The organism is Flavobacteriales bacterium (genome assembly GCA_016704485.1).
Classification (GTDB): domain Bacteria; phylum Bacteroidota; class Bacteroidia; order Flavobacteriales_F; family PHOS-HE28; genus PHOS-HE28.
The window spans coordinates 115,343-173,013 of the sequence record JADJAA010000002.1; the positions used below are offsets into that span (position 1 = coordinate 115,343).

General features: G+C 50.0%; 34 protein-coding genes and 1 pseudogene (2 of these 35 running past the window's edge). 9 read left to right on the forward strand and 26 right to left on the reverse strand.

The window, feature by feature from the left end; all coding sequences use genetic code 11:
- On the reverse strand, positions 1 to 112 hold the 5' portion of the coding sequence (locus tag IPF95_11740) for a hypothetical protein (GenBank protein ID MBK6475359.1). It extends 650 nt beyond the left edge of the window; 112 of the gene's 762 nt are visible here — the first part of the coding sequence; it begins with the start codon at positions 110 to 112; its stop codon lies off the left edge, out of view.
- Between the two features lie 230 nt (positions 113 to 342).
- The gene (locus tag IPF95_11745; GenBank protein MBK6475360.1) at positions 343 to 999 is read right to left on the reverse strand and encodes a four helix bundle protein; all 657 of its coding nucleotides are present in this window, start codon (positions 997 to 999) and stop codon (positions 343 to 345) included.
- A 238-nt stretch (positions 1,000 to 1,237) separates the two neighbouring features.
- Between IPF95_11745 and IPF95_11750 the strand changes: the two genes are divergently transcribed.
- Entirely contained in the window at positions 1,238 to 2,440 is a 1,203-nt protein-coding gene (locus IPF95_11750; GenBank protein MBK6475361.1) for an IS4 family transposase, read from the forward strand.
- A 109-nt stretch (positions 2,441 to 2,549) separates the two neighbouring features.
- Here the strand turns inward: IPF95_11750 and dinB are convergent, their stop codons facing one another.
- On the reverse strand, positions 2,550 to 3,770 hold the full coding sequence (gene dinB / locus IPF95_11755; protein MBK6475362.1) for a DNA polymerase IV: 1,221 nt from the start codon (positions 3,768 to 3,770) through the stop codon (positions 2,550 to 2,552).
- A 229-nt stretch (positions 3,771 to 3,999) separates the two neighbouring features.
- Between dinB and IPF95_11760 the strand changes: the two genes are divergently transcribed.
- The 3 genes from IPF95_11760 to IPF95_11770 all read left to right on the forward strand — a co-directional run bounded on the left by IPF95_11760 (position 4,000) and on the right by IPF95_11770 (position 6,196).
- Positions 4,000 to 4,572: an ORF6N domain-containing protein gene (locus IPF95_11760; GenBank protein MBK6475363.1), complete on the forward strand. Its 573-nt coding sequence runs from the start codon at positions 4,000 to 4,002 to the stop codon at positions 4,570 to 4,572.
- Between the two features lie 98 nt (positions 4,573 to 4,670).
- Positions 4,671 to 5,219 (forward strand): ORF6N domain-containing protein, encoded by a 549-nt coding sequence (locus tag IPF95_11765; GenBank protein ID MBK6475364.1) that lies wholly within the window; start codon positions 4,671 to 4,673, stop codon positions 5,217 to 5,219.
- Positions 5,220 to 5,365: 146 nt separating this feature from the next.
- Positions 5,366 to 6,196, forward strand: a complete 831-nt coding sequence (locus tag IPF95_11770; protein MBK6475365.1) for a LexA family transcriptional regulator — start codon at positions 5,366 to 5,368, stop codon at positions 6,194 to 6,196.
- A gap of 106 nt (positions 6,197 to 6,302) precedes the next feature.
- Here IPF95_11770 and IPF95_11775 read toward each other — a convergent pair whose 3' ends face one another.
- The 15 genes and pseudogenes from IPF95_11775 to IPF95_11845 all read right to left on the reverse strand — a co-directional run bounded on the left by IPF95_11775 (position 6,303) and on the right by IPF95_11845 (position 37,348).
- Positions 6,303 to 6,719 carry a VOC family protein gene (locus IPF95_11775; GenBank protein ID MBK6475366.1) on the reverse strand — a complete coding sequence of 139 codons (417 nt, stop codon included), beginning with the start codon at positions 6,717 to 6,719 and terminating at the stop codon, positions 6,303 to 6,305.
- A 245-nt stretch (positions 6,720 to 6,964) separates the two neighbouring features.
- Positions 6,965 to 8,495: pseudogene (locus IPF95_11780) on the reverse strand (IS1182 family transposase).
- Between the two features lie 163 nt (positions 8,496 to 8,658).
- On the reverse strand, positions 8,659 to 9,006 hold the full coding sequence (locus IPF95_11785; protein MBK6475367.1) for a DNA primase: 348 nt from the start codon (positions 9,004 to 9,006) through the stop codon (positions 8,659 to 8,661).
- A gap of 11 nt (positions 9,007 to 9,017) precedes the next feature.
- Entirely contained in the window at positions 9,018 to 9,992 is a 975-nt protein-coding gene (locus tag IPF95_11790; protein ID MBK6475368.1) for a deoxyhypusine synthase family protein, read from the reverse strand.
- Between the two features lie 168 nt (positions 9,993 to 10,160).
- Positions 10,161 to 11,555, reverse strand: a complete 1,395-nt coding sequence (locus IPF95_11795; GenBank protein MBK6475369.1) for an arginine decarboxylase — start codon at positions 11,553 to 11,555, stop codon at positions 10,161 to 10,163.
- A 7-nt stretch (positions 11,556 to 11,562) separates the two neighbouring features.
- Positions 11,563 to 11,736, reverse strand: a complete 174-nt coding sequence (locus IPF95_11800) for a hypothetical protein (protein ID MBK6475370.1) — start codon at positions 11,734 to 11,736, stop codon at positions 11,563 to 11,565.
- Positions 11,737 to 11,892: 156 nt separating this feature from the next.
- Complete coding sequence (corA, locus tag IPF95_11805; GenBank protein MBK6475371.1) at positions 11,893 to 12,945, reverse strand: magnesium/cobalt transporter CorA; 1,053 nt, start codon at positions 12,943 to 12,945, stop codon at positions 11,893 to 11,895.
- Positions 12,929 to 13,864, reverse strand: coding sequence for a mechanosensitive ion channel (locus tag IPF95_11810; GenBank protein ID MBK6475372.1), 936 nt, complete (start codon positions 13,862 to 13,864; stop codon positions 12,929 to 12,931). Before IPF95_11810 ends, corA begins: the two co-directional genes overlap by 17 nt.
- Before the next feature lie 99 nt (positions 13,865 to 13,963).
- Positions 13,964 to 14,677 (reverse strand): dipeptidase PepE, encoded by a 714-nt coding sequence (pepE, locus tag IPF95_11815; protein ID MBK6475373.1) that lies wholly within the window; start codon positions 14,675 to 14,677, stop codon positions 13,964 to 13,966.
- A gap of 8 nt (positions 14,678 to 14,685) precedes the next feature.
- Positions 14,686 to 16,917 carry a DUF1573 domain-containing protein gene (locus IPF95_11820; GenBank protein MBK6475374.1) on the reverse strand — a complete coding sequence of 744 codons (2,232 nt, stop codon included), beginning with the start codon at positions 16,915 to 16,917 and terminating at the stop codon, positions 14,686 to 14,688.
- A 47-nt stretch (positions 16,918 to 16,964) separates the two neighbouring features.
- Positions 16,965 to 18,008, reverse strand: coding sequence for a PorP/SprF family type IX secretion system membrane protein (locus tag IPF95_11825; protein MBK6475375.1), 1,044 nt, complete (start codon positions 18,006 to 18,008; stop codon positions 16,965 to 16,967).
- A complete protein-coding gene (locus IPF95_11830) occupies positions 18,005 to 21,499 on the reverse strand; it encodes a gliding motility-associated C-terminal domain-containing protein (protein ID MBK6475376.1) in 3,495 nt (1,164 codons plus the stop codon). The genes IPF95_11825 and IPF95_11830 overlap by 4 nt, the downstream gene beginning before the upstream one ends.
- Before the next feature lie 50 nt (positions 21,500 to 21,549).
- Positions 21,550 to 23,748 (reverse strand): OmpA family protein, encoded by a 2,199-nt coding sequence (locus IPF95_11835; protein ID MBK6475377.1) that lies wholly within the window; start codon positions 23,746 to 23,748, stop codon positions 21,550 to 21,552.
- Positions 23,748 to 24,671 (reverse strand): type IX secretion system membrane protein PorP/SprF, encoded by a 924-nt coding sequence (locus IPF95_11840; protein ID MBK6475378.1) that lies wholly within the window; start codon positions 24,669 to 24,671, stop codon positions 23,748 to 23,750. Before IPF95_11840 ends, IPF95_11835 begins: the two co-directional genes overlap by 1 nt.
- Positions 24,668 to 37,348 (reverse strand): HYR domain-containing protein, encoded by a 12,681-nt coding sequence (locus tag IPF95_11845; GenBank protein ID MBK6475379.1) that lies wholly within the window; start codon positions 37,346 to 37,348, stop codon positions 24,668 to 24,670. Before IPF95_11845 ends, IPF95_11840 begins: the two co-directional genes overlap by 4 nt.
- 157 nt (positions 37,349 to 37,505) lie before the next feature.
- Here IPF95_11845 and IPF95_11850 point away from each other — a divergent pair, with 157 nt between their 5' ends.
- Positions 37,506 to 38,042, forward strand: a complete 537-nt coding sequence (locus IPF95_11850) for a sigma-70 family RNA polymerase sigma factor (protein ID MBK6475380.1) — start codon at positions 37,506 to 37,508, stop codon at positions 38,040 to 38,042.
- Complete coding sequence (locus IPF95_11855) at positions 38,039 to 38,308, forward strand: hypothetical protein (protein ID MBK6475381.1); 270 nt, start codon at positions 38,039 to 38,041, stop codon at positions 38,306 to 38,308. Before IPF95_11850 ends, IPF95_11855 begins: the two co-directional genes overlap by 4 nt.
- Positions 38,309 to 38,425: 117 nt before the next feature.
- Here the strand turns inward: IPF95_11855 and IPF95_11860 are convergent, their stop codons facing one another.
- From IPF95_11860 to IPF95_11870, 3 genes are all read right to left on the reverse strand, one after another.
- The gene (locus IPF95_11860) at positions 38,426 to 42,166 is read right to left on the reverse strand and encodes a delta-60 repeat domain-containing protein (GenBank protein MBK6475382.1); all 3,741 of its coding nucleotides are present in this window, start codon (positions 42,164 to 42,166) and stop codon (positions 38,426 to 38,428) included.
- Between the two features lie 815 nt (positions 42,167 to 42,981).
- A complete protein-coding gene (locus IPF95_11865; GenBank protein ID MBK6475383.1) occupies positions 42,982 to 44,550 on the reverse strand; it encodes a T9SS type A sorting domain-containing protein in 1,569 nt (522 codons plus the stop codon).
- Between the two features lie 134 nt (positions 44,551 to 44,684).
- A complete protein-coding gene (locus tag IPF95_11870; GenBank protein ID MBK6475384.1) occupies positions 44,685 to 47,789 on the reverse strand; it encodes a delta-60 repeat domain-containing protein in 3,105 nt (1,034 codons plus the stop codon).
- Positions 47,790 to 48,103: 314 nt separating this feature from the next.
- Between IPF95_11870 and IPF95_11875 the strand changes: the two genes are divergently transcribed.
- Both IPF95_11875 and IPF95_11880 read left to right on the forward strand, forming a co-directional pair.
- On the forward strand, positions 48,104 to 50,299 hold the full coding sequence (locus IPF95_11875; GenBank protein MBK6475385.1) for a S46 family peptidase: 2,196 nt from the start codon (positions 48,104 to 48,106) through the stop codon (positions 50,297 to 50,299).
- Positions 50,296 to 50,547 carry a 4a-hydroxytetrahydrobiopterin dehydratase gene (locus tag IPF95_11880; GenBank protein MBK6475386.1) on the forward strand — a complete coding sequence of 84 codons (252 nt, stop codon included), beginning with the start codon at positions 50,296 to 50,298 and terminating at the stop codon, positions 50,545 to 50,547. The genes IPF95_11875 and IPF95_11880 overlap by 4 nt, the downstream gene beginning before the upstream one ends.
- A 76-nt stretch (positions 50,548 to 50,623) precedes the next feature.
- Here the strand turns inward: IPF95_11880 and IPF95_11885 are convergent, their stop codons facing one another.
- The 5 genes from IPF95_11885 to IPF95_11905 form a co-directional block, all read right to left on the reverse strand.
- Positions 50,624 to 51,184: a DUF1573 domain-containing protein gene (locus IPF95_11885; GenBank protein MBK6475387.1), complete on the reverse strand. Its 561-nt coding sequence runs from the start codon at positions 51,182 to 51,184 to the stop codon at positions 50,624 to 50,626.
- A 133-nt stretch (positions 51,185 to 51,317) separates the two neighbouring features.
- Positions 51,318 to 52,934 carry a S41 family peptidase gene (locus tag IPF95_11890; protein ID MBK6475388.1) on the reverse strand — a complete coding sequence of 539 codons (1,617 nt, stop codon included), beginning with the start codon at positions 52,932 to 52,934 and terminating at the stop codon, positions 51,318 to 51,320.
- A gap of 55 nt (positions 52,935 to 52,989) precedes the next feature.
- Complete coding sequence (locus IPF95_11895; GenBank protein ID MBK6475389.1) at positions 52,990 to 53,505, reverse strand: hypothetical protein; 516 nt, start codon at positions 53,503 to 53,505, stop codon at positions 52,990 to 52,992.
- A gap of 49 nt (positions 53,506 to 53,554) precedes the next feature.
- Positions 53,555 to 55,912, reverse strand: coding sequence for a penicillin-binding protein 1C (gene pbpC, locus IPF95_11900; protein ID MBK6475390.1), 2,358 nt, complete (start codon positions 55,910 to 55,912; stop codon positions 53,555 to 53,557).
- Between the two features lie 85 nt (positions 55,913 to 55,997).
- Positions 55,998 to 57,224 (reverse strand): T9SS type A sorting domain-containing protein, encoded by a 1,227-nt coding sequence (locus tag IPF95_11905; GenBank protein MBK6475391.1) that lies wholly within the window; start codon positions 57,222 to 57,224, stop codon positions 55,998 to 56,000.
- A gap of 423 nt (positions 57,225 to 57,647) precedes the next feature.
- Here IPF95_11905 and IPF95_11910 point away from each other — a divergent pair, with 423 nt between their 5' ends.
- Positions 57,648 to 57,671, forward strand: the start of a protein-coding gene (locus IPF95_11910; GenBank protein ID MBK6475392.1) for a T9SS type A sorting domain-containing protein. 1,647 nt of this gene lie beyond the right edge of the window; only the first 24 of its 1,671 coding nucleotides appear in the window; its start codon is at positions 57,648 to 57,650; its stop codon lies off the right edge, out of view.

The window sequence follows — 57,671 nt, forward strand, 5'->3', positions numbered from 1 at the left end:
TGAATCGATCGGTGAAGGGTAGGCTATTTTGGGCTGCTGAGTTTATGGGAATACTGCCTGTAAGAATGACGGCAAGTAGTAGGTACATCCAAGTTGATGTGCTTGATTTCATGAATGTAGTTTTGGTGCGATTGTAGGTTAATAGTACATGATCCCCGCGTGAGGGATAGCAGCGGCACCCCGCAACGTAGGGGCGCAAGACCTTGCGCCCTGAAGAGAGGAGTACAGCCCCGGCTCGTTGGCCGGGGTGAACTCCAAGCCCGTCTACGGTTGTTCCCTGAAGGCATTTTTCGTTCAGTTGTGAATGATCAGGGAACGATCGGGGGCACGCCCAAATATCGATCAATCCCTGCGTTGCTGCGCCTTTATTTCTGAGCGCACCTTGTACAACCGCTCGCTGAAGCCACCTTCTTTTTCGAAAGTACGTGCTTGGCTTTCCACTTGTTTGTCCAACAAGTGCATGGCGATCTTGCATAGTGTTTGCCCTGCATTGGCACTTATTTCGGCGTAGGCCCTGTCCTTTACCGTTAGTGGAGTACGTGCGGTGCGTGGTCCTTCCGGTGCAGCCAGTCTTTCGGCCTGTTCGCGTTCCCAAAGCATTTTGATCCAACGCGCTACCTCGTCGGCATTTGTGCAGCGTGCGTTGCTTAGTTCTTTACGGCGCGGGTCCATGGGTTCCCACACGGGCAGTTTGCGTTGCTCCAGAAATGATTCGTAATCCAGACGAAGTTCATCCAAACTGGCGCGGGCTACGCTTGTAAGGTTCAGTTCCAATTTTTTGGTGGTGGTGCTGATCTTGCTGCCCTCGGCAATGTTTCTTTCGCCGCTGCGGGCGGCTTGTTCCATTTGGTCTTTAGTACGGCTGCCGTTGGGTATGTGGCGGTCCACAAAGCGCACGGTAACCGAGTAGAGCAGCTTCGCCACTTGGTAGCTCTTCAGCTTTTCATACCCGCCGCTAGGTGGAATTATGGCAGAGTATTTAGGGTCGCCGCGTTGCATAGGTTCTAAGGTAAGGGTATGTTGGTCAAATGGACTTCAATGGACAGAAATGGACAAGCCTCCCTCTACCATCTTCCAAGGTCCATCTTCGTCCATTGAAGTCCTTTGTATTCCGTTCATTTTCTGATCGTCTGATCAGTATTGTCCGGGGAAAGTTAATCGATTGGCAAAAGAAAGGGGGCCGAAGCCCCCGATCATGTGTTAGGTTTCGGGTATCTGACATCCAAACCCCGTTCACATGGTCGAAAGTACTTTTTTTACCGGACAGCCGGTCATGTCTCAGCTACTTTCTTTGATTCCAAAGAGTGTTGTGAAAGAATTGGCATTGGAGTATGGAGCAGATCGATACTGCAAGAACTTCTTCGCTTATGACCACCTTGTTACGCTTTTGTTCAACTCCTTTACCCAGTGCGATTCCTTGCGTGCATTGATAAGCGGCATACAGGTGAACCAGCACAGGTTGCTACACTGGGGTTTGTTGCACACGCCTACACGTCGGCCGTCTGAATTTTTCGAAGCGCTATTTCATCGACTGCATCGATTACATATGGGGGGTTTACCGGACAGCCTACCGAAGAACAAACGGATGTTGGAACGGTTATTCATTATGGACTCAACCACTATAAGCTTGTTTACCGAGGCCATGCACGGTGCCGGGGGCTATGGTAAGAATGGTCGAAAAAAGGGCGGTGCCAAAGCCCATGTACTTATGCGTGCGCAAGAAGATGTACCCTGCTTCGTGCATATTACAGAGGCCAAGCGCAACAACAAAGTGATCTTCCCTTTGTTGAAACTACCTCCAGGCTCGATCATTGTACTGGACAAGGGATATAATAGCTATGCGCAATACCGCACATGGGGCCAAGATCAAGTCTCTTACATCACCCGGCTAAATGAGAACTCCATTATCCGAATAGAAGCTGATCGAGCGCTTTCCGACAATCAGAAAAAGCTAGGAGTGCTCGCCGACCAAATGGTTGAACTCTCGCGTTTGAGCAATCGTAAAACCATAAGACTCAAAGCGCGCGTTGTGCGATTCTACGATGCGGATAACAAACGCAAGTTCAATTTTTTGACCAACGACTTCGTTCATGCCCCGGCGACGATCGCCGCCTTATATAAGCGTCGTTGGCAGATCGAATTGCTCTTTAGACGGATCAAGCAGAGCAACCCTTTGAGGTACTTTCTTGGCGATACACCTAATGCGATCAAGATCCAGATCTGGTCCGCATTGATAGCGGACTTGTTGGTAAAAGTGATCAAGGACCGTGTGGAACGAGGTTCAAAACGCCGTTGGGCCTTTAGTAATATCAGTGCGATTATCCGTCAACACTTAGGCACCTACGTACACCTGATCCACTTTTTGCGCGAGCCTGATAAAGCCTTGCTCAAGTACAGGCCGCCGGATACTCCAAACAGACAATTACAACTTAACCTATGAATCAGGGGGCTTATCTTTTCACCCCGGATGATAGAACCACGTCAATCATAACATTCAACACAATAAAACACCGATCATTGGTTTTTACCGGACACCAGTGATCATCTGATCACGTCCTCCTATTCGCCAACAGCACCGGTGCTTGCCCATCGAACGGGTTGTCCATCCTTCCAATGCTCTTCGCATCCATCCCCGCCGCACGCATCACCACGCGATCACCAAAACGCTTGCGCACCTTGTCCATCGCTTGGTACAGGTTCATGGCCTCTTGCGTATCGGTGAATGCATCCATCTGGTGGCCGCCACCCACCAAGTGACTATAGCGCACACCGATCAAACGGATCCGCTGGCGACGGTCGTAGAGCGTGCGGAACAGCTCGTGGATCGAGGGTAGTATGATGTGGTCGCAGGCCGTGTATCCGATGCGTAGCTGCTTGGTGTGCGTGTTCATATCGGCGTAGCGGATCTTCACGGCGATGCAACTGGTGAGCTTGCTGCCTTTGCGCAGTTGGAAGGTGAGGCTCTCGGCCATGGCGGTGAGCAGTCCCTTCAGTTTCACCACGTCGATCGTGTCGCGTGAAAAAGTACGTTCGGTGCTGATGCTCTTGCGCTCGTGCCAAGCGATCACCGGGCTATTGTCGATGCCATTCGCCTTGCGCCATAGCACCGGGCCGTGCTCGCCGAGTAAGCGATACATCAGGTCCATCTGTAGCTCTTGCAATGTGTGGATCTTGGCCACGCCCATGCTGCGCAACAGGTGCGCCGTCTTGCCGCCAACGCCGGGAATGCGCTCTATCGGCATGGGTGCGAGGAAGGGCTTTTCGGTACCGCCTGGCACCTGTAGTTGTCCATCGGGCCGGTGCTTCGCTTCGCCGGTGGCCACCTTGCTCACGGTCTTGTTGATGCTCATTCCGAAACTGTTCGGCAGCCCGCTCTCTTTGATGATCCGTTGGCGCAGTTCGGTGGCCATCTTCCAACTGCCTTGGAAACGGTCGGTGCCGCTCAGGTCGGCGTAGAACTCGTCCACGCTGCTCTTCTCGAACAGCGGTACATGCGCGCGGATGATCTCGGTGACCTCATCGCTCTTTCGCAGGTAGGCCCCGCTATCGCCACGCAGAATGATCGCCTCCGGGCAGAGCTGTTTGGCCATCTTCATGGGCATGGCGCTGCGCACACCGAACGTGCGGGCCTCATAGCTGCAGCTCGCCACCACGCCGCGATCGCTATCGCTACCAATTAGCACAGGCCGGCCGATCAGCTTCGGCTCGCGCAGGCGTTCCACGCTAACGAAGAAGGTATTGAGGTCCAGATGGAGGATCGTTCGTTCCATAGCGTCGGGGCGCATCATGATGCGCCCTTACAGGTCAAGGGTGGTATTTCTCCCTCTCCATGGGCGCTGTTCGAGCGAAGCCGAGAACGAGGGCTGGGGTGAGGGGCATTCCCATTTTCTGATCATCTGATCTTCTAATTGTTTGACCTGTTCATTGCCAATATATCCGTCATGTTGCGGTCAGTAAATTAGTCACTACATTTGTCATGTCAAGTAATCAGTCAGTAGAATGTTAGAAACTTTGTCAAGTAATAATGTGCTGTTGGAGCCTGCTACGGCATACTCCATCACCCCGCCAGATGCGGCGATTGCGGCCAAAGTCCACGTCATTCGCGGGCAGAAGGTGATGTTGGATCGCGACTTGGCGGAATTGTATGGTGTAGAGACCAAGCAACTAAAACGACAAGTTCGCAGGAACATGGGACGTTTTCCCTTGGATTTCATGTTCGAGTTGACCAATGAAGAAGCTCAACGTTCAAGGAGCCAATTTGGCACCTTGAAACAAGGAGAGAACATAAAGTATCTGCCCATGGCCTTTACAGAACAAGGTGTTGCCATGCTAAGCAGTGTTTTGGGTAGTGAGCAGGCCATCTTGGTCAACATCCACATTATTCGCATTTTCACCCGTATGCGGGAGGCGCTTCTTTCGAACAAGGATATCCTACAAAAGCTGGAAAGGCTGGAAGAACAAGTAGTGGGTCACGATGGTGAGATCCAAGAGCTGTTCGATCACCTGACCGAGATGATCGCACCGCCAGAAGCACCGAGAAAGTCCATTGGTTTCAAACCTTATGACGCATGAATGCGACCAACGAAATACACCTGAAAGAGCAGCCACCTGTGCACCGGCCAAAAGCATCGATGCTTGTGGTGGAAAAGCCGGAGCCGTACAAACGGATCATGGTGTCCGAACCCATTGCCACCTATGGTCTAAAGGCGCTGACCGATAACCTGATCACGGAGAAGGTCCGCTTTATTCGCGGTCAGAAGGTTATGCTGGACCGCGATCTGGCGGAGTTGTATGGTGTCGAGGTTAAGCGCCTCAAGGAGCAAGTGCGTCGGAACATGGATCGGTTCCCAGAAGCATTCATGTTCGAATTGACACTGGAAGAGGCAGAAAATTCAAGGTCGCATTTTGCGACCTTGAAACAGGGCGAGAACATCAAATACCTGCCTTTCGCCTTCACAGAGCACGGTATCCTAATGGCGGCCAACGTGCTCAAGAGCAAGCCAGCCATCTCTGTGAGCATACGCATCATTGACCTCTTCGTGCGCATGCGTGAAGTTTTAATGGCACACAAGGATATTCTACTTCGGTTGGAGCAATTGGAGAAAGGGGTAGGAGACAACAGGGCAGACATCCAAGCGATGTTTCACCACCTGAAGAAGCTCCTCACCGAACCCGCTGGACCGCGCACGCGGATCGGCTACAAAACCGATGAAGCATGAATGCATTGACCCACGCTAACAGCTCTCTCATATACTCAAATGGGAAAGTGTCCGCATTTCCATTTTCTAATTCGTTACCCCGGAGAGCGCGAAGCGGTAATCCGGGGCTAATTTTCTGATCATCTGATCGATAATCCCAAAACACCATGATAACCAACCCCGTCTTCGGAGCAAACATCAAGCTCCTCCGCTCACGCCGCGGTCGTTCCCAAGAAGAAACCGCCGTCGGCCTCGATGTTAAACGCAGTAGCTACAGCGGCTACGAAAATGGCACTGCAGAGCCGTCGTTCGATCTGCTTTTACGCTTGAGTGAATACTTCAAGATCAGCGTGGACAAGTTGCTCAAGGATGACCTCACGGCATTGAGCGAAAGCCAGCTCGGCATATTGGAGCGTGGCGGTGATCTCGACCTTAGTGGTAAGCGCCTGCGCGTATTGGCAACCACAGTGAATAGCGAAGATCGCGAGAATGTGGAACTGGTGCCGGAGAAAGCGAAGGCCGGTTATGCGTTGGGCTATGCCGATCCGGAATACATAAGCATACTGCCCACTTTCCAGATGCCATTCTTGGCACGCGATCGCAAGTACCGCACCTTCCAGATCAGCGGCGATAGCATGCCACCCGTTGCTGATGGGTCCTGGGTTACCGGCGAGTACGTACAGAACTGGCAGACCATCCGCGATGGGCAACCATACATCGTTGTCACCAAGGATGATGGTATCGTTTTCAAGGTACTTTACAACAAGCTGAAGGAGAATGGCAACCTTCTTCTGTGCAGCACCAACCCATTGTATGTACCCTATGAAGTGCCGATCAACAACGTATTGGAGATCTGGAAGTTCGTTCACTTCATCAGTGCGGAACTACCCGAGCCAAATCTTTCCCGTGACGAACTTACACGTAGCGTGCAGGATCTGCGCAAAGAGGTGAGCCAATTGCGTCTGGCCATGGAGCAGCAGGGTAGGTTGGCGTTGTAATGACGTAATTCCGGGTTCAGTACAGGAACGATCGGCGTTCTACTTCAAGGTCATTGAATGCCGCAGCCGATCTGTTTCATGCACCAATGAATAACCCAGGTCGCTGTCACTCTTTCTTGAACAATTCTTCCGCATGCGTAAATGCTTTGAATTCAATCGCATTGCCCTCTGGGTCTTCGATGAACATACTCATTTGTTCCCCCATTTTTCCTTTCATCACTATCCGTGGTTCCATGAAAAAGGTGATCCCCAGTTTGGTGAATTTATCACGCAGTTTCTTCCAGTCCGCCATGCCTAGTACAATACCCCAGTGGTTGGCAGGCACGCTACTTTTTGGGTTGTAGATCCTAGCGATCTTGGTCAATTTAGGTACCTCCTGAACGGTCAATTGGTGTCCGAAGAAATCATAATCCACCCAAGTCTCTGCGCTACGCCCCTCAGTGCAGCCAAGGAATTTTCCGTAGAAGGCTCTTATGCGTTTCAGGTCAGTGGTAGCAAACGCAAGATGAAATTGGCTGTTCATGTTGAATGAGTATTGCGGTAACCAAAATTAAGCGGAATTAGGCCATGAGGATCGGATGGTCAAAAAGAGAAGGGGCTGTCTCGAAAGGGATGGCCCCTTCTTGTTTTGATGGGGATTGGATGTGGTGCTGATTCAGAGACCTACCAGATCGGGATTATTTGCGGCCTTGCCCGTGTAAAGGACAGGACCGAACCCAAGGCACTTTTTAGACGTTCCTCAGCCCTTTTTTGAAGGATCCTGACCAACTTCTTCAGGTTGATCGCAGTTGCAAGTAGTCCGGTTTCCAAGGCGACTTTGTCGAGTCCCCTTAGCATGAACCGGGTGAAGCCTTTGTTCTGCTTGAGGTTACCGAAGGCCGATTCCACTTCCACCGGTCTAGCGCTTCGGTGCATTAGACCTTCTTCGCTGGTGAGCTTTTCTCGGGCTTGGGCTTTAAGTTCGTTAAGCCGATGGTTCACTTCGATGATCCGGTTACCCTTGGCCTTGTGGCAAACACCATTCATGGGGCATGTGGCGCAGTTGCTTGCTTGGTAGCGCGATACGGTTTGCACATACCCGGCCTTTGTTGTTGAGCGCTGGTCACCGATATGCCGCATGGGCTGGCCTATGGGGCAGGTATACTCGTTCCTTGCAGCGTTGTAGTGGAGTCTGTTTTGTACAAAGGGGTGTTTTTCCCAGTAGCTCTTTTGTTGTTCACGGTGGAAGTAGTTGTACTTCACAAAAGCCTCCACGCCCTCGCCTTCCAAGTATTCGTAATTCTGCTCCGAGCCATAGCTCCGCCATGCGGCGGACCACAGCCGCTTGGGGCAGTTTGCCCAACTGGGCTTGTAGTTCCTTGTAGTGGGGGATCAGTGTCTTGGTGTCGGTGGTGTCCTGATGTAGGCTGTAGTGTATGATGAACTGGTTCTGGGTGCTCCATTGCACGTTGTAGCCGGCCTTGAGTTGTCCGTTGCCCATGTGGTCGTCCTTCATGCGCATGAAGGTGGCTCCGCGATCGGTCTTCGAGTAGCTACCGCGCTCGCCCAAGATGGACTCTTGCATCTTGTACTTGCGCACGTTGTCCGGCCAGTTCCTCTTGGCGTAAGAGAGCTTTTGCTTGGTCTTCGGATCGATCTTCTTGTCCTTGAGCGCGGCGTTGATCGCATCAATGGTCTGGGCCACTTTCTTCGGGTCGAGTTCTTCCATCTCACCGGGGTCATCGCCCTGTAGTTCTTCAGCGGCTACTCCTTGGGTGTAGTTCCAGAGCTCCTCCAACTGGGCTTTCATTTTCTTCTTGTTGGTGGCAATGCTCTTGGCCCAAACGAAGGTGTACTTATTGGCATTGGCCTCGATCTTGGTGCCATCGGTGTACACTGCTTTGAGATTCACATGACCCGCTTCCATCAACAACAGAACCACTTGGCTGAACACTTCTTTGATGTGGTTCTTGAGCCGCTGGGCACGGAACCGATTGACCGTGTGGTGATCCGGACGCTTCATCCCGGCAAGCCACATGAAATGGATGTTCTCCTGGATCGCTGCCTCGATCTTACGCGAGGAGTAGATGTTGTTCAGGTAAGCATAGACCAATACCTTGAGCAACATACGCGGGTGGTAACTAGAGGTGCCGCCACCCTTGTACGTGTCGGCCAGCGAACCGATGTCGATCTGGTCGATAACCGAACCAACTACACGTACGGCATGTGTCTTTGAGATGAGTTCTTCCAACGATGGTGGCAAGAGCATCGCTTGACTCGGGTCGTAGTCCTTGAACACGACTTTTCTTTGTGAAGCCATGCCCGAAGGTCGATCACCCAAAACGAGTTGTCAAGATCAACTTCCAACGGCTTTTCAATAAAATGAAAAGGGCTGCCTCTTTTGAGACAGCCCCATCAAATTCATTGGGGTCCTACAGTAATACTTCCCCGAACAAAAACACTACCAAAAGTAGCTTATCTGGTCAATCCTCGTCGTCGTCATCGTCATCCTCGTCCGGTGCGTCGTTGTCATTATTGTCATCGTCGTCGTCGTTCTCCAGATCATCGGTAACATCATCTCCAATATCATCGTCCGGCACATCACCATCTTCATTGTCCAGGTACTCGTCGATCTCCGCACGGCTTTCGGGGTTGATCTTGATCAAGTACATGGCATCGGCAGTGTGCAGTTCGATCACGCGCAGCATTTCTCCCTTGGCAGTGGGAACTGTCTTGATGTGCGAACTGTCGATCCCGTCCGGGAACTGGACCTGAAGTTTTTCCTTGAGTTCATCGGTCAAGGTGGCGAAGGAGCGTATGAGTCGTTGCATGGTGCGGGGGGCTACATATCCAATACGTATGCAAATATCAGTGGTGCAACTATAGTTGCGTCACTTTCTATGATGAATTTAGGAGTTCCAATGTCCAACTTTCCCCATGTGATCTTCTCGTTGGGTACTGCACCACTATAACTTCCGTAGCTGGTGGTGCTATCACTTATCTGGCAGAAATAGCTCCAGAATGGGGTTTCGCGTTGAAGGTCTTGTTGCAACATGGGAACAACACAGATCGGGAAATCGCCTGCAATGCCTCCCCCGATCTGGAAAAAGCCAATGCCATCATCACCGCAATTGTTGGTATACCAATCGGCTAAGAACATCATGTACTCGATCCCGCTTTTCATCATACCGGGTTTACAGTCCCCGACCATGCAGTGACCTGCAAAAATGTTACCCAACGTACTGTCTTCCCATCCTGGGCATATGATAGGGATATTGCGCTCTGCGGCTGCAACCATCCAACTGTTCTTCGGGTCGATCTGGTAGTACTGCTTCAGTACGCCACTGTTGATCATCTCGTAGAAATACTGATGTGGGAAACGACGGTTTCCGCTTTTATCATCGGCGGTCCAAAGGTCCACTACGTGTTTTTCCAATCGGCGGAAAGCTTCGTGTTCGGGTATGCATGTATCCGTAACGCGATTCATGCCACGATCCAAAAGTGCACGCTCCTCTGTTGGTGTTAGATCGCGATAATGTGGTACGCGCTCGTAATGGTCGTGTGCTACAAGGTTCATCACGTCCTCCTCCAAATTGGCACCTGTACAACTGATAATATCCACTTTCCCTTGGCGTATCATTTCTGCGAATGTCTTTCCCAATTCGGCGGTACTCATGGCGCCAGCTAGGGTCACCATCATTTTTCGGCCTTGGGCCAAGTGGGTCTTATATCCTTTTGCGGCGTCCACGAGAGCAGCTGCATTGAAATGCAGGTAGTTGTTCTCCATGAAATCAGAAAGGGGGCGTTTGCTACTCATGTTTCAGGTGCCAATATTATGGCAAAGTCGTTCTGGTTGGAAGGCAAGATGCATAAAAAGAAGGTTCGGCTAAGTTATGATCCGAAAAAAGAAAAGAAACATGAGCAATCCACTGGTTCCGACCAATGATCCGCATACATCCGCAGAACATGGAGCACCGCACATCCATTATTCAATGTACCCCAACAATTGAAGCATCCGCTCGGCTGATTGGCGTTCGGCAAAAACACGATCGACCAGCGTTCCATCCTCTACCCGATCGATCAATACATGCTTTGGTTTTGGGATCAGACAATGTTGAATGCCTCCAAAACCACCAAGCGTGTCCTGGTAAGCACCGGTATTGAAGTAGCCTATGTACTGTTTTCTATCTTCCTGATACTTGGGCATGTAGATCGCGTTGATATGCTGTTCGCTGTTATAATAATCATCGCTATCGCAGGTCATGCCGCCAAGAAAGACGCGTTCGTATTCGTCGTTCCAGTTGTTCACGGGTAGCATGATGAACCGTTTGCTGATCGCCCACGTATCCGGTAGGGTCGTCATGAAGCTTCCATCGATCATGTTCCACCGTTCCTTTTCATTCTGTTTTTTCTGATATACAACGCTGAAGAAAGTTGCGCCACTATCACTGACCGTAAAACTCCCGAATTCACTCCAGATATCAGGTTCTGCAACACGGTTCTCGTGGCATACATCCTTGATACGCCCTACGATCTCTCCTATCATATACTCCACATCAAAATTGAAGTTCAAGCTGTTCTTGATCGGCAGGCCACCACCAATATCCAAGGTGTCCAACGTCGGGCAAAGCTTCTTCAGATCGCAGTAGACGTTCACGCACTTGCTCAGTTCGTTCCAATAATATGCCGTATCCGTTATACCGGTATTGATGAAGAAGTGCATCAACTTCAGCTTGAATTTCTTCTGCTTGCTAACATTACGCATGTAGAAGGGAATGATATCCTTGTACCCGATGCCTAGGCGACTGGTGTAGAATTCGAACTTTGGCGCCTCTTCTGCAGCAATGCGGATGCCGATATCGCAGGTGCCTTCGATCACTTCATCGAGCATGTACATTTCTGCCATGTTGTCGATGATCGGCACAACATTATATCCCCTGTTCACCAACGAGCCTATACCCTTGATATAAGCTTCATCCTTGAATCCGTTACATAGGATCTTTGAGTCCTTTGTAATGCGACCACGCGAGATGAGCACCTCGATCATTTCAAGATCGTAGGCGCTGCTTGTTTCGAGATCAACGCCTTTTTTCAGTACTTTATCAACAACGTAGCTGAAGTGATTACTCTTCGTGCAATAGAAGTACTTATACGTACCGTTGTAATCGTGCGTTTTCAACGCTTTGGCGAAACATTCACGTGCAAGATCGATCTTCTCGCCGATCTTGGGTAACCACGTAATACGCAATGGTGAGCCATGTTTTTCCAAGATGTCCATCAAAGGCAGGTCATTCCAGACCAGATCATCACCGTTGAGCTTGAATTCGTCTTTTGGAAAGTCGAAGGTTTGTTCGATCAGGTCGATATAGCGGGTCTTCATAGCGCTTTTACGCGAAGAGGTTTGGAATGGAATATGGTTGCTTGTTCACCATGAACTCAGCATGCACATTGCTGCGTTGCCTGAATGGATCGAACTCAGCAGAAGTAGACGTAGGGTTGTTCAGGAACCGGAGAACGGATGCATAAAAGTGCACTATCCGGATATGAACGCGCACTAACATCAGCGGAAACCGTGGGAAATGAAACGCGCGCAATAGCTACCGATCCCAAACAGATCGGAGGAGTTTTTGCATTTCGCAAGAAAGGTGAAGCGTTCCATTGGTGCCGTACAAAGTAAAAGCAGAGAACAACGCAAGCGGCCAAAAGCAGAAAATTTCTCACAACCACCCTTTCCGCCGGAACCAATACAGCATAGCCAGAGAAAGAAGGAGCATAACGATCAGAATGATCGGATAGCCCATTGGAGCCTCCAATTCAGGCATATATTTGAAATTCATGCCATACACTCCGACGATGAAGGTCAGTGGTATGAAAATGGTACTGATCACCGTTAGAAGCTTCATGACCTGTGACAAACGTGCATTCAGTTGGGCATGATAGGTATTTTCCAAATTGGACAACATATCGCGGAACATACCAATGCTCTCGGCGATATACACGGTGTGGTCCTGTAGGTCGCTCACATACCTGCGTGTACCCTTATCGATCAGCGCGGATTGGATAGTGCTGAACCGGCCGGCCAGTTCTCGTGTAGGAAGGACATAGCGATTGATCGTGATCAGAAGACCACGGAGTTCTTGAAGTTCCAATAGGCTTTGGTTGTCAGGTTTGGCCAGGATCTTTTTTTCTAGCCGTTCGATCCGATCGCCGATCCCATCCACTATGGTGAAGTAATTATCCACGATCACATCCAATAATGCGTACAGCAGGTAGTCCGGTCCTTTTCGCCTTAATCTGCCTAACCCGTTGCGCAATCGTTCACGCACTGGGTCAAGTATATCGCCAGGATGTTCTTGTAAGCTAAGAACGTAATCCTTACCTATAACGAAACTGATCTGCTCCACCTCAAGATCATTCGAGACAGGATCAATGGAAAGCATTTTGGCAACTACGAACAGATGGTCCTGGAACTCCTCGATCGTGGGTCTATGCTCGGTATTCAGAATATCCTCTAGCAACAAAGCGTGGAGACCGAAACGTTCACCAAGCGCTTTTATGAGTTCCACGTCCGCAAGTCCATCGGCATCTATCCAAGTGATCTTTGCCGAGCTGATCTCCGGTAGATCCTCGATACGCGTGGCGGTCAATTCTTTACAGGTCTCCGTGTTATAGGAGAACACCTTCATCACCGTGTTGCTGTTTGTTTCGTCACTCACTGAAATGAGTGAACCCGGTGAGAGACCTTTCTTCTCACTACGCTTCCTTACCATCAAGTTCAGGTTTGACATACGGGTTGTAGCTCACGTAATGGGTATAAGGTACCGCAACAGGCAAATGGATCGCCGCGAAGCGTTTCAGGACCCGTTCCTGAAGATCATACCTCATCATGCGAGCAAGCACGGGGTCCATTGCCCATACGTAGGCCCGCATTAGAATGAATCCGTTACTCACTTCCGCAACACGTACCTGAACCTCTGGCTCACCGGCTTTTTTCTCATCAGGTGTGCGCCGATCGATCTGATGGTCGTGTGCCATGGCTTCTTCTTGAATGATCTGCCGGGCCATATCAATATCCGCATCCATCGCGATCGGGATCTCTACGTATTGGCAGGTGGCTTCATCACGAATGCTACTGTTGACGATCCTTTCTTCGCTAAGGATGGAATTCGGGATCACGACGCGTCTATTCTCGAATGTAACTAAGGTGGTGTGCCGAAGATTTATGTCCTCCACCATTCCGAAGAAACCTTGTGAGCCGGCTTGGATCACATCACCCACACGAAATGGTTTGAATGCTACGATAAAGACACCACTGATGATATCGCTGAATGCCTTTTGTGCAGCAAAACCGAGGATGGCCACGAGGATACCAGCACCTGCGAACAAGGTGAAAGCGAAGGATCGAAGGGAAGGAACAGCGTATACGATCGCGAAGAATGCGCTGATCACTACCACAGTTCTAACGGCATTCCGTAGGAACCGGTATTGTGTGAATTCATTACGCCCTTTCGCCTTTCTGCGAGCGTAACCACGTCGTAGGATCAAATAGATCAGCCGTTCCACCAGCCAAGCTGCACCAAGGATCGCGATGATCTTCAGCAGCAAAAGCAGGTCCATGCCCAACGTATGCAGCAATTGTACGATACGACCTGGCTCCTCCGGAATAATTGAAGGGGGGACTTGTGGCATGCAGCGAAACTACTCGGGGTATACCTTGAGAAGTAGGTGTTCGCCAATGAGTTGTGAGAAGGCGAATGTCAGATCCAGTAACGATCTGGCAACCGCCGATCACCCTTCGACCAAGCGTAGGTCCATGTGCGTTACGCTACCCGCTGCAATGATCTCTGGATCCTTACCGGCATTGAATACTTTCATATCCTTACCCACAAGCGTACACTGACCATTTTTTACATGGAGCAATGAACCTTCGCGCAGACCTGCTACCGTACTTTTTGGGTTCGTTGCTAAATACTCCGCAATTCGTTGATCCCGAGATTCACCGCCATGACCGGGTATGGTCGCTTCGGTATAATGCGGATTGATCTGGAACGGTACCAAGTGTAACGCACGCATGGAGGGTGGCTCAACGATTGGCATGTCATTGGTGGTCATAATGCTCGGACATGCAACATTGCTGCCTGCACTCCATCCAATATACGGTAGTCCATTCTTTACGCGGTTTCCTATGGCCTTCAGAAGACCTGTGCGGTAAAGCGTTTGCAACAGCAGGAAACTATTTCCACCGCCGATCACAACTGCATCTGCATTATCCAACGCGGAGATAGGATTTTTTTCATGATGAAGGCTGAATAGTTCAACCCCGAATTCGCCGAAGATCGGTACAACTTTTTCAGCATAATTATCTCGCTGTTCTTCTACCGCAGCGTATGGCACGAAAGCAACGCGTTCTCGACCTTTCACAAATTCCTGGACATGGGTCTTCGGCCACTCAAAGAACGGTGTGCCGGGAAGTGTAGAGTTGGAGAGGAGTAATAGTTCCATTCAATTCATTATTCGATCACGTTGCCATCGATGATCAGTTCAAGTTTCTGCGGTGTGCCATCGGTCGTAAGCGTTATCCGTCTTCTCAATGGTCCGGGTCGCGTGCGTCCGGTGTAGATCAGTTCCACGTTAGCAGAGTCACCTGGGGGAACAACTACCGGTAATGTACCGATCTGCATACAATCACATTCCGATCGCGCTGAACTAATGTGCAAAGGAAGCGGTCCAGAGTTCGTGATCGGGACCGAAAAACGTTCCTCCACTCCTTGTCGAACGGTTCCAACATCAAAGAAAAGTGATAGCGGTTCGTTTGAAGGGGGGGATCGCGATACGTTGATACGTTCGATCTCAATACGTCGTTCATGAGCTGCATTTACGCTGTATACGGAATGTTCAAGGTCGCTAAGGTCATCGCTAACTCCCTGGGCAGAACGGTCTTCACCAAAGGGCAATTGGCGTATGCGAAGAATGCCACCACTAGTTGACGTACTATCCATATACGGTCTCAAACTTCCTTGCAGTGCAATACGAAGTTGATTTCGTAGGCTTTCAATTCGACGTGTCGATAAATTAACGTTGTAATCGTTCCGAGCAAGCGGGCTGGCATGCCCGCGAACATCAAGCGTAATGCTCTCGCCTTGGCGCAGTGCCACTTCCAAGGCCGTTACCAATTCATTCAGCCTGGAATATCCAATATCCACTTCCTCAATGAAGAAACGCTCTGTCAATTTTTCATCGGTTCCATTCCGAGAATATTCCGGAACCCTTTTCTTGTATTCATCATAGGTAGCGCCGTATGTATGAGAGGTGGTCGTTGCCCATGATCTCGGTTCCGGTTGGTCATTATCGAAATAAAGTTTGATCGGGAATTGGTCCACAATATCGCGTAGCGCTGCAACAGTCGTACTGCTGGTGATAGGAGTAGTGTCAGTAGGGATAGATGTGACCATGATCGTGGTATCGACCATTTCGAGTTGAGGTGGATCAACAAGAACCTGTACTTCGATCTTATAGATGTCGTTACAGCACGTTTCGCCCTTCGCGGCCAAGGACCCTTTTCGGTTGCTCGTAAGAAAGGCTACACCAGTCTTCTGGTCGAAAGAAGGGTACAGATCGTTCGCTGGGCTGTTCCATGGAGTTTCCGCATTGACCGGTGCTAGGTATTCATGTCCATCCCACATCGAACTAAAGAGGTCATATCCCCCTAGACCAGGAAGAAAATCGGAACTGAACCAAAGCATGTTCTTATCTGCAATGAACCAAGGTGTACGCTCATTACCCGGCGTATTTATTGAGGCTCCAAGCGGCTTGGGGTCTTTCACTTCACCATTAGTGAACACGGCATTCCAGATGTCGAATTCTCCTTGGCCTCCAACAGCATTGCTTGCGAAGAACAGGGTCTCACTTCCATTCAGCATCGCTAACATGGGTTGCGTATTCGTCGCTTCTACAGGTAGCCCTTTGAGCGGGTGAATGTCCGTCACAACGTCGTTGATAATTGTACCAACGTGAATGCTACAGGTTGATGGCTGACCGCATCTGGTAAAGAGGACATACTTTCCATTCATGGACCATGTTACGTTTGCATTATCGCCATCGGTATTCATAGGTTCATTGAGGACTTCGAAGGTCTGAACTGATTCAGGGTCCGTTGTTATTCGAACGATGGTGGTCTTGTACAATACCGTGTCCTGTATTTCACCTTCGGCATTAACATCCCCACGTAATGTCGAGAAATAGAGTTTGCCATCCGGCCCGTTCAATGCGGCGAATTCAGCACTGTAGCTATTGATGGGCTCGGGAAGATGCTGGATCACATCCGTGGGTTGAAGGCTGTCAAAGCGTGCTGCCAATTCTATTCCTAACAACGCATTTTTGGCACGCATGGAAAGCACCGAATCGTCATTTTTCTCTTTGCGCAATAGTTTCTTCCATGTGGTTGCGGCCTCTTTATACTGTGCGTCACAAAGCAGCATTTCGCCCAGCCAGCGCAGCGCCTCAGTGTAAGTGCGTCCTTGATCTTTGCGATACACCTTATCGTAAAGCATGTGCGCCTTGTCGTATTGATTGCTCATGCGGCATGCTTCTGCTTGCTTCCATTGTAAGGCCATACGACCAGGGTCAGCGATCAATGCGCCATCATAATACCGCGATGCACCATAGTATTCGCCTTTCGAAAAAGCAGCGTCGCCCCACGCGGTCCATTGGTCCACCGATTGTGCGTTGGAATGCATAGCCATAAGCAACCCCAAGACGCATACTATCTTATGAAAGCAGTGCACCATCTTCATAGTTGAGCCGGACATGCCTTGTATCGAACGGGCACTGGAGGATATTTTTTGAAGATCCGGATCACGGATATCTCGATCCCACCTCGGTTCCGACTAGCAGGAACGAGATCACTGGTATTGATGTCATAGGATAAACCAAAGGTCCAATCATCGTACTCGAATCCAGCGTAGAGATATCCTGCATCCGCTGCGCGATAGTGCCCTCCAAATTGCAATGCGCGCTTAAGACCGAACTTGTCGAGGAGAATGTAACGAAGGTTCGCACCAAGATCCAGCTCCTCGTATGCACCTTGTCTCATGTATCGTGCCATCGGTAGCACGTCCAATTTCGTAGTGACAGGGAATTGGGTGATCACGTGAACGGCTGCTCTTCGATCCAATGGTACACCGGGCTCACCCAAGAATCCGATGTTCGGTGTTGTAAGGTTGAATAGGCCCAACCCGACCTGGGTCAATTGGCGATCATTAGGTGCATAGCGATAGACCATTCCTGCGTTCAGGTCAGGATGGAACATGGAAGAGCGTGAGAATTGTTCTCCGGTCGCACGTGAAGGATCATATTGGAATCCATTGTATTGTGCATCGAAAGAGAGTGCGCTATTATCCAGGCTAAGTGATGTGAATCCGCCTTGTAATCCGGTGATCAACACACTATTTCCGGATCGGCCAAGTCGCAATGAATAGCTGGCACCTACGCTTAAATGAAATTGCTGTAACCGGCTATCTCCCGCTCGGTCGTTGAATGCCCATGCTCCAAGCCCAAGTCCCTTTATGCCAAATATGTTCGCTGCATCACCGCCCAACGCGAATGTTCGATAGGGAACAGTTACGGCACGCCATTGCTGTCGGAAAAGTGTGTTCAATCGGTAATTGCCTTTGAACGCACCGATGGATCCTGGTCCAAGCGCAAGTGGTGTGTTGAAGAACTGCGAGAAATGGATGTCCTGCGAGAACACACTTGCAGTAATGAAAAGGATCAATGCAATTGACAGCCCGAATGCAATGAAAGACTGCTTCACTATGTCTCGGATCCGCATCATCGCACTACGGAGACATTTCCTTTGGTGAAGTAGCGCTGCCCATCCTTACAAAAGGCTGTCAGGTGGTAGACGAAAACAGCCGGGTCCGCTGGTTTTCCGTTGAACGTTCCGTCCCATCCAACGGTCTTGTCAGTTGTCGCGAAAACTTTTTCTCCCCAACGATCAAAGACCATGAACTCCAAGTGATCGATCGGAATTCCGCGCACATAGAGTGTATCGTTAATGCCATCACCGTTCGGAGTGAATGTGTTTGGTACGAAAATGTCGGGTTCGTCGCAAACAAGTTCCAACACTTTGATGGTCACAGATGCATCGCGTGTGCATATTCCGTCACTAACGGTAACGGTGTAAGTGGTCGTCGTATTCACCAAAGCTGTCGGTGATGAAGTGAACGGATCGTCCAAGCCTGTTGAAGGAGTCCAGCTATAGGTAACGCCATTGGATGGCGTAGCATATAATTCTACCGTAGAACCGGCAAGTACTGTTGTTTCAGACGCACTTGCTGATACACTATTGCCATTGATAGGGGAGACGTTAACGGCGATAGTGCTGGACCAGTTGCAGCCGGAAGGAGTGAATACGTCAACACCGTAAACAGCATTGTCCGTCGGTGCCACACTAACGTTCGCGGTTCCCTGTCCGGAGATGATATCGGAAAAAGGCTCCCATGAGAATGAGGCATTGGATGCCGCGCCGGAAACCAATAAATGTGCAGTATCCGAAGCGCATAGCAACGAGTCGCCGAGCAACGCGATCCGGGCATTCGGTATCGAAACGGAAATGCTATCCAACACCGTGCAGGAATTGGAACTACTCGCCTGGATATAGTACGTACCCTCGATCGCTGGAGAAATGGTTGCTGTACTATCGGACGTAGTTGCATTCAGCATATTCATGAGATCCGGATCAGAGGACCAAATAAAGCTGGACGCTGTTCCATAACTATTCGCGAGCAGATCGATACTTGCAACCGGACCACAGATCACGGTATCATTTAAAGCTTGCAATGTTGGGATAGGATCCGCGATCGTGATCGTCCGTTGCACCATGTCCTGCGCGTTGCATGCGTTGGGGTCGTATGCCGTGAGGGTGATCGTGTACGTACCCGTACTCGCATAGGTATGGGTCGGAGAAGGAAGGGTAGAGGTGGACAGATCCCCGAGATCCCAGAGGTAGGACGTGCCGTTACTAAGATTGGTCAGTGTTGTTACATAAGGCCCACAGATCGTATCCGGCGCTAAGAAGGATGCGATCACCAAGGGTGCGTCGAAATCGAACTTCAGAACTCCGTTGTTACATCCACCACTGTTGTTCGTAGCGCTCCACGCCCCAGGGGTAGTAGGGAAATCGCTATTGCCTTGGCATCCCGCACATACCGATTGGTATACGCGTCCACGTCTATCGAATCGACTGGTGCCTCCATCGACATGTTCCGGACTAAGTGATCCGCCATAATAGGTTGCATAGGTCAATCCCGCCATATTGATATCGAATACTGCGAGGTAGAGATCATGCCCATCCGTGGTTGCTTGATGCGCATCAGTTGTTACAGGCAGACCGGCAGTTGTAAGCCCACCGCCAAGCCCACCGTTATTACTTCCCCATCCGCTTGTATAGATCTTATCGCAGACATCCACGAGAAATGCGGTTGGGGAAATATCGGGCGTTCCATCTCCTGCACCTATTCGAGAACAAAATTGTAATGCACTCAGATCCGGATCCAGTTTTGTAACGAATTGACCGCCGCCAAGTACATTATATGGAGCGTTGAAGCTGAGTGCTCCGGATGCCGCTGAGGTTTGCCCGAACAAATAGATCGCGTCAGCGCCATCCTGGTCCAGGAAATAGGCCTGGTCATAAGCCGCACTACCCCAGTAGGTCAATCTGTCTATCGCATCACCGTTTACCGTGAATCGTGCAACGAATGCATCCGCATTTCCACCATTGAACGTCCCGTTCAGAGCAGTGGATGAAACGTTGAGGTCCGTGCTTGTGGTGCCGCCACATACGTAAAGCCTGTCCTGCGTATCCACCGTTCCATTGTAAGCAGCTTCAGCTCCTGATCCCCCGATATAACTGGCATATAAAAGTTGATCCAAGTTGGGCGAGAGTCGCGCTACATAACCGTCGTGTGATCCACCTGCAAAGCCGGATTGAGCAGCTCCTATGGTTATCGGCATATCCGAACTCTCCGTGCAGCTCACGATCCAAACATCATTCGCACTGTTCAACAACACTTCACCACGTACTTCATCGGCATAATTGAACTTCAACGCAGTCGCAGAATTCAATCCATCATTGTTGGATCCGCCGAGAAACGTAGAACCCAGAATTGCCGAACCGGTTGAGTTCAGTTTGGTAACCACCATATCGCACCCAGTGGGATAGGTAAGTCCGAGGCCGGCCGGTGTAAATGCTGTACCTCCCCCGAATGAATTATCAAAGGCACCAGAACTAGTGGGGTAATCTGCTGATGCGGATGTGCCGAGTAGTACCAGTTGGTCGTACTGGTCAACGATAAGACTATGTGGCATTTCCGCAGCGGCTCCACCGATATAAGTGCTCCAGATCAAAAAAGTTCCGGTCGTATCATATTTGGTTACTGCAATATCCGTTGCACCTCCATGCCAATTGGTCTGATACGCTCCCATGGTGATAGGATATTGTGCGCCGAAAGCTGTGCTTCCCGCATATAAAAATCCAGCTGCATCGAAGGATGCGGTGTATCCAAAATTATTACTGAACGAACCAGAGTATGTTGCGAAGGATAGTTCTGGATCAATGATCAATGCATGCTGGTCATCGTACATTTCAGGGACGATGCCGATGACCCCATCATTCAAAGTGTATGCACACATGATGGTTCTTCGCTCTCCGTTGATGTCCTGATAGGCCAATGGTATGCGTTCGACCAAACGTCCAAGCGAAGTTGAAATGATCAGCGAACCATTTCTTAATTCAATTCCTGAAGCCCCTTCATACGTGAATTTTATCGCACTTGGATCCCACCCTGGATGAACGATCAGGTCATATTTCAAGCCAGATCGACCTTCGTAGAATTGGGCATCGCAACCGGGGGCAACACGCTCCATGGTAACAGCCGCAAAGGGCCGTGCATTTGATCCCCATCGGGACGGGTCGTTCCCTAGGAAATAGTTGGTCCGTCCGGAAAGAGGTCGCTCGGAACGTGGAATTGACAATGTATCGGCACCTAAAAAGCGCAATCGGACTGCGTGGTGCTGCAACCGCAAGTTCGGGTCGGCATTTACGTTGGCGTGTTGCGCTACAAGTGCTTCAGCATCGTACCTATCGATCACAATGCTTCCGCGTTCGCAGTAGAAATAAGCATCCGCCATTTCGGCCCGGTGCGTAACGGCATTTGGCCATTGTCCCTTATTCTCGATGAAGCGCAGTGTCTGCTGCGCGTGGATCGGATGCAGGAATAATGTGCAAATGAAAAGGCTAAAGAATGGACGAAGGCATAGCGTCATCGTCTACGAAAGTAGTGGTAACGCGATCTAGTCCAAAGTAGAATACCCGATCAGTGTCCAGGCGTAGCGGTAGCTTGTTCTTGACCCCTTACTACCATGCGGAACTCAACGCGTCTATTCTGACTGCGGCCTTTCTCCGACTTGTTGGATGCAATGGGCTGGTTCTCACCATGCCCGATCGGCATTAATCGTTCGTTGGATATGTCATTTCCAACAAGGTAGTTGACCACTGAAGTGGCACGTTCTTGGGAAAGTTCAATATTGAATTGGTCCCCGCCAATGTTATCGGTATGCGCTTCAATTATCAATTGCAATTGTGGATGCTGACGCAGCAATCCTGAGATCTCGACCAGAACTTCCTCGGATCCTTCGCCGATTGCCGAGCTACCGTATTCGAACTGGATCGAATTGGTGATCAGTTTAGTATGTGCAAGTTGATCAAGTGAGGCCAATTGTAACTGCGACATATCAACCAGTTTTTCTTCTGTAAGCGCAAATACCTCGGCCTCCATGAATTCAAGTTCGCGTACCTTCTTGAAGATCTCATAAAGCTCTTCCATCGAGTCTGTTTCTCCAACGGAATAGGTATAAACAGCACGTTCTGGATCGAATCGTTCTACAACTCGGTACAGCTTACGGATCTCGATGAAGCGTGGGTCATCCAAGCTTATCCTGTTCTTGCTAGCAAAGAGTTCTACGGTAAAAGTTGCGTCATCCGCAACCATAGCGGTCATGTCCATTTGATCGAACGGAAGTTCCTGGAATTCAAAAATGTGCTGATTACCTGTGGCATCCTGATAGGTAGCTACAACGGCCATATCCTCGGAATCACGGAAACGGTCCAGAACAACGATCCGTTTTACATTGCACTTATTGGTGATCAAACCATCGGAACGTGGTTCCATGACAAGGTCCAATCGTACGTTATAAACACCTGCTTTCGCGAATTTATGCTGGACCCTATTACCCGTTATTGATGAACTATCTCCAAAGTCCCAATGGTATTCTGCGATCGCCGAACCTGGCACATTACTGAATACGGCATCGAGCGCTAAGGTTCTGCCCGTTCTGACCGTGTCCGGGGCGGTGACGAACGCTTGTGTTTGGCTCTCGATCACTAGTTCGTTCTGGCTCACCTCGTGGAAAATGGCTCCTGTGGCTTTGTCGATCAAAAGTATTCGAACCGTATATCTGCCTGGTTTATTATAACAATGCTCTGCAACATTTCCTGGAATACGGGTACCATCTCCCATGTCCCACACTTGTTCCAAGGGTAATTGTCCTGCAATTGCTCGTGGGTAGGTGCGTGCAGCATAGCAATAGTTATTCAGTTCCTGTTCAACGCAATCCCGGAATTTCGGTATGGTCTTTTTGGCTCGGTAGATCCGGTCCTTACCATCCCTGTTCGAGCTGAATAGTGCAAAGTACCTGAGTGGGTCGTTCGAGTAGGAGTAGTCGTTCGCTTCCGAGTTCACTGGTGCGGGAAGGAACGATGGGCTGGACCAACCTATAACACGCGGTGGCGCGGAAAGGATATCGAGTTGCCCAGTACCACCCGATCGGTCGCTGGAGAAATAGAGCATTCCAGCACGGTCAATTGAGGGGAAGACCTCGTTCATCTCCGTGTTGATCGTTGGGCCTAGGTTCACAGGCTCACTCCAAGAATTCCCGGATCGTTCGCAACGGTAAAGGTCCATTCCCCCATGGCCCCCCTCCATGTCGCTGGCAAATACCAGTTGTTGTCCATCCACGGAGAGCGCAGGATGCATTACCGAATACTTCGTAGAGTTGAATTCGAATTCGCTAGGTCCGATCCAATTCCCATCGACCAGATCGGAAAAGAACAAACCAAGTTGACCGTGCAGATTCCGAAGATTGGATAGTTTCTTGGGAAGGTTCAAGTTGCGCGTGAAACAGATCATATTGCCGCTGCCATTGAAAGCACTAGGCCCCTCATTTACGGGCGTTGATAGGTTCGCACTGAATATCACGGGTGTGCCAGCAGTCCCGTTCTTATATGGAACCCAGTATAGATCAGATAACGGTAAGTTCGTGTTGCTGTCAGTAAAACCTACGGCGCCACCGGCATTTTCCCGTATGGAACACATTACGAAACCGCTGTCCTGAAGAACTGGTGAGTAGTCCTCTTCTTGTGCACGCGTATCCACGCGGGAGATCTCAAAGATCTCCTGGGCGCGCAGCGGGAGCCACGCGGCGCAGAGTAGGGCGATATGGATCAAGCGGCGCATTAGAAGAATCGAGGATCACGGATACGGATGCGGTATCCGAATTCGTACTGAAGCATAATTTCGTGGGAGCCTGCATGAAACCGTGTAAGTGAGCTGGTACCCATATCATACGAGTAGCCGATACGCCACTGCTGAGTAGGCAGAACTTCGATCATGCCAACTATCGCATCACTTGTTCGATAGCTCAGCCCTGCCCAGACACGGTCCTTGTAGATCATGTTGGCGGTCAAGTCCGCTTGTATTCCGGATTCGGGCCTATAACGCACGAGTGTGGAAGGTTTGATCTTGACGGTTTTCGATACAATGAACACATGTCCGCCGGTCAACATTGGTTCGAGATCCGCCTTTGCGGAACTGACACGAAAACCGTTCTCCATTAATGCATACCTGTGGGTCATAAGGAATGGCGCTGAAAGACCTACGAACGATCGTTTGGTATAGTAGAATAGCCCTGCGCTGAAGTTCGGGCGCAACGCGCTTGTTGTCGGAGCGATGAAGGAAACGTCATTTTGTTGTTGTAGAGCCAATTGGTCCCAGTTGGAACGGACCATTGTAACCCCTGCCCCTATACCCAATGATAGTTTGGCTTTCCTGAATTTAAGGCGGTAGGCATAATTGGTGAAAATTCCTGATTCGCGGCTCACACCGATGCGGTCCGAATAGATCATAAGACCCAGACCAAGCTTGGTCTTTTTTATTGGTGCATGGATGCTTGCAAGTTCTGTGGTAGGTGCTCCATCGAATCCGACCCATTGTTGTCTATGGGTAATGTTCAAGGCCAGCGCCTCACGACTTCCAGCATACGCAGGGTTTATTACTAGACCATTGAACAAGTACTGGCTTGTCAGCGGTGTGTGCTGAGCGAAACCGATACTGGCCCCAATGGAGGATGTAAGAGCTAATATGATGTGGACGAATTTCAACGCTTTATTATTACGAACCCATTATACGCTTTGTCGTTGGAAAGGTTCAATACATAGAAATATGTGTCATTGGGCAATTCCATTCCATTTCTTGATCTGCCGTCCCATTCGTTGGCATAGTCATTGTTCTCGTAGACCTTCAGTCCCCAACGGTTGAAAACAGTGAACGAACTGTTCGGATAAGCTTCCATTCCGGTGACCACGAATAGGTCATTGTCACCATCGCCATTGGGCGAAATGGCTTGCGGAATGAACAGGTCGTCCACGTGGATCACCAAGGTATCCTGCATCGTTGCGCATATACCTATGCTAGCGGTCAGAATGAATACGTTATCGCCAACTCCAAGGTCTGTTATCGGTGAATTGTTGCTGTTAGGCGTATGGATGTAACCAGCTCCGGAAAGAACGCTCCACTCGAATGTTGCACCACTGGTCCCTTGTCCGTTCACCTCAGTGTGATCGAGCACTTCGAGGTTCTGGTCAGGTCCAGCATCGACCCAGATCGAAGTTCCTGGATCCATGAATGTAATGTTGATCGTATCGGTGTCTGAACAAGACCCATTATCCATAGACCAGATCAGCGCATACGTACCGGATTGACTTGTGATAATAACGGCATTCGGTGATGTAGCTGAGGAGGCCGAGATGTTACTTGGAACGATCCAATGACCGAATGATGAATTATTCGCATCCAATTGGTAGGAGTTGCCGCAGACGGCAGAGTCAGGGCCAGCATTGGCTTGTACGATGCCCAGCACAATGTATTCCAGCGTAGAACTTGCACTGCAACCTTGTTCTTCAACAGTATAGGTGAGTTCATGCGTCCCACTTGCCGTTGGGTTGAATTCGGCTCCATTCATCCCAGACCCGGACCATGTACCATTCGCATCGCCTGTAACATAGGATTGTAGGGTGATCGCAGCTGCCCCTTGGCAGACGGATAACGGCAGCGTCCAGCTAGCATTCAATTGACGGATGATCGTAATTGTTGCGGTATCTATGTCATTGCATATTCCGTCGGTCGTATGGAGCACCTGATACGTGCCAGGTGTGCTTCCCTGAATATTGATCTCACCTGTGGTCGGGTCAATGATCAGACCACTCTCAATGGATGAGAATGTGCCAGTGGATACTGTAGATGGCGTTGGTGGCATTTCACCAAAGCAATAGATGGACTGTGCGTAATTGAATTCTGCTGTAGCCTGCGTTGTGACGGTGAGTACCAAGGTCTCGGTAGCGCAATCGTTCACGCTGGTGTATGTACCACTTTGTGTGTAGGTGGTACCGTTGATGCTCCATGTGAACGAATCACAGGCCGATTCCGTTGTGGTATTGTTCGTGCTTGGCGTGATGGTCAAAACCAAGGTCTCAATCGTGCAACCGCTTACGTTGGTGTAGGTTCCACTCTGCGTGTAGATTGTTCCGTTCTCTGCCCAGATGTAGCTATCGCACTCACTTACCGTTGTGGTATTGTTCGTGCTTGGCGTGATGGTCAGTATCAAGACCTCGGTATCACACCCAACAGTATTGGAGTATGTTCCACTGGCGGTGTAGACCTGGCCGTTCTCTGCCCATGTGTAGCTATCGCACTCACTTACCGTTGTGGTGTTGCTGGTGCTTGGCGTGATGGTCAGTACCAAGGTCTCGGTAGCGCAATCGTTCACGCTGGTGTATATACCACTTTGTGTGTAGGTGGTACCGTTGATGCTCCATGTGAACGAATCACAGGCCGATTCCGTTGTGGTATTGTTCGTGCTTGGCGTGATGGTCAAAACCAAGGTCTCAATCGTGCAACCGCTTACGTTGGTGTAGGTTCCACTCTGCGTGTAGATTGTTCCGTTCTCTGCCCAGATGTAGCTATCGCACTCACTTACCGTTGTGGTATTGTTCGTGCTTGGCGTGATGGTCAGTATCAAGACCTCGGTATCACACCCAACAGTATTGGAGTATGTTCCACTGGCGGTGTAGACCTGGCCGTTCTCTGCCCATGTGTAGCTATCGCACTCACTTACCGTTGTGGTGTTGCTGGTGCTTGGCGTGATGGTCAGTACCAAGGTCTCGGTAGCGCAATCGTTCACGCTGGTGTATATACCACTTTGTGTGTAGGTGGTACCGTTGATGCTCCATGTGAACGAATCACAGGCCGATTCCGTTGTGGTATTGTTCGTGCTTGGCGTGATGGTCAAAACCAAGGTCTCAATCGTGCAACCGCTTACGTTGGTGTAGGTTCCACTCTGCGTGTAGATTGTTCCGTTCTCTGCCCAGATGTAGCTATCGCACTCACTTACCGTTGTGGTATTGTTCGTGCTTGGCGTGATGGTCAGTATCAAGACCTCGGTATCACACCCAACAGTATTGGAGTATGTTCCACTGGCGGTGTAGACCTGGCCGTTCTCTGCCCATGTGTAGCTATCGCACTCACTTACCGTTGTGGTGTTGCTGGTGCTTGGCGTGATGGTCAGTACCAAGGTCTCGGTAGCGCAATCGTTCACGCTGGTGTATGTACCACTTTGTGTGTAGGTGGTACCGTTGATGCTCCATGTGAACGAATCACAGGCCGATTCCGTTGTGGTATTGTTCGTGCTTGGCGTGATGGTCAAAACCAAGGTCTCAATCGTGCAACCGCTTACGTTGGTGTAGGTTCCACTCTGCGTGTAGATTGTTCCGTTCTCTGCCCAGATGTAGCTATCGCACTCACTTACCGTTGTGGTATTGTTCGTGCTTGGCGTGATGGTCAGTATCAAGACCTCGGTATCACACCCAACAGTATTGGAGTATGTTCCACTGGCGGTGTAGACCTGGCCGTTCTCTGCCCATGTGTAGCTATCGCACTCACTTACCGTTGTGGTGTTGCTGGTGCTTGGCGTGATGGTCAGTACCAAGGTCTCGGTAGCGCAATCGTTCACGCTGGTGTATATACCACTTTGTGTGTAGGTGGTACCGTTGATGCTCCATGTGAACGAATCACAGGCCGATTCCGTTGTGGTATTGTTCGTGCTTGGCGTGATGGTCAAAACCAAGGTCTCAATCGTGCAACCGCTTACGTTGGTGTAGGTTCCACTCTGCGTGTAGATTGTTCCGTTCTCAGGCCAGGTGTAGCTATCACACTCACTTACCGTTGTGGTGTTGCTGGTGCTTGGCGTGATGGTCAGTACCAAGGTCTCGGTAGCGCAACCTGTCACGCTTGTATAGGTTCCACTCGCAGTGTAGGTTGTTCCGTTCTCAGGCCATGTGTAGCTATCGCACTCAGACACATTGGTTGTGTTGTTCGTACTGGAACCAATGGTCAATACCAAGGTCTCCATAGCGCAACCTGTCACGCTTGTATAGGTTCCACTCTGCGTGTAGGTTGTTCCGTTCTCAGGCCAGGTGTAGCTATCACACTCACTTACCGTGGTTGTGTTGTTCGTGCTTGGTGTTATAGTCAACACCAAGGTCTCCGTAGCGCAACCGCTTACGCTGGTGTAGTTTCCACTCGCAGTGTAGGTTGTTCCGTTCTCAGGCCATATGTAGCTATCGCACTCAGACACATTGGTTGTGTTGTTCGTACTGGAACCAATGGTCAACACCAAGGTTTCCGTAGCGCAACCTGTCACGCTTGTATAGGTTCCACTCGCAGTGTAGGTTGTTCCGTTCTCAGGCCATATGTAGCTATCGCACTCAGACACATTGGTTGTGTTGTTCGTACTGGAACCAATGGTCAACACCAAGGTTTCCGTAGCGCAACCTGTCACGCTTGTATAGGTTCCACTCGCAGTGTAGGTTGTTCCGTTCTCAGGCCATATGTAGCTATCGCACTCAGACACATTGGTTGTGTTGTTCGTACTGGAACCAATGGTCAACACCAAGGTTTCCGTAGCGCAACCTGTCACGCTTGTATAGGTTCCACTCGCAGTGTAGGTTGTTCCGTTCTCAGGCCATATGTAGCTATCGCACTCAGACACATTGGTTGTGTTGTTCGTACTGGAACCAATGGTCAACACCAAGGTTTCCGTAGCGCAACCTGTCACGCTTGTATAGGTTCCACTCGCAGTGTAGGTTGTTCCGTTCTCAGGCCAGGTGTAGCTATCACACTCACTTACCGTGGTTGTGTTGTTCGTGCTTGGCGTGATGGTCAGTATCAAGACCTCGGTATCACACCCAACAGTATTGGAGTATGTTCCACTGGCGGTGTAGACCTGGCCGTTCTCTGCCCATGTGTAGCTATCGCACTCACTTACCGTTGTGGTGTTGCTGGTGCTTGGCGTGATGGTCAGTTCAAGGATCTCGGTATGGCATCCAACGGTGTTGGTATAGGTGCCACTGGTGGTGTATGCCAATCCATCCACGCTCCATGTGTAAGTATCGCACGCTGTGATTGTAGTGGTGTTGCCGGTACTTGGTACAATGGTCAGTTCAAGGATCTCGGTATGGCATCCAACGGTGTTGGTATAGGTGCCACTGGTGGTGTAAGCCTGTCCATCAATGCTCCAGGTGTAGGTATCGCATGCTGTGATCGTAGTGGTGTTGCTGGTGCTTGGTGTGATGGTCAGTACCAAGACCTCGGTATCACACCCAACAGTATTGGAGTATGTTCCACTGGCGGTGTAGACCTGGCCGTTCTCTGCCCATGTGTAGCTATCGCACTCACTTACCGTTGTGGTATTGTTCGTGCTTGGCGTAATGGCCAGTTCAAGGATCTCGGTATGGCATCCAACGGTGTTGGTATAGGTGCCACTGGTGGTGTAAGCCTGTCCATCAATGCTCCAGGTGTAAGTATCGCACGCTGTGATCGTAGTGGTGTTGCCGGTACTTGGTACAATGGTCAGTTCAAGGATCTCGGTATGGCATCCAACGGTGTTGGTATAGGTGCCACTGGTGGTGTAAGCCAATCCATCCACGCTCCATGTGTAAGTATCGCACGCTGTGATCGTAGTGGTGTTGCCGGTACTTGGTACAATGGTCAGTTCAAGGATCTCGGTATGGCATCCAACGGTGTTGGTATAGGTGCCACTGGTGGTGTAAGCCTGTCCATCAATGCTCCAGGTGTAAGTATCGCACGCTGTGATCGTAGTGGTGTTGCCGGTACTTGGTACAATGGTCAGTTCAAGGATCTCGGTATGGCATCCAACGGTATTGGAATAGGTGCCACTGGTGGTGTATGCCTGTCCATCGACGCTCCAGGTGTAGCTGTCGCACTCACTCACCGTTGTGGTGTTGCTGGTACTTGGTGTGATGGTCAGTTCAAGGATCTCGGTATGGCATCCAGCGGTATTGGAATAGGTGCCGGTGGTGGTGTATGCCAATCCATCCACGCTCCATGTGTAAGTATCGCACGCTGTGATTGTAGTGGTGTTGCCGGTACTTGGTACAATGGTCAGTTCAAGGATCTCGGTATGGCATCCAACGGTGTTGGTATAGGTGCCACTGGTGGTGTAAGCCAATCCATCCACGCTCCATGTGTAAGTATCGCACGCTGTGATCGTAGTGGTGCTGCTGGTGCTTGGAGTGATGGTCAGTTCAAGGACCTCGGTATCACACCCAACAGTATTGGAGTATGTTCCACTCGCGGTGTAGACCTGGCCGTTCTCTGCCCATGTGTAGCTATCGCACTCACTTACCGTTGTGGTATTGTTCGTGCTTGGCGTAATGGCCAGTTCAAGGATCTCGGTATGGCATCCAACGGTGTTGGTATAGGTGCCACTGGTGGTGTAAGCCTGTCCATCAATGCTCCAGGTGTAGGTATCGCATGCTGTGATCGTAGTGGTGTTGCTGGTGCTTGGTGTGATGGTCAGTTCAAGGACCTCGGTATCACACCCAACAGTATTGGAGTATGTTCCACTGGCGGTGTAGACCTGGCCGTTCTCTGCCCATGTGTAGCTATCGCACTCACTTACCGTTGTGGTATTGTTCGTGCTTGGCGTAATGGTCAGTTCAAGGACCTCGGTATGGCATCCAACGGTGTTGGTATAGGTGCCACTGGTGGTGTAAGCCTGTCCATCAATGCTCCAGGTGTAAGTATCGCACGCTGTGATCGTAGTGGTGTTGCCGGTACTTGGTACAATGGTCAGTTCAAGGATCTCGGTATGGCATCCAACGGTGTTGGTATAGGTGCCACTGGTGGTGTAAGCCTGTCCATCAATGCTCCAGGTGTAAGTATCGCACGCTGTGATCGTAGTGGTGTTGCCGGTACTTGGTACAATGGTCAGTTCAAGGATCTCGGTATGGCATCCAACGGTGTTGGTATAGGTGCCACTGGTGGTGTAAGCCTGTCCATCAATGCTCCAGGTGTAAGTATCGCACGCTGTGATAGTAGTGGTGCTGCTGGTGCTTGGAGTGATGGTCAGTTCAAGGACCTCGGTATGGCATCCAACGGTGTTTGAGTAGGTGCCGCTGGTGGTGTATGCCTGTCCATCGACGCTCCAGGTGTAGCTGTCGCACTCACTCACCGTTGTGGTGTTGCTGGTAGTTGGAATTTCCGTAACTTCAAAGTCCGCACTTCTTGCTTGACATTCATTTGCAGTAACAACAACATAGTATATCCCGGAGGCCCATACAGTAAAAGTCTGTGAGGTTTCTCCAAATTGGTTCCAAGAATTACCGAGCACACTGCTACTTGTCAGCATTGTTGATGAGCCAGTGCAGAACGTATTCGGTCCACTGATCGTTGGCGTATTTGGAAGAGGTCTCTCTGTGATCACCTTATCAGCGCTTGTTGTCGAGCATCCATTCGTGGTAACGGTTACGGAATAGGTTCCTGCTGCATTCACCGTTATGCTCTGTGTGGTTTCGTTTCCAGGACTCCATACGTTGCCTGTAACGCTGCTACTGGTCAGGGTTATGCTGGATCCTGCACAAAAAAAGGTTGGTCCGGTAATGGTCGGCGTCACTGGGTTCGCTATTTCGGTGACGGATACCATTGCACTTTGATCTCCGCACGGTGCTGTTCCGGATACGGTGTATAGGTAATCTCCCGGTATCATGGTTGCCGGATCATATCGGCCGTTTATTACTACGCTTGGTCCGGACCAACTACCTCCGGCCTGAGGGCTACCACCTAAGTGATCGAATAGTGATACATCCGATGAGCTAGCACAGATGGAGAGCGTGCCATTGGTTCCTGGGTCAGGGCTAGAGATCACCTCGATGATGAATGATTCCTGCACCGCACAACCTCCCGAAATGAATTCATAGCGCAGTGGATGTAGTCCAGGGGTAGCATTGCTCGGATCAAATAGACCTGTAGTGGGATCAATGGTACCTGCTTGGGTCGCGTCGGAAAAGACTCCGCCGATCGGACTAGCAGTAATAGGGGATATGGCGAAAGCATTCGTACAGATGGTTGCGACGTCATAGACCAGATCCACTGTCGCCGGGATCACGTTGACCTGAAAATCACAAGTTGCAGTTAGTACACCAATGGTAGCGGTTGCGGTAACAGTGGTTGATGCAATGTTGAATACACTACCCGGAGCATGGCTGTATGCAATACTTACACTTCCTCCACAATTATCAATTGCTGTTGCATTGAACGTGGCAATAGCCGTGCAATCTCCAGGGGGGGCAATGACATTCACTGTGCTCGGACAAGTGATCACGGGTGCAATGCTGTCACGGATCCAGACTAAAATGTCATGATCGATCTGGTTGCCATGGAGGTCGTTGATCTCCATGGTCATTTGGATCACTGTGTCCTGTGTGAAAATGGTACCCGCCAATGGCAACATGTTATTCGTCCATGTGCTGCAATCGCTGACAGTAACAGAGTCACGCAGATCGGGGAACGCAAGCTGACAGTTGGCATCAAGGAAATATTCGATATTGTCGTATAGCGAAGAAGATATGGTAGGTGGGTCAACGTCAAGCACCGTTATCGAATGTGTGCATGAGTTGACATTGCCATTAATATCTACCGCAGACCAGCCAATAGTATAGGGTGAACCGGGCATGACCAACGTATCACCTGCGATCGGTCCTGAGGTCTGCCAAATGGAATCGATGGAACAGTTACCCGTGGCGATAGCCATTGCAACCGGCATGAGTACATTACAGTATGTGGCATCCATTATGAGTTCCACATCAATAGAACAGCTAATGGATGGAATTTCAAGATCCGTTACCGTGATAAGGAACGATTCCGATGTTGTGTTAGATCCATCGTCCGCGGTATATGTGACGACCGTGCTGCCGATAGGGAATACATCTCCACTAACATGGTCAGCGACAAGTGCAGCGCTACAGTTGTCATTGGCCGTGGGTTCTACCCATGTTACCGTTGCGCCGCAACCATTGGGGTCGGTAGTCACATCGATGTTATTCGGCATGTCAATGATAGCGGGATCCTGGTTGTCAGAAACCTCGACAGTGAAGGAACATTCTACCGTTGGGTTGATCCCATCCGATGCTGTGTACGTGACCATTGTTGTTCCGACAGGGAAGAAAGACCCGCTCGACACCGCTGGTGGAACGCTCAGGACGAGCGTGCAATTGTCGGATGCCTCAGGAGGTGTGTAATTCACGATCGCACCGCATGATCCAATGTCGGATGTTGCCGTTATGGTTCCTGGGCAATAGGTGAATGTCGGTGAACTTGTGTCCTCTACGTGCACATTGATACTACACGTGGCCGTATGCCCTGCAGCGTCAGTCGCAATGAATTGCACAGGCGTATCGCCTATTGGAAAAACACTTCCGCTCACGGGACCGGTTTGCGATAGCGTAACTGTGCAATTGTCAGAAAAGGTCGGAGAGTCGAATGTGACCAGTGCGCCGCACGTGTTGGCATCAGCACTTACGTTCATGTCAGTAGGGCAGTCCGTAAGCGTGGGTGCTTGGTTGTCTACAACAGTTACGGTGAATGTGCAAATGCTGAAATTTCCAGAGCTGTCCGTAGCGCGGAAACGCACGAGTGTTGTACCTACTGGGAACAGAGATCCAGAAGCCAGCCCCGCAGTACGTACTCTTACAATTGGTCCAGCACAGTTGTCCGTAGCAGCCGGGAAACCGTAGTTGTGCACTGCTCCGCATTGATCCGCGTCTGAGTTCAATACAACACTGTTTGGGCAATTCGTGAATGTTGGTTTTATCGTGTCGATCACCTGAACTGTGAACGAACAGGTCGTGCTGTTCGCATCGCTGTCAGTAACACGCCATAGTTGAACTGTTGTACCTAATGGGAACCCGGAACCACTCGTATATCCGCTACCGTCGATCTGCACTGGTTGACCGGCTGGCAGGGATTGGTCGTCGCTGACCAAGGGAGTGGCATACGTGAACATCAGTGAACAAGAAGCGGCTGTACTGTATAGGACCTCGTTCGAAGGACATGTGATGGTCGGTGCGTCGTTGCTGATCACGGTCACAGTGAACGTACACACTGAAGAATTACCGTTGACGTCGGTTGCCAAGTAGTCTATTGTATGATCACCGACTGTGAAGAATGATCCTGGTGCTTGACCTGTTGTTTGGACCAAGGATACGACACCGCAATTATCAGCTACGTTCGGAGCGATCCAGTTGACCGTAGTCCCGGTACTAGCGAGCGGCGCTTGAATTGAGATATTGCTCGGACATCCGCTGATCAAAGGTGCTTGTAGGTCTTGAACGGTCACATTGAATGTGCAACTCATCGTTCGGCTCGAGCTGTCTGTTGCCACATAGGTTACCTGAGTAGTTCCAACCGGGAAGAAGTCTCCGCTCGCAGGGCCTTGGGTACGGTCCACTCTGAACAAACAATTATCTGAGAATACAGGCACGGAATAGGAAACATTCGCCCCGCAACTACCTAGGTCCGTAGGCGTGCTGAAACTGGTCAGACAATTGGTAACGGTAGGGTTCTGGTTGTCGACAACGGTGATCGTAAAAGAACAGGTGCTCGCATTTCCGGACTGATCAGTGAACGTGAATGTCCGCGTTGTAACCCCAACTCGGTACACGTTACCTAATCCAGGACCTGAACCAGCAGTGCCATCCACATTAGTGATGACACTCGTACTGAGGACCGCTCCGCAATTATCCGTAGCTGTAGGAGTTGCAAAGTTATAAGTAGCACTACACTGACCTGGAGCAGCATTCAGCGTGACATTCGTTGGGCAGCCGCTCATCACAGGAGCTGTATTATCCACAGCCGTGATGGTTACATTGCAAGACGTAGTGTTCCCTGCTGCATCGCTTGCCTTGACGATGACCACGTGGGTCCCTTTACTTACGACCGTGCCCACTGCAGGCGATTGCGACCAGACCAAAGAAGTTGAGCAATTATCCGTGCCGACGGCATTCGGAATGAGGTCTGGGATGGATGCCTGACAAGTGGTGCCAACTACAATGGTCTGGGCCGGTGGGCAGGTTGTGATCACTGGGGGCACATTGTCATTGACCAGAACAGTGTATGTCGTACTTATCGCGGTTCCGCAATTCGTCACTCCTACGCGGACCCGATATTGTCTGGTCATTGTGAGGTTTGCGAAGGAAAGTGTATTCGTTGTGTTCGTTATGGTCGTGCTGGTCACAAATCCGTCCGTACTACTGATCCATGCAAGAACGTCCCCAGAGTATCCGGACAGGGTGAGCGTTCCTGAGTTATTGCCGGGGCAATGTGGGCCCACGACTGATGAGCTGATCGTACCTCCGACGGGTGCGGCTTGGACGTTGATCGAATTAGTTGTGGCCGTTGCACACGGAGCTGTTCCGACCGTGTAGGTAATGTCCATTGGCCCGGACAGCCCCGTAGGGTTGAAGGTGTTTCCGGTAACCCCGGTCCCGGACCACGTGCCACTGAGGTCATTGCCGAATTCGTAGTACACTCCATCCACATAGAAAGTGCTGCTGCCTGAAGCCCTAGTGAGCCGCAAATAGCGAGCGGCGTTAGTGAGCTGGATAGTACTGTACACATCCGATGTGGATGAGGTGGTGAACGAGCTTTGGGCGTTGGTCGGAGGGTCGATGGTTCCGGCAAGTACCGTTGCTGTTGCAGCACCACCGGCGGACTTCCAAAGCATCCTAATGATCCCCCCAGCTGGTACGGTGACACCAAGATCCATAGTGACATAACTACCCACCGAATTGAACGTCGCATAACTACCGGTGACCATACCCTGGGCACCTGCAGGGCTAGAAACTGAACTATAACTGGTATATCCGATCGCCCCACCACTCTGGTAAGGTGTGAGCAGTGAATTGAGGTTCAAAGATGCCGAATTGGAACACATCGTTGCTGGGGCGGTCCATACCGTTTGGTCGTATGCTGCTGGCGCAGAGAATGAACTTTTTAGCACGAATCCATTCGGATCGTCAGGAGCTCCTGATAGCGAGGCCGCACCGACTGATAGGTTTTGTTGATAGTATCCTCCTAGGGCTATATCACCTTGCTGATCTGCTGTGATACAAACGCCTGCTGCATCCCTGGAACTGACCAGGCCAGCGATCCCAATGCACGCACTCGTAGGGCGGAAACTTGCAACGTATGGCTGTAGCTTACTTGACGTGGAAGTAACAGTTTGGTTCCCGATGGTAAGGTCGTTCTTGTACGTTCCCGACACATGAATAATTCCGTTCTGACCGATCGCGATATCTCTGCCGCCGATGGTATGTGTGTCAGCTGTTGTTGTACCGGTGGTTACCCATTCGAACTGACCATTCGCACGGGAGAGGCGGCCGAGGAAGAAAAGATCATGCGTGCCTGTGTTCACATTACCTACTCCTGGGAAACTGGTGGGCGCGTGTGTGCTCGATGTGAGATAGACCGCACCACAACCGGTAGCAAGGCTTGCTGGGCCTGCATATGAATCTTCACTTTCATTAACAGCAACGATCCAGCTATGCGATCCTGTTGCCGTGAATGCACTCACCCTTAGATCCCAATTGTCCAACGCAGAAGAACTTACGAGGGTATTGCCGCTGGGGCCGTACCATTTATGATCGGTATTCTTGGTTCTGAATGCCACATAAACCTGGTCTTCGTCAGTAGCAACACTGTGGGCTGATTCATCATCATTGGATCCTCCGGAGACCAACCATTGTCCACTGCCGTTTAAACTGTATTTTACGAGAACGAGGTTGTATTTGCCAGTTGGTAGGCTATTGGATACTGATCCGTACGGAGTAGTGATGCGTCCTTTGATCGTACCCAGTACATAGACAGCATCATTGGACACAGCGATACTAGATGGGGTGTCGTCGTTTGGGCCTCCAACTTGAGAACACCAGCGCAGAGTACCATCTGATGCATAGGATGCAATGAACCAGTTGAGATCTCCGTTTCCGATCAGGACGCCGGATCCGGTCGCCGATAGTCCGTGGAGATCGATCGAATTCTTATACCAACCGGTGACGTAGCTGTTTCCGTTAGCGTCCACAGCTATACCCGTGGCTTGGCTCGTTCCATTGCCGCTTGGAGTGAAGCTCCATGCTAGGGAGCCGCTCGTAGTGTATTTGATCAAGAATGCATCCTGCCCACCAGATACGGTACCTGCCGTACCTGTGATCGCCCCAGAGCTCTTGGTATATCCAGCAGCGTATATCGCACCCGAGGCATTGTCGTTAGCCACACCGGTCACTACATCTTCATTGTTGCCATTGATGCCTTGTGCCCACGCCCATGTATAGGACTGAGCAACAAGTACATGACCCGAAAGGACCAAGAACAGGACAAGGATCGCACCGCGACCGATCGCATGAATTTGTCTTGAATTGATGGGCATTCGTTGACTTTTTAGCTCAAATGGGCGAAATGCGCCCAATGTGAACTATCGCTTTTAACGGACGAACGGCCAAATGGTTTCGACGAAATGATACATTCCCCCTTTCGCGTGCGTTACTTTATCGGGTAACGCGCATTCAGGAGTTCAACCCGAGTAAATGGATCCCCAACATGAGATCGCAGAAATACAGGCCGCGCAAGGGGATAGTCGACGATTTACGCCGTTATATCAGCGTTATTTCAGTGATATCTTCCGATTCATTCTCCGGCGAGCCACGGATCATGAACTCACTGCAGACCTTACCCAGCAGACTTTTCTCAAGGCGATGCTCGCATTACCGAAGTACGAAGCCCGCGGGACGCCATTTCGCGCATGGCTCTATCGGATAGCGCTAAATGAATTACGCATGCATTGGCGGAAGCGGAAGGAAGTGGTCGTCAACATCAGTTTTCTCGAGGCAAAAGGCCTCTCGGATGTGGTCGGTCTTCCTAGTGAGGATGAGCGGATGCAACCCTTGGCTTTAGCGCTGGGTAGACTGAATGCTGAGAAGGCGCGACTGATCGAACTACGCTTTATGGACGGACTGAGTTTTGCAGAAATGGGTGATGTGCTCGGTATTGGTGAGGATGCAGCTAAGATGCGCACTCATCGTGTATTGACCACATTACGAACGTACCTTGTTCAACGCGCATGAAGCAGCGCTATCACATATCACCTAAGGGCCATAAGGAGCCGACTGAAGCTGAGATCGCAAAATATCGCGACCCCAAGAAATTGATCCATAACTATCAAAAGGCGCAGCAACTGCTGCATAAGAAGCCGATCTATAAGGACCCGAAGGCGTTCTTGGTATTACTGGTGATCGTAATGTTAGCCTATATTCTAAGCGAACGAGCGAACGACTCAGAGCAGAGTGAAGATTCTGATACAACCGAGCAATTTGAAACGGATACCGATTAAGACCATGATCCGGACATTCCTTGCGAAAGTCCAATAGGTGATCCCTGGGCCATAGTATCCCAGTATTGACCAACACAAGTGGCTTTCCTGGATAAGTTCCCTATGGTATCAGTACCTCTAAGGCATCTGCTGATGTCGCTGATTGGTTGGTACAATACCTCCAATATTCTCGAGAATGATATCCCGGTCGTTGTTAAGCAGTGTATACTTCACTACACCATCCATATTCACATCCTCACTATGGTAGCCAAGTACCGTATTGGTAGGTACAACGCCACCGATCAGTAAGAGGATCAGATCCCTGTCGCCGTCTGGTCCGGTATAGACCACATGCCCATCACGGCTCACGTCACCAGCCCAAAGCATCGTTTTTCCACTAACTGTTTTCATGGGTTCAATACCATAAAGAGCAACCGAACCATTGGTCAAATCCACAAGTGTCGTTGACGCATTTAGCGCGATCGGCAAAGCAGAGATCGCGGGTAAGTGATTGCGATGCCTGATCGTAACGCGATATGATCCCGGTGGCGATGTGAATTCCAATGGGTCCAAAGAGTTGGGTTTGTGCACGGCTCCATTCCGTCGCAAGATCCCTGCTCTCGATTCGATCACCGTAGTTCCAGCAACGTCGCGTAATTCCACTACCACCCAATCCACGGCCATATCCTCAGAAATTCCCGGGTTCGGATCCAAATCGCCAAGGGTGACCGTTTCACCACCTCCGCCAACGAACGGATAACCCAAAGCAGAATAAGGTTCCTGTAACGGGATATGATTTGCGGCGAACAGATCTCCGCTCATAAGGGTCGTTCCCCTGTCGGCTCCTTGTAACCACACGATCGGACTTAACAGTATGGCAGAACTTGGCGTTCCGACACACGTACATGTACCATCAATGATATCGTTACTGGTCGATGGGTCAAGATCATCGCATGGCGCACCTAGGTAAATGGCCGGATCATTGTCCATGCAGTCAGTGCTTTCGGCACTGGAGTTGGGCGGTTGTGGGCAACCCAATTCAGGAAGCGGGAAGCTGCCGTAGCCATCACCGTCGTTATCCGCATACCATTGCGTTGCGTTTATGAATGGATCGGTATCGTCACAATCAATACTGTTCGCTGAGGAGTTCGGTGGTTGCAAACAGCCTGTGATCGTAATGGCAGCATCACCATATCCATCGCCATCCATGTCGGCGAACCATACCGTTGCAGGATTGAGGAGCGGGTCGAAATCATTGCAGTCATCCTGCGTCGCCGCGAAACCAATTGGTTGTGTGCAGCTGATCATTGTTAACCCGAAAAGTGCGCCGTATCCGTCTCCATCAATGTCCTCGTACCACACGATCTCCGTGATCTGTGGGTCGGTATCATCACAGTCTGTATTATTTGCTGAAGTATTGGGTGGTTGTAAACATCCGGTCACTGTATTCGAAGCATCACCGTATCCGTCCCCATCAAGATCCGCGAACCAGATCGTAGCAGGATTCACACTCGGGTCGAAGTCATTACAGTCGTCATTCGTATCAACGTAGCCAATAGGTTGAGTGCAACTTGTTATCGTGAACCCGAATTGGCTTCCGTAACCATCAACGTCGAGATCCTCATACCATACGATCTCAGTTATTGCTGGGTTCGTATCGTCGCAATCCGTGTTATTGGTTGTTGAATTAGGAGGTTGAAAGCATCCGGTAACGGTGTTATTCGCGTCACCGTAGCCATCGCCATCCAGGTCTGAGAACCAAACGGTCTCCGGATTTGCAGCAGGATCAAAGTCGTTACAATCCTGATCATTCGCAACATATCCGGACAACTGGTCGCATTGTATGATGAAATTGAATTGATCTCCATACCCATCGCCGTCAAAGTCCATATACCACAAGACCTCATATACCAAAGGGTCGGTATCATCACAATCTAAATTGTCCATGGAAGTATTGGGCGGTTGCATGCACGCCATGACCGGGCTTAGCGGATCGCCGTGGAGATCACCATCAAGGTCAGCGTACCAGATGGTATTCGGATTCAACTGCGGGTTGAGATCATCACAATCATCATCGGTCGCGGAATAACCGGGCGGTTGAGCGCAGTTAACGACCGGAAACCCGAACATATCCCCAAAACCGTCCACGTCCAGATCGGGGTACCAGGAAAGCTCTGTGATCGCTGGGTTCGTATCATCGCAATCGGTGTTATTCGCAGTGGCACCGGGTGGGGTGGTACAACCCATCACGGTATTCAAGGGGTCGCCAAAACCGTCGCTATCAGCATCCACGTACCAGATCGTATTCGGGTTGATCAACGGGTTCACATCGTCGCAATCATCAGGGACTGCATAATATCCGGGTGGTTGCGTACAGCTGAAAATGGAATTGTATATCCCAGCGAATCCATCACCGTCCTCATCCTGGAACCACATGAGTTCCGTGATCCCTGGATCCGTGTCATCACAATCATTGCTGTTGGAAACCCCGTTGGGCGGCTGAGTGCAACCAAGTATGGTCACATTGGGGTCGCCATAACCGTCCATATCATTATCCGCGAACCAGATCGGAGCCACACCGATCGCCGGGTTGGTGTCATCACAATCATCTGCATTTGCAACGGTGCCTGGCGGCTGCGTGCATGCAGCAGTTGGTGTATTGGGGTCTCCGTAACCGTCACTATCCGCATCGGCGTACCAAGTGGATGATATACAGTCGCCGTTCAGGCGAGCGACGCCATTTCGGTTCACCCCGTTGTAGGAGCTAAAGAAACCTGAGCAAATGGCTTTTCCATCCAGTTGGATCGCGATCGACAAGACCCATAAGCCGAACTGATCTGCACTTCCGAAAGAAAGATCCAGATCGCCATTCGTCTCCAAGCGGGCCACGTATGGTCTAGCAACGCCATTGAACGTATCGAAACTTCCGCCGAGCAGGATCTTTCCATCTGCTTGAAGTGCGAGGTCCATGGGAACTGGTATTGTCGAGGTGAATCCACTGCCACCATTGTTGAATCCAGTATCCACTGTACCGTCCTCCATCAATCGGCAAACACCATTGATCGATGGACCATTGATAACCGTGAAATTTCCGGCTAGGACGATCTTATTGTCGGGTTGGACCACTATCGCGCTCACGATGTCATTCGCTCCAGTACCAGGGTTAAATCCGCTATCCAATGAACCATCGGGCATTATCCTAGTGATCCTATTCTCCGTGACGCCATTGAACGAGGTGAATGCGCCACCAACAAGGATCCTTCCATTGGGTTGGATCTCTATGGAGGCTACCAAATTATTGAACCCTGCTCCGGTACTGAATGGAGCGTCCAGCGATCCATCTGTATTCAGTCGAGCTAAACGACCGATCGGGCTTCCCGCGACATTATTGAAGTTTCCACCGATCAGGATCTTACCATCCGGTTGAATGGCGATCACGGACACGGAATTGTTTATTGTTCCTGGAATGAAGGACCCATCCAGACTTCCGTCACCGTTAAGCCGCGCAAGCCTAGATCTATTCGTGCCATCATATGCCGTGAAAGCTCCGGCAACGATCATGGTTCCACCTGGCTCCAATTGAATTTCATAAACCGTATTATTGAATCCACTTCCTTGCTGAAGGAACGTGTTATCTATGCTGCCATCTGTATTCAATCGAACAATTCGGCTAACCGATTGCCCGTTGAACATGGTAAAGTCTCCACCTACCAAGACCTTTCCGTCGGGTTGGATCACAGTAGCGAGAACCGAACTATTGGCACCAGTCCCTGGGTCAAAGGATAGGTCTAAACTCCCTGGTTGCGCGAAGGTAAAGGCCGAGCAGAAGAATAGGACGAACGCTGGAAATAAACCTTTAAACCAGGTAGGGTTGGTCATGGTCCAAGAATTTGACCGCCTGTCCAAAGGCGGGAGTTAAGAGGTGTGGAGCACTTGAGTTCTGGTAAATTTAAGGGACGGGATCGAGACATGAGGAATTGATCGTGTATCACTATGATTTTGCGTGTGGTTCTGCAATATCTTGTGGATACGGGATGTTCTGAACGTCCATTCCATCATGACCGTCTTTAATTCTGGTCCACTTGGAGCAAATGGGTATTTGAATTGAATTGAAGTTGGATGGTGTGATGCGTCTTGATCGATACATCGCAGTTCCGGAAAGATCAATTCCATAAGCAAGTGTTTTCGATGAAGTATCATACCGAGTCGCAGAATACAGCGATACTTGCAAGCGCTCTTTGCGTTGTTGTATTGGCGGAGCATAACAAGATAATATCCGACGAACAGGTAGGCGCGATCCGTGAAGGTTTACATCATCTGTGGCCACTTTTACACGGATCTGACCAACAGATCTATTGAAGACGATGATGGCGCTGGATGAACAATGCCGAGATGGAGACGGTTGCTCAGGATGCCGCTGAAATGCACACGCATCGTATGATGCTACGTGACCATTCTGGGCGTAAAGAAAGAAGGCATATCATCGCATATCACCGGAAGCAAGAGGCAAAGCGTCTACGGTGAAGGAAACCGTATTCTTTCTCAACGCGGATCTGCTGCTCCATAATTGCCACAAGGCACAAATAATACCCAAGAAACCGCTTTTCAACGATCCGTTCATCCAATCAGGAAGTAGTTATGGATAAGTATCAGCCTGAAGAAAGCGTCCCGAAGGTCGAAAGCCAAGAGTAGCGTTATCGTGAAAGAATTATCTGCTTGGTGATCACGCGGTCAGGGGAGGTAAATCGTATGAAATAGTTACCGTTCTTAAGGTCTGATGCCAATTCCAAATTCCCATTTCGCAAACCAGCATTCATGGATGTACCGTACTCAGTTGATCCTGCCAATCGTCCCGTAGCATCAAGGACTTCTATGGAAGTGAACCGTGCTAAGTTTTTTTGCGCTTCAAACGTAATGTGTCCCGTAGTAGGATTCGGCCAGATATTGAAATTGGCGCGTTCAAGATCGGTTTCGTCCATTACGCTCGTTACTATGTTCATTTGGAAAGCTGTGAGGGATGATCTGCCGTTCGGTTTGCTGTAATAGCCTGTCATTACGATCAATCTGCCAAGGTGATCCAATGTGCCTGCGCAATCTGGAGATGGGTGTGCCGGTGGTTGATACGAAAATACGCTATTATCCGGACTGGGATCGATCACATTGCCATTCATGTCGAACCGTAAGATCAATAATCTATATCCGGAATTATTTTGGAAATCCACGCCACATAGAATGTACTGACCGGTAGGGTCGAATATCAAGCGTTTCGAAACACTGCGCTGTACCGGAGCTCCAACAAGGAGCAGTCCATTGTCGCCGAACGTATCAATGATCGAACCGGTCGCAGATATTCTGCGCACTGCAAATTGTTCTCTGTTCGCAACAAATGCAAGTCTACCGGCCACAATAACGGAACCATCTGCTTCTATGTGTATATCAGACACGGCCTCCTGTCGATAGGTCCAATAATTCGTGTCGGGTATCTGGTCGAGCGTCAAAGCACCATTCTCAGCAAATGTCGTATCCTTCTGACCGTTCGGGGTTAACTTCATGAGTATCCATGCCAGTGCATTAAGTCCACTTGATCTATATCCTCCGAGGAAAATGTCACCGTTCGCTGCGATATCGAGCGAAGTTGCGCGACAATTACCTCCATCGGAAAATAGCCCAATGCCATTTTCGCCGAATGAATTATCCACCTGGCCTTCCCGTGTATACCGGAGTGCCATCATTGAGTTGGCTCCACCCACCACGATCAGCTTTCCATCCTCCTGTAGTTTTGCATCATTGAGCCAAAATGTGCCGGTCAGGCCATGCCTGATCATTCCATTATCACCGAACGAAGGGTCCAGCGATCCATTCTCCAACAATTGGATAAGTACTGCTTCGCGCAGAGCATTGGGTGTATTTTTTTGTGCCACCACAACGATCTTTCCATTTGGTCTAACGATCATGGCCACCGGAAAAGTTTGGTCCGAGCTGATCTGGCTTGTGAATACACCTCCCGCAGCAAACGTGCTATCCGGGTCTCCGTTGGTCAGAAATCGTTCCACCAGGACCTCATATTGGCCCGCAACAAGAAATCCTAGGAGTTTGCCGTTTGCCAGTGTGATCAATTCGATCGGCCTTGCACTTGATGTCCATGCTGGTTCCGATTGGAAAACGGTACCATCAGTCCCGAACGATTGATCAACGGTCAGGCTTTGCCCATTAAGCGAAAGTGAGGCCAAAAGTGTGACCTGAAAGAGGAGCGTGCGGTTCATGATGGCCTGCTTACGAGAACAGGCCACCAATTGTTGCTAAGGGTTGATCCTTCCTACTGATCTCCTTTTGGTGTTTTTTGATCGGCGCCAGGGGTAATTGCCCCGATCACGACCAGAAAAGAAGATCATTTGGTCTATGGAGCCACTGGGTATCGAACATTGGTAGGAACAATCCCACCAATATTCTGGAGGATCAGATCCCGGTCATTGTTGCTACCTGTGTATCGCACAATACCATCCAAGTTCACATCCTCAAGAAAATACCCGCTCACCGAGTTGGTCGGTGCAACTCCTCCGATGCGGGTCAATATGATATCCCGGTCATTCCCGCCACCAGTGTATTTGACATCTTCATTCGCACGACAATCTCCAGCCCACATGGCAGATCTGCCATTGACCAAAGTTAATGCTTCAGGTGCGGTCATTGCTTGTCCGGGTACGGTCAGGTCGATCGATAGGGAAGTTCCATTTTCCAAAAGGTATACATTGCTGGTATAGAACCGTAAATGATTCCGATGGTAGAAGGAAATGTAATATGACCCAAGGTCGATGGAGAACGTAGGAGGTTCCATGCTGTTGGCTTCTCTTAAATGCCCGTTGCGTTGTAATAAATAGGCACGTGAACTGACCACCGTTGTTGGAGAAAGCGCCTCCCTGATCTCCATCACGATCCAGTCCACCGCCATTAGTGCATCATTCCCTGGAGAGGGGTTCAGCAGCTGTAGGGTTGTTGTTTCTCCACCACCACCATTAAAAACATAGCCAATTTCTGTATATGGTTCCAGCAACGGAATGTAACCGCCAGTGGCCAGTTCGCCACCCATTAAGGAGGTAATTCTATCTGCACCTTGTAACCAGACCGTAGCGTCGATCACGACCGTCGGAGAAACTGTTCCGACACATGTACATGTGGCATCGATCAGATCATTTGCGGTATTCGGGTTAAGATCATCGCAAGAGGCACCAATGTAAATGAACTCCGAAGTATCATCGCAATCGGTGTTGTCCAGCACATACCCGGCAAATGGTGTGCAGAAGAATTGCATCGTATTGGGATCACCGAAACCATCTCCATCGGCATCGCTGTACCACATCAGGATCTCATGGTGCAATGGGTCGTTATCATCACAGTCCGTGTTATCAGCAGTGAACCCTACAGGTTGAGAACAAGCGAAAACTTCGCCAAAAGATGCACCATAACCATCACCATCGGCGTCCGGGTACCAGATCGGGCCAAGGTTCACGAATGGGTCATTATCGTTGCAGTCATCACTGTTGGCAACGTATTCATCAGGTTGTGAACAGGCAATGAGTGTAACGTTCGGGTCTCCGAATCCATCGAAGTCAGTATCCGCGAACCATGTTGGGCCAGTAATGTCCAAGGGGTCGTTGTCATTGCAATCATTGCCATTGGTAACGTAACCAGCCACTGGCGAACATGACAAGATCGAGTTGTTCGGGTCTCCTGAACCATCTCCGTCCTGATCCATGTAGTAGGTGATCGCACCAAGGATCAGTGGGTCATTATCATCACAATCCGTTGGGTCCGGTGCATATCCGGGTGGCATTGTGCATGCTACCGTAGCGCCCACAGGGCTACCGAACCCGTCACCGTCAGAATCAATGAACCAGACCGTACCTGTTGTTACCATTGGGTCGAAGTCGTCGCAATCGGTGTTGTCCAGAACATACCCGGGAATTGGTGTGCAGAAGCCTTGAGAGGAGTTTGGATCGCCAAAGTCGTCTCCGTCCGCGTCAAAATACCACAACAGAATTTCATGGTGCAAAGGATCGTTATCATCGCAATCTGTATTATCCACAACAAATCCTGCGGGTTGTATACATGCGAACAGCTCTCCACTAAAGTTGCCGTAGCCGTCGCCATCGGTATCTGGGTACCAAAGATCAGTTGGAGCACCAACTATGGGGTCATTATCATCACAATCTTCTCCATTGGCCGCTGTACCTGGTGGCTGTGTGCATGCCATTATTACCGCATTGGGGTCTCCATAGCTGTCATTGTCCGCATCGGTGTACCAAATGGATTGTACGCAATCGCCATTCAGCCGTAAAATGCGATTACGGCTCACTCCTCCAAAGGAAGTGAATAGACCTGCACATATAGCTTTTCCATCCGATTGGATCGAGATCGACATCAGTTGTACCGCGATCCCTGGTATCGATAGTCCGAACTGATCGGTACTTCCGAAAGAAAGATCCAAAGAGCCATTTGTCTCCAAGCGGGCCAGATCTGGTCTAGCTACTCCATTGAATGTGTCGAACGTTCCGCCTAATAGGATCTTACCATCCGCTTGCTGAGCAAGGTCCATTGGATTTGCTACGGACGAATTGAACCCTGAGCCACTTGCATTGAACCCAATATCCACGGAACCATCCTCCATTAAGCGGCAAATACCATTGATCGAATTCCCATTCATCTCCGTAATATTTCCAGCTAGGACAATTTTGTGGTCCGGTTGGAACAATACCGCCCTCACTATTCCATTTGGTCCAGTACCTATATCAAAATCACTGTCCAATGACCCATCGGGCATGATCCGGGTAATTCTATTTGCTGCAATGCCATTGTACGATGTGAATTCGCCACCAACAAGGATCTTTTCATTGGTTTGGATCTTTAATGAAGTAACCAGATCATTGAATCCGGATCCGATAGTGAAAGCGGCATCCAGCGAACCATTTGAGTTCAGTCGTGCAATACGACCGATTGCCCCACCTTCTATAGCAGTGAAAATTCCACTGATCAGGATCTTGCCATCCGTTTGAATAGCGATGTCGGTCACCGCGCTATTTATGGTTACCGGAATGAAGGAGCCATTCAGCGTTCCGTCACCGTTAAGTCGTGCAAGCCTGGATCTGGTCGTGCCATTATAGGAAGTGAAATCTCCAGCAACGATGATGGTTCCCGCTGGGTCCAACTGAATATCACGAACAACTCCATTGAATCCGCTTCCTTGCTGAATGAACGTGTTATCTATGCTGCCATCTGCATTCAAACGAACAATATTGTTAGCTGGTTGACCGTTGAAATTGATTAAATTTCCTCCGACCAAGATCTTTCCATCCGGTTGGATCCTACTAACGAAGACTGAATTGTTCGCTCCTGTCCCTGGGTCAAACGATAGATCCAAGCTCCCTGGCTGCGCAGAGGCAACTATAGAACAAATGGATAAGGCTAATGCAGGAAATACAGCTTTAAACCAGGTAGAGATCGTCATGGTCCAAGAATTAGACCGCCAGTCCAAAGGCGGGAGTTAAAGAGGTGCGCAAAGCACAAGAGTTCCGGCAAACTTAAGTGTCAGGATCGAGATATGAACAATTGATCGTGTATTACTGTTATTTCGGATGCGACTTTAATAGAATCCATAATTGCGCATGTGTGCTACTGATCGATCATTGCGTGTTCGTTCATTCAACAAGAACAGCTGTTCCAACTGGTGTTTGGATAACACTTGCGTGTGGAATATGTGTTTTTTTTATGAAGGTACCTGCGTACAGATCGATACATTGCGGTCCTGAAAGATCAATTTCCATGAAGAAGTTTTGTCACGTCAGCACGGTACTATTATTTGTTTCCCTTCAGTTTTCCGTTTCCGCTCATGAGGGCATGTGGTTACCCACGGTCCTTAAGAGCATAGAAGGCGATATGCAGACTGCCGGTCTGCAACTCACTGCTGAGGATATCTACAGCTTGAATAGCGGAAGTTTGAAAGACGCGATCGTTCTATTTGGCGGGGGATGTACCGCTGAAGTGATCAGCGGTAAGGGCTTGATCCTGACTAACCACCACTGTGGTTTCAGTGCGATCAGTCATCACAGCACGCTCGAGAATGACCTATTGAAGAACGGATTCTGGGCCAAGGATATACGAGCAGAGCTTCGGAACCCATCGCTTACGGCCACATTCGTGGTACGCATGGAAGACGTTACGGATCAAGTCTTACCTGAGCTTGCAGGCAGCCTAAGTGAAACAGAACGGCAGGATGCTGTTGATCAACTCACGGAAGAGATCACGAAGAAGGCCATTACGGGCACCCATTATCAGGCTGTAGTCCGGCCATTCAATTATGGCAATAGCTATTATCTGATCGTAACGGAAACCTACCGTGATATACGCTTGGTAGGAGCTCCACCCAGTGCCATCGGCAAATTCGGTGGTGATACCGACAACTGGATGTGGCCAAGGCACAATGCGGATTTCAGCATGTTCAGGATCTATGCCGGAGCCAACAATGAACCAGCGGATGTGTCCGATTCAAATGTTCCCTTCGCACCGCGCCATGTACTTCCTATTAGCATGGATGGGGTGAAGGAGGGTGATTTTGCAATGATCTTCGGCTTTCCGGGCAGTACACAACGTTACCTGAGTTCCTATGCCGTGGACTATGTGGTGAATATTTCTGACCCCATGCGCATAGAAATGAGGACCGCAAGTCTGGAGGTGATCGACGCGGCCATGCGAAATGATGACCTCACCCGTCTTCGATATGCGGATAAGCAAGCGGGCATTAGCAATGCATGGAAAAAGTGGATCGGAGAAGTGCGTGGTCTAAAGGAACTGAACACGGTGGAGCGGAAGCGCGAATATGAGAAAGGGTACACGGCGAAGGCATTAGCTGATGGACGAAAGGACTTTGCCATGGTGTTGCCCGAATTGAACGTCCTCTATTCGGAGTATATGCCCTACGCGAAAGCCCGGGATATTTTCGTTGAAATGGCATACTACGGTCCGCAGGCATTGCGCTACGCAGATGGTTTCAGGGGCATCCTTGAAGGGCATGAGCGATTAAGTGCAGAAGGTAAATTGACCGAGGCCATTGCGGAAAGGTTAAGCGCCTCAGAAGGGTATTTCGCGGATTATGATGTAGAAGTGGATAAACGGATATTCAAAGCGCTTCTGCCGATCTACCGTAAACATGTACCAGCGGAATTGGCACCTGACTTCTTGAAAGAGATCGACACTGAATATGTTGGCAATAGCAACGCTTGGATCGAGGCTTTGTATGCCAAAAGTCCGTTCGTGGATCATGTGAAATTGAAGAAAGCATTCGCATCACCGAAAGGCAAGAAGTTGCAAAAACTGGCCTCCGATCCATTTTACAAGGTATCGCGCGAATTGTTCTCGAATTTTGTGGAAAAGGTGCGCCCGCGGCATACGGAACTGAGTGATGAAATTGAGGCCGCAATGCGGAAATATGTGGAAGGTATGATGGTGTTATATCCCGAGAAGACCTACTGGCCGGACGCAAATAGCACATTACGGTTGTCCTATGGTAAAATTGAAGGAAGCAACCCTCGGGATGGAGTTGAGTTCTTGCCACACACCACGCTGGATGGCGTAGTGGAGAAATACATTCCAGGCGATGCGGAATTCGATCTGCCTGAGCGGTTATTGGACTTGCATAAGGCCAAGGATTACGGTGCGTATGCAGTGAACGGGACGGTGCCGGTCTGTTTCACAAGCAGTTTGCATACGACTGGTGGGAACAGTGGAAGTCCGGTTTTGAACGGAAGGGGAGAACTGGTCGGGATCAATTTCGATCGAAGTTGGGAGAGCACAATGAGCGATATCCAATTCAATCCGGATAAATGCCGCAATATCAGTGTGGACATTCGCTACGTGCTCTTCATGGTGGATAAGTACGCAGGGGCTTCGCATTTAGTGTCCGAAATGCAATTGGTACGCAACAACGATCCAAAGGTCATCGACCTACCCATACACCGATGAGCGATACTACATGGACTGAACAGGACGGTAAACTATGCCGCAGATTCAAGTTCAAGAATTTCAGCGAGGCGTTCGCGTTCATGACGCGGGTAGCGATGGTCGCTGAAAAGATGGGGCATCATCCGGACTGGACAAACGTCTATAATACAGTGGACATCGCCTTGAATACACATGATTCGGGTGGGGTGATCACTGAGAAGGATCACAAGTTGGCAGCGGCAATCGACCGGATCATTGCAACTGACTGAACCTTTGCCGCCATCTTGCCACTAAAAAAGGGGCCGCCTCTTTCGAGACAGCCCCTTCACTAAATATTGCAAAGATTTAACCAGCAACCTTTACTGGCCCTTCTCCTCCAGCACCAGGTGCCACGTTCGCTTTGATCCGTAGGACGGTTTCTTTTGGTTCAGTGTTGGCAGTAACAGTAACCGTTTTGGTCTGCGCGTTCTCTTGCTTGCCCGGCTTATATACAACTTTGATATCGCCGGTTCCTCCAGGTGGGATCGGCTCCTTCGGGTATTCAGGAACAGTACAACCGCAGCTACCAACGGCATTCTCAATGATCAACGGCTCTGTACCGGAGTTGGTAAAGCTGAACGTGTATGCGTTCTCGCTATCTTGTTTGATATTACCGAAATCGTGCTCGTAGTTGCCAAAGGTCGCAGTGGTCTTGGGCGTATTATCTACTTTCTCGGTTGCACCAGCGGTCGGGTCGAAGGTCTCACCGGGCGTTGCTGGGTTTGCTACAATGCTCGATGAACCGCTTGGGTTCGAAGCAGTAATACCGCTGGTTGCATCGGACGCACCGCTGAACTGCTTCACGGCCAAAGCCACCAAAGCAATTGCGATAACGGAAAGGAGGGCTATCTGGATCTTGTCTTTCATAACGTGGGTTTCGTTTCGGATTGCAAATTTAAGGGTTCCGGATCGATCAGGACAAGGATTGGCAAACTGTTAACAGAATTGATCTATCGTCCAGAAGCTGACTTTTCCGTCGATCGTCCACTTATCAATGCACCTACGGTTTCGCCATTCCTAATTTTTGGAAGGTATTGTCCGATAGTGCTTCAATGGCCCGCTGGAAAGTGCGGTCAACAGGATTATCAGTGTTGATCACCTGCCAATAGGCAGAAGTGTCCCATAGGTCACGCGCGATAAGTGCTTTCAATCGCAAGGCGATAAGGTCCTTCGAGCGGATCTTATCGGCAGGGTCCATCTCAACGCCTTCCTGTTCAGCTGCTCGTTCCAATCCCTTGAAAAGGTCCGGACCAATGACAAAGTCCTTATCGAACTCGGCTACATTATGGTATTGGGTAAGCAGTGTTCTACGGTTCTCATCCACATAGGCCAAGGCGTATGTGTTCAGTATGCCTTTTCGCACCAGCTGGCCGAAATAGGGTGAACTCAACGTCGTATCAATGGGTACGAACACGTCGGGCATGATACCTCCACCACCATAAACAATGCGTTTGTTCATGGTAAAGAACTTAACGGTATCTGTCGTATGGATGCTGTCAACACTTGATAACTCTCCTTTTGCAAGACGCTCTATCCGTTCACGCTGATAGGCTTCAACACCTTCATCATACGGTTTTTGGATCGACCTGCCCGAAGGGGTATAATACCTGGAGACCGTGAGACGCACCGCAGAGCCATCGGGTAACATTACCGGTCGCTGGACCAACCCTTTTCCGAAGGAACGACGACCGACCACCAGCCCACGGTCCCAATCCTGAATTGCACCGCTAACGATCTCACTGGCACTAGCTGAACCTTCATCCACCATCACAACAAGTTTGCCTTTCTCCATTCGACCATCCTTGGTAGCATAGGTATCATCACGCGGAGATGTGCGGCCTTCGGTATAGACAATGAGTTTTTTGTCACCAAGGAATTCATCCGCCATATCAATGGCCGTGCGCAAATAGCCACCGCCATTCCCTTGCAGGTCCAGCACAAGGTCCTCCATTCCAAGTGCTTTCAATTCATCCAGCTTGCTTCGGAATTCGGTCATCGTGGTAGCACTGAACCGGCTCACTTTTATGTATCCGATGGATGGTGTTGCCATATAACCGGCTTCAACACTATAGATCGGGATCTTGTCACGCGTTATCGTAAATTCCAATGGGTTTGGTTCGCCTCTGCGCAGTATGGATACATTCACCTTGGATCCTTTCTTGCCACGTAGGCGGTCCATAACATCGCTGTTCTTGAAACCGACACCGGCCACATTTTCGGTATCTATCCCAATGATGCGATCACCTGCACGGATCCCGAGACGTTCACTGGGCCCACCGGCAATGGCGTCCACCACATAGATCGTATCCTTTACAATGTTGAACTGGATACCGACCCCTTCGAAATTACCTTTCAAAGGCTCGTTCACATCTTCCAGATCCTCTCGGGGGATGTAAATGGAATGAGGATCCAATTCCTCAAGCATGCTCACAATGGCCGCATCGATCAACTGTTCGTCGTCCACACTATCCACATACATTTTATTGATATGGTAGAGCAACGACTCCACTTTGGCAGCGGATCCTGTGTTGATCTGCGCGTGTGCAGAAGCAGCGAAGACCATCATGGATAGAACAAACAAAGTGCCGCGAGAAAATGGATTGAAGCTAGAGCGCATGATGCAATGTAACGAGATATGGTGGGTAACGGTTTCCTAACAGAGTTAAGTTGCGTTAACGGATGTAGAATTCACTTCCTTTTCGCAGCTTGCCATTGGAGTACTTCGAAACACGTGCCAGTTTTCGTTTTTCGAAGTACTTCCACTTGCCGTGCTTGAGTCCTTTTTTGTAATGGCCGACTATTCCTTGCGATCGGAAGGCCCAGATCCCCTCTCGTGTGCCGTTCCGATATTGGCCTTTCAACGTTACACGGCCTTGTTCATCGTACTCGGTCCAATCCCCATGCAACGTACCGTATCCATACACGGCGAAGATCAATGGTCTGCCACTAGGATAGAATGCGCGATAAACACCACTCGGTTTTCCACGTTTCATCATCAGCTGAACAGCAACAGCATTAGGTGCATGCGCATAGTGCCCGATGAGCGTGTATTGCTCAGAGGGTTCAATAGGCTCATACACGACAGCATACGCGTAAGTGCGATCGCCATCGGGTACGTAAAGCGTGTCCGGTTGTGCGTAACTGAACGTACAAAAGGTAAGTGCCGCAGTGAAGAGGAATGCTCGCATTTGGTGCGTAAAGATCGTTGTCTTGATGGTATATGACGTGAAATAGAACTTAGTCCCTTGATCCACCTACTTTACTATCGAAGTGCGTTACAAGTTTTCTTCCGTATTGATCGGTAAGGGTCAGTGCGTGAGATCCGTTGCTCAATAGAGTTGTGAGCTCATGATCATGCACAGTTGTTCCGATAGGTTCACCATCCAGATCCCAGTGAAGCGAAGCATCTGGATCCCTATGTGCGGCCTGTAGCACTATCATTCCTGTGGTACCTTTCAATTGTGTGGGGATAAGGAGCTGGGCATTGTTCTCTGGGTAGATCATCTCGATCTGGGAAATACCCTCCACTGATATGTCACCTACGGCCCATGGTGGTATTGTTCTATAGTTCGAATGTGATTTTACGTAATAGTGCTCCATAGCGGGAGGCAATACGAACCAACTTTTCATGTGCGCATTGGGTCCAGGACGAACGCGTTCGGTACCGGTTTCATTGACAAGGATCCGCTGGTGATAGGGGCAAAGTGATGTTTGTGAGGCGTTCGCAACGATCCATAGGGTATCCACTACGTTGCAATCAACTCCTGCGCGAGACCCACTGGAACGGCAAACATTCATGTGTTCCAGTTCATCGAACGGTGGGTCGAATCCACTTCCATCCGGTAACGCACCGAATGCTTCGAACAGCAATGGTGCCGCAGCCAACGTCCCGGTCAGCCCAGGTCTACCTTCACCACTGGCATTTCCTGTCCATACGCCTACAGCATAGCGATCCGTAATTCCGATGGCCCAAGCATCACGATGTCCAAAACTGGTCCCGGTCTTCCAAGCGATCTGCTCGCTACCGGAAAAGTGCTGCCAGCCGGCCTCCATGTCAGGTCTGTTCAATTGTTGAAGTGCTGCGATGGTATGGTGAATTGCACCGGCTGATAAGGCAGGTGGTCCAGCATTATTGGGTGTACGATCTGCGTTCATGATCGCATAAGGAGGGTGAATGTCCTCAGAACTTGAACTCCGGTCACCGGTGTAATTGAGAAGAACTCGCGCCATGGAAGCATAGGCACCTGCCAGCTCCCATAGCGTGCTTTCGGCGCCACCGATGATCAATGAAAGGCCATAATTCCCTGCGCTTCTATCCACATGGTCCAGCCCCATGGATCGTAACATCCGCAATGTGCGTTCAATACCATGCACGTGCAACGCTCGCACCGCCGGTATATTCAGCGATCTGGCAAGCGCTTGCGAAGCTGGCACAGCACCGTCATAACCATCATCGTAGTTGCGCGGTGCGAAACCGTCGTAATGGGTCGGGAGATCGGCAACCAACTGATCCGGCATCAGCTCGCCGCTTTGTAGCATATCGGCGTACAGGAATGGCTTTAACAAACTTCCGGTGCTTCTTCTGGACTGAATGATATCAACAGCACCGGCGTGTTGCGGACCTGCGGATCTAAGATTGCCGACATAGGCCAGCACTTCACCCGTAGGTACATCGAGGATCAACATGGCGGCGTTATGTACTTCATTGGCTTGCAGGCTGATCGCGTAGCGCTCCATCATGGTGCTGAACCGCTGTTGCATTGCTGCGTTCAATGTGCTGGTGATCCGTGTCCCTTCGGATCCGCTATGTTGCAGTGTAGCAAGCAGGTGTGGAGCCAACCGCGGTAATGGGTGCGGCGCATCGGGCAAAGGTTCCTCCACTGCCAGTTTCCATTCCAATGAGTCCAACACCTGTGTTTGAAGCAGCCGTGTAAGCAGGCGATCCCGCTTCTTTTTCAGAGGGCCTCGACCTTGGCCTGGGTGCAATTGTGAAGGTGCATTCGGCAGTACAGCTAGCAATGCATTCTCCGCCCAGCTCAGCGCAACTGGTGATCGACCATACCAACGCCATGCAGCAGCTTCCAAGCCAACAACGTTTGCACCGAATGGTGCATTGGCGACATACAACTGAAGGATCTCATCTTTGCTGTAGCGTACCTCGAGACGAAGGGCCAAGATCACTTCCAGCAGCTTGTTCATGTAGCTACGGTTTCTGTGCTGCGTAGCCATTCGCGCAACTTGCATGGTAATGGTGGAGCCACCACTGACAGCTCTACCAGCACGATAGTTCTGCTTCACTGCACGTACCAAAGAGGGTAGGTGAATGCCCCAATGCGATCTGAAGTTCCGATCCTCGAATTCCAGTATGCACTGCTCGAACCGTGCAGGTATACTGTCCGCAACCGGCATGCGCCACTGACCATCCGCAGCAACAGTGGCTCCAAGGAATGCGCCATTCCTATCCTCCAGAACGGTGGAGCGAGGCGAACTGAAAAGTGGATCCATTGGGCCCCATTTCGCCCAAGCCCATAATAGTGAGAGAACCAGTACAGGCCATCTTGATCTTCGGAGAACACGTTGGATGGTGCGGGGCATGCAGGACAAAGATCCGTTGTTTCAAAGAACCTCAGATGCCTCCAAGAAATTGTGCTAACGGAGTAAGATCGAGAAGGGGGATTGCTCACTCCACCAACACCCTGCTAAAATAACGCCCCTCATTACTGTACGCAGTTACTTGATAGACACCAGGAGCAACGCGCGTCAAAGAGATCTGTGAGTTGAACCCAGAAACCGGTTCAGAATAAATAACCTGCCCTAAGGCATTGGAAATTTCAATTCGTTGCCCAATAACCCCAGCGGGAAACGAAATGTTGACCGAACTACTTGCAGGGTTGGGGAATATGGATAGCTCGCCGCTGGTGGGTTCGATTTCTGACACGCCAACAAGTGAAGGCACTACGCAGGCGAAGGGGACAATATTTTCAAGAGGTAGTTTGGCGATGTATTGTTGATAAAGAGGCATGTATACCGGAGCAATTCCAGAGTATAAGTCCCCTTGAAAAACTTCAAATGCCAAGCCACTATCGGCATCATATGGGCCACCCAAAGCGCAAAGCGAATGCCCATCCCAGCGCAAGATCCCATACAAGGTGTTATCACCAACGAAGTGATAAATTCCTTTGATATAGAGAGAGCCGTCGTACGATTTGAGACCTTGCACCTGACCAACAAATTCCACCTCTGGAAAGAACGGATGCCAGTCGGAACCATCCCAAATAGCAATATGCCGAGAGGGGTTTTGGAAGAACCCCCCAACGTACAGAGAATCACCATGACCTTCAATGCAATTCAAGTAATTTCCTACTATACCCTCGCCAAGTGGCGACCATGTAGAATCACCATCGTATGCAACAACCTTTCTGGAACCAAGGGCAATAAACACGCCAGCGAAATAATATTGGTCATGCCAATAGGCCGAAGCATAAATGCCTGCACTAGGGCTGATCGGCGAATTAGGTAATTCCCGCCATTCGCCGCCTAACCACTCATGAATTCCGTGAGCTACGAGGTTAGTGACAGTGTCAATTTGACTTCCTGTAAATAAACGGTTATTCTCAAGTAAAACGTTATCCATACTATTTGGGTTACCGCATGGGTACCATACTCCATTAGCTAAGAACGCTGTAGTTGCAATATCAGGATCAAGTTGCCAGTTGGAACCAAGGAATGATATGAAAACGGTATCATGAAAAACCTCTACCGATAACACTGGTATATTCTCATATCCATAAGCTGAAGTATCACCGCTGCCTCCAGCGAAAGGTGCAATGTCCCATGTTTGCCCATCCCATTGCGCTAGCCCATTTGCTCTAAGGCTATCATTCCTCACCCATGCGAATTTGCCCACAGTTAAAAGGTGTGTCGAGTCAGGTGATATTGTAAAGTTCCGCACCTCATTACTCATCCCACCCCCCACACTTTCAAAAAACGTCTGTGAGTGAAGCGTAGGAGAGCCACAAATAAAAGTGGAAAAAAGCAGCATACAAGTTTGACGTAGACTCATATTATTCAACAACCAAGCGACCAAGATAGCGTTGATCGTTATCAGTTGCGATTAGTTGATATATGCCCGGGGCCAATTTTCCAACAGCGATTGTCGGTTCAGCAGTCACGAGGCGTTCTGTTGACACAAGAGGCATGCAGGGCAAAGGTCCGTTGTTTGAAATAACCTCAGAAACCCGAAAGAAATTGCACCGTTGTGATAATGATCCAAACACGAGGAAACAACAACGCCGTAAATTCGTCGTTCGATCCCTATTGCGTTCGAACTATGTGGAGATCCATTTTTGCATTT

Bases quoted from the DNA above. Each gene is read 5' to 3' on its own strand.
- IPF95_11745 (MBK6475360.1), bottom strand. From the start codon at position 999: ATGCAACGCGGCGACCCTAAATACTCTGCCATAATTCCACCTAGCGGC.
- IPF95_11750 (MBK6475361.1), top strand. From the start codon at position 1,238: ATGGTCGAAAGTACTTTTTTTACCGGACAGCCGGTCATGTCTCAGCTA.
- dinB (MBK6475362.1), bottom strand. From the start codon at position 3,770: ATGGAACGAACGATCCTCCATCTGGACCTCAATACCTTCTTCGTTAGC.
- IPF95_11760 (MBK6475363.1), top strand. From the start codon at position 4,000: ATGTTAGAAACTTTGTCAAGTAATAATGTGCTGTTGGAGCCTGCTACG.
- IPF95_11765 (MBK6475364.1), top strand. From the start codon at position 4,671: ATGGTGTCCGAACCCATTGCCACCTATGGTCTAAAGGCGCTGACCGAT.
- IPF95_11770 (MBK6475365.1), top strand. From the start codon at position 5,366: ATGATAACCAACCCCGTCTTCGGAGCAAACATCAAGCTCCTCCGCTCA.
- IPF95_11775 (MBK6475366.1), bottom strand. From the start codon at position 6,719: ATGAACAGCCAATTTCATCTTGCGTTTGCTACCACTGACCTGAAACGC.
- IPF95_11785 (MBK6475367.1), bottom strand. From the start codon at position 9,006: ATGCAACGACTCATACGCTCCTTCGCCACCTTGACCGATGAACTCAAG.
- IPF95_11790 (MBK6475368.1), bottom strand. From the start codon at position 9,992: ATGAGTAGCAAACGCCCCCTTTCTGATTTCATGGAGAACAACTACCTG.
- IPF95_11795 (MBK6475369.1), bottom strand. From the start codon at position 11,555: ATGAAGACCCGCTATATCGACCTGATCGAACAAACCTTCGACTTTCCA.
- IPF95_11800 (MBK6475370.1), bottom strand. From the start codon at position 11,736: ATGTTAGTGCGCGTTCATATCCGGATAGTGCACTTTTATGCATCCGTT.
- corA (MBK6475371.1), bottom strand. From the start codon at position 12,945: ATGGTAAGGAAGCGTAGTGAGAAGAAAGGTCTCTCACCGGGTTCACTC.
- IPF95_11810 (MBK6475372.1), bottom strand. From the start codon at position 13,864: ATGCCACAAGTCCCCCCTTCAATTATTCCGGAGGAGCCAGGTCGTATC.
- pepE (MBK6475373.1), bottom strand. From the start codon at position 14,677: ATGGAACTATTACTCCTCTCCAACTCTACACTTCCCGGCACACCGTTC.
- IPF95_11820 (MBK6475374.1), bottom strand. From the start codon at position 16,917: ATGGCTATGCATTCCAACGCACAATCGGTGGACCAATGGACCGCGTGG.
- IPF95_11825 (MBK6475375.1), bottom strand. From the start codon at position 18,008: ATGATGCGGATCCGAGACATAGTGAAGCAGTCTTTCATTGCATTCGGG.
- IPF95_11830 (MBK6475376.1), bottom strand. From the start codon at position 21,499: ATGACGCTATGCCTTCGTCCATTCTTTAGCCTTTTCATTTGCACATTA.
- IPF95_11835 (MBK6475377.1), bottom strand. From the start codon at position 23,748: ATGCGCCGCTTGATCCATATCGCCCTACTCTGCGCCGCGTGGCTCCCG.
- IPF95_11845 (MBK6475379.1), bottom strand. From the start codon at position 37,348: ATGCCCATCAATTCAAGACAAATTCATGCGATCGGTCGCGGTGCGATC.
- IPF95_11850 (MBK6475380.1), top strand. From the start codon at position 37,506: ATGGATCCCCAACATGAGATCGCAGAAATACAGGCCGCGCAAGGGGAT.
- IPF95_11855 (MBK6475381.1), top strand. From the start codon at position 38,039: ATGAAGCAGCGCTATCACATATCACCTAAGGGCCATAAGGAGCCGACT.
- IPF95_11860 (MBK6475382.1), bottom strand. From the start codon at position 42,166: ATGACCAACCCTACCTGGTTTAAAGGTTTATTTCCAGCGTTCGTCCTA.
- IPF95_11865 (MBK6475383.1), bottom strand. From the start codon at position 44,550: ATGAACCGCACGCTCCTCTTTCAGGTCACACTTTTGGCCTCACTTTCG.
- IPF95_11870 (MBK6475384.1), bottom strand. From the start codon at position 47,789: ATGACGATCTCTACCTGGTTTAAAGCTGTATTTCCTGCATTAGCCTTA.
- IPF95_11875 (MBK6475385.1), top strand. From the start codon at position 48,104: ATGAAGAAGTTTTGTCACGTCAGCACGGTACTATTATTTGTTTCCCTT.
- IPF95_11880 (MBK6475386.1), top strand. From the start codon at position 50,296: ATGAGCGATACTACATGGACTGAACAGGACGGTAAACTATGCCGCAGA.
- IPF95_11885 (MBK6475387.1), bottom strand. From the start codon at position 51,184: ATGAAAGACAAGATCCAGATAGCCCTCCTTTCCGTTATCGCAATTGCT.
- IPF95_11890 (MBK6475388.1), bottom strand. From the start codon at position 52,934: ATGCGCTCTAGCTTCAATCCATTTTCTCGCGGCACTTTGTTTGTTCTA.
- IPF95_11895 (MBK6475389.1), bottom strand. From the start codon at position 53,505: ATGCGAGCATTCCTCTTCACTGCGGCACTTACCTTTTGTACGTTCAGT.
- pbpC (MBK6475390.1), bottom strand. From the start codon at position 55,912: ATGCCCCGCACCATCCAACGTGTTCTCCGAAGATCAAGATGGCCTGTA.